The 52,966-nt window shown below is 51.6% G+C and carries 58 protein-coding genes and 1 pseudogene; 23 read left to right on the plus strand and 36 right to left on the minus strand.

Translation table 11 applies throughout. The features are described from left to right. From JUE30_RS06800 to JUE30_RS11305, 4 genes are all read right to left on the minus strand, one after another. Window positions 1–535 (minus strand): IS6 family transposase (locus JUE30_RS06800; RefSeq protein ID WP_203624199.1); only part of this gene is annotated, 535 nt, incomplete at its 3' end. 129 nt (window positions 536–664) lie between these two features. After that, the gene (dcm, locus tag JUE30_RS06805; protein WP_203624200.1) at window positions 665–1,930 is read right to left on the minus strand and encodes a DNA (cytosine-5-)-methyltransferase; all 1,266 of its coding nucleotides are present in this window, start codon (window positions 1,928–1,930) and stop codon (window positions 665–667) included. Between the two features lie 103 nt (window positions 1,931–2,033). After that, window positions 2,034–3,764 (minus strand): MutH/Sau3AI family endonuclease, encoded by a 1,731-nt coding sequence (locus tag JUE30_RS06810; protein WP_203624201.1) that lies wholly within the window; start codon window positions 3,762–3,764, stop codon window positions 2,034–2,036. A gap of 130 nt (window positions 3,765–3,894) precedes the next feature. Further along, window positions 3,895–4,023: a hypothetical protein gene (locus JUE30_RS11305; RefSeq protein WP_255533293.1), complete on the minus strand. Its 129-nt coding sequence runs from the start codon at window positions 4,021–4,023 to the stop codon at window positions 3,895–3,897. Between the two features lie 269 nt (window positions 4,024–4,292). Here JUE30_RS11305 and JUE30_RS06815 point away from each other — a divergent pair, with 269 nt between their 5' ends. The 10 genes from JUE30_RS06815 (at window position 4,293) to JUE30_RS06860 (ending at window position 10,926) form a co-directional block, all read left to right on the plus strand. Beyond that, on the plus strand, window positions 4,293–5,276 hold the full coding sequence (locus tag JUE30_RS06815) for a hypothetical protein (RefSeq protein ID WP_203624202.1): 984 nt from the start codon (window positions 4,293–4,295) through the stop codon (window positions 5,274–5,276). A gap of 243 nt (window positions 5,277–5,519) precedes the next feature. Continuing rightward, complete coding sequence (locus JUE30_RS06820; RefSeq protein ID WP_054664864.1) at window positions 5,520–6,128, plus strand: recombinase family protein; 609 nt, start codon at window positions 5,520–5,522, stop codon at window positions 6,126–6,128. A 490-nt stretch (window positions 6,129–6,618) separates the two neighbouring features. Next, entirely contained in the window at window positions 6,619–7,086 is a 468-nt protein-coding gene (locus JUE30_RS06825; protein WP_054664861.1) for a JAB domain-containing protein, read from the plus strand. Between the two features lie 11 nt (window positions 7,087–7,097). Then, window positions 7,098–7,313, plus strand: coding sequence for a hypothetical protein (locus JUE30_RS06830; protein WP_125706269.1), 216 nt, complete (start codon window positions 7,098–7,100; stop codon window positions 7,311–7,313). Between the two features lie 69 nt (window positions 7,314–7,382). Then, window positions 7,383–7,721 carry a hypothetical protein gene (locus tag JUE30_RS06835; RefSeq protein ID WP_239061373.1) on the plus strand — a complete coding sequence of 113 codons (339 nt, stop codon included), beginning with the start codon at window positions 7,383–7,385 and terminating at the stop codon, window positions 7,719–7,721. A gap of 6 nt (window positions 7,722–7,727) precedes the next feature. Then, window positions 7,728–8,594, plus strand: a complete 867-nt coding sequence (locus tag JUE30_RS06840) for a hypothetical protein (RefSeq protein WP_239061374.1) — start codon at window positions 7,728–7,730, stop codon at window positions 8,592–8,594. Between the two features lie 991 nt (window positions 8,595–9,585). After that, a complete protein-coding gene (locus tag JUE30_RS06845) occupies window positions 9,586–9,837 on the plus strand; it encodes a hypothetical protein (protein WP_054663372.1) in 252 nt (83 codons plus the stop codon). Window positions 9,838–9,849: 12 nt separating this feature from the next. Then, on the plus strand, window positions 9,850–10,200 hold the full coding sequence (locus JUE30_RS06850; RefSeq protein WP_203624203.1) for a hypothetical protein: 351 nt from the start codon (window positions 9,850–9,852) through the stop codon (window positions 10,198–10,200). 128 nt (window positions 10,201–10,328) lie between these two features. Beyond that, a complete protein-coding gene (mazE, locus tag JUE30_RS06855; protein WP_054663376.1) occupies window positions 10,329–10,553 on the plus strand; it encodes a type II toxin-antitoxin system PemI/MazE family antitoxin in 225 nt (74 codons plus the stop codon). Then, the gene (locus JUE30_RS06860) at window positions 10,540–10,926 is read left to right on the plus strand and encodes a type II toxin-antitoxin system PemK/MazF family toxin (RefSeq protein ID WP_054663366.1); all 387 of its coding nucleotides are present in this window, start codon (window positions 10,540–10,542) and stop codon (window positions 10,924–10,926) included. The genes mazE and JUE30_RS06860 overlap by 14 nt, the downstream gene beginning before the upstream one ends. Window positions 10,927–11,110: 184 nt before the next feature. Here the strand turns inward: JUE30_RS06860 and JUE30_RS06865 are convergent, their stop codons facing one another. The 32 genes from JUE30_RS06865 to JUE30_RS07020 all read right to left on the minus strand — a co-directional run bounded on the left by JUE30_RS06865 (window position 11,111) and on the right by JUE30_RS07020 (window position 42,060). Then, entirely contained in the window at window positions 11,111–11,977 is an 867-nt protein-coding gene (locus tag JUE30_RS06865; protein ID WP_203624204.1) for a DNA/RNA non-specific endonuclease, read from the minus strand. Between the two features lie 13 nt (window positions 11,978–11,990). Further along, window positions 11,991–14,438: a DUF3991 and TOPRIM domain-containing protein gene (locus JUE30_RS06870; RefSeq protein ID WP_203624205.1), complete on the minus strand. Its 2,448-nt coding sequence runs from the start codon at window positions 14,436–14,438 to the stop codon at window positions 11,991–11,993. Window positions 14,439–14,489: 51 nt separating this feature from the next. After that, window positions 14,490–15,746: a MobP2 family relaxase gene (gene mobP2, locus JUE30_RS06875; RefSeq protein WP_203624206.1), complete on the minus strand. Its 1,257-nt coding sequence runs from the start codon at window positions 15,744–15,746 to the stop codon at window positions 14,490–14,492. Continuing rightward, window positions 15,739–16,182, minus strand: coding sequence for a hypothetical protein (locus JUE30_RS06880; RefSeq protein WP_203624207.1), 444 nt, complete (start codon window positions 16,180–16,182; stop codon window positions 15,739–15,741). Before JUE30_RS06880 ends, mobP2 begins: the two co-directional genes overlap by 8 nt. Next, a complete protein-coding gene (locus tag JUE30_RS06885) occupies window positions 16,183–16,434 on the minus strand; it encodes a hypothetical protein (protein WP_203624208.1) in 252 nt (83 codons plus the stop codon). A gap of 290 nt (window positions 16,435–16,724) precedes the next feature. After that, the gene (locus tag JUE30_RS06890) at window positions 16,725–17,540 is read right to left on the minus strand and encodes an ABC transporter ATP-binding protein (RefSeq protein WP_203624209.1); all 816 of its coding nucleotides are present in this window, start codon (window positions 17,538–17,540) and stop codon (window positions 16,725–16,727) included. A gap of 15 nt (window positions 17,541–17,555) precedes the next feature. Then, window positions 17,556–18,176 carry a hypothetical protein gene (locus JUE30_RS06895; protein ID WP_203624210.1) on the minus strand — a complete coding sequence of 207 codons (621 nt, stop codon included), beginning with the start codon at window positions 18,174–18,176 and terminating at the stop codon, window positions 17,556–17,558. Between the two features lie 14 nt (window positions 18,177–18,190). Next, a complete protein-coding gene (locus JUE30_RS11245; RefSeq protein WP_239061375.1) occupies window positions 18,191–19,261 on the minus strand; it encodes a C40 family peptidase in 1,071 nt (356 codons plus the stop codon). Window position 19,262: 1 nt separating this feature from the next. Beyond that, on the minus strand, window positions 19,263–21,170 hold the full coding sequence (locus tag JUE30_RS06910) for a VirB4 family type IV secretion system protein (RefSeq protein ID WP_203624211.1): 1,908 nt from the start codon (window positions 21,168–21,170) through the stop codon (window positions 19,263–19,265). After that, window positions 21,157–21,747: a hypothetical protein gene (locus JUE30_RS06915; protein ID WP_203624212.1), complete on the minus strand. Its 591-nt coding sequence runs from the start codon at window positions 21,745–21,747 to the stop codon at window positions 21,157–21,159. The genes JUE30_RS06910 and JUE30_RS06915 overlap by 14 nt, the downstream gene beginning before the upstream one ends. After that, window positions 21,737–22,066: a hypothetical protein gene (locus tag JUE30_RS06920; RefSeq protein WP_203624213.1), complete on the minus strand. Its 330-nt coding sequence runs from the start codon at window positions 22,064–22,066 to the stop codon at window positions 21,737–21,739. Before JUE30_RS06920 ends, JUE30_RS06915 begins: the two co-directional genes overlap by 11 nt. A 6-nt stretch (window positions 22,067–22,072) precedes the next feature. Next, complete coding sequence (locus JUE30_RS06925) at window positions 22,073–23,965, minus strand: pLS20_p028 family conjugation system transmembrane protein (protein ID WP_203624214.1); 1,893 nt, start codon at window positions 23,963–23,965, stop codon at window positions 22,073–22,075. After that, complete coding sequence (locus tag JUE30_RS06930) at window positions 23,958–26,384, minus strand: VirD4-like conjugal transfer protein, CD1115 family (protein WP_239061376.1); 2,427 nt, start codon at window positions 26,382–26,384, stop codon at window positions 23,958–23,960. Before JUE30_RS06930 ends, JUE30_RS06925 begins: the two co-directional genes overlap by 8 nt. A gap of 111 nt (window positions 26,385–26,495) precedes the next feature. Continuing rightward, on the minus strand, window positions 26,496–27,080 hold the full coding sequence (locus tag JUE30_RS06935) for a hypothetical protein (RefSeq protein WP_203624216.1): 585 nt from the start codon (window positions 27,078–27,080) through the stop codon (window positions 26,496–26,498). Between the two features lie 11 nt (window positions 27,081–27,091). Then, complete coding sequence (locus tag JUE30_RS06940) at window positions 27,092–28,180, minus strand: ArdC family protein (RefSeq protein ID WP_203624217.1); 1,089 nt, start codon at window positions 28,178–28,180, stop codon at window positions 27,092–27,094. Then, window positions 28,180–28,437 carry a hypothetical protein gene (locus JUE30_RS06945; RefSeq protein ID WP_203624218.1) on the minus strand — a complete coding sequence of 86 codons (258 nt, stop codon included), beginning with the start codon at window positions 28,435–28,437 and terminating at the stop codon, window positions 28,180–28,182. The genes JUE30_RS06940 and JUE30_RS06945 overlap by 1 nt, the downstream gene beginning before the upstream one ends. An 11-nt stretch (window positions 28,438–28,448) precedes the next feature. Continuing rightward, window positions 28,449–28,946 carry a single-stranded DNA-binding protein gene (locus tag JUE30_RS06950; RefSeq protein ID WP_203624219.1) on the minus strand — a complete coding sequence of 166 codons (498 nt, stop codon included), beginning with the start codon at window positions 28,944–28,946 and terminating at the stop codon, window positions 28,449–28,451. Between the two features lie 2 nt (window positions 28,947–28,948). Continuing rightward, window positions 28,949–30,451 carry an immunoglobulin-like domain-containing protein gene (locus JUE30_RS06955; protein ID WP_203624220.1) on the minus strand — a complete coding sequence of 501 codons (1,503 nt, stop codon included), beginning with the start codon at window positions 30,449–30,451 and terminating at the stop codon, window positions 28,949–28,951. A gap of 5 nt (window positions 30,452–30,456) precedes the next feature. Then, window positions 30,457–31,761 (minus strand): hypothetical protein, encoded by a 1,305-nt coding sequence (locus JUE30_RS06960; RefSeq protein WP_203624221.1) that lies wholly within the window; start codon window positions 31,759–31,761, stop codon window positions 30,457–30,459. Between the two features lie 24 nt (window positions 31,762–31,785). Beyond that, the gene (locus JUE30_RS06965) at window positions 31,786–32,004 is read right to left on the minus strand and encodes a hypothetical protein (RefSeq protein ID WP_203624222.1); all 219 of its coding nucleotides are present in this window, start codon (window positions 32,002–32,004) and stop codon (window positions 31,786–31,788) included. Then, window positions 31,997–32,200 (minus strand): hypothetical protein, encoded by a 204-nt coding sequence (locus JUE30_RS06970; protein WP_203624223.1) that lies wholly within the window; start codon window positions 32,198–32,200, stop codon window positions 31,997–31,999. Before JUE30_RS06970 ends, JUE30_RS06965 begins: the two co-directional genes overlap by 8 nt. Before the next feature lie 14 nt (window positions 32,201–32,214). After that, complete coding sequence (locus JUE30_RS06975; protein WP_203624224.1) at window positions 32,215–32,445, minus strand: hypothetical protein; 231 nt, start codon at window positions 32,443–32,445, stop codon at window positions 32,215–32,217. Further along, entirely contained in the window at window positions 32,445–32,768 is a 324-nt protein-coding gene (locus JUE30_RS06980; RefSeq protein WP_203624225.1) for a hypothetical protein, read from the minus strand. The genes JUE30_RS06975 and JUE30_RS06980 overlap by 1 nt, the downstream gene beginning before the upstream one ends. A 262-nt stretch (window positions 32,769–33,030) precedes the next feature. Further along, window positions 33,031–33,258, minus strand: a complete 228-nt coding sequence (locus tag JUE30_RS06985; RefSeq protein WP_203624226.1) for a type II toxin-antitoxin system RelB/DinJ family antitoxin — start codon at window positions 33,256–33,258, stop codon at window positions 33,031–33,033. 488 nt (window positions 33,259–33,746) lie between these two features. After that, window positions 33,747–34,511 carry a sortase domain-bontaining protein gene (locus tag JUE30_RS06990; RefSeq protein ID WP_203624227.1) on the minus strand — a complete coding sequence of 255 codons (765 nt, stop codon included), beginning with the start codon at window positions 34,509–34,511 and terminating at the stop codon, window positions 33,747–33,749. Window positions 34,512–34,514: 3 nt separating this feature from the next. Next, window positions 34,515–37,610, minus strand: a complete 3,096-nt coding sequence (locus JUE30_RS06995) for a VaFE repeat-containing surface-anchored protein (protein WP_308439838.1) — start codon at window positions 37,608–37,610, stop codon at window positions 34,515–34,517. Between the two features lie 154 nt (window positions 37,611–37,764). Next, window positions 37,765–38,769 (minus strand): hypothetical protein, encoded by a 1,005-nt coding sequence (locus JUE30_RS07000; protein ID WP_203624229.1) that lies wholly within the window; start codon window positions 38,767–38,769, stop codon window positions 37,765–37,767. A gap of 63 nt (window positions 38,770–38,832) precedes the next feature. Continuing rightward, window positions 38,833–38,955, minus strand: a complete 123-nt coding sequence (locus JUE30_RS11310; RefSeq protein WP_255533295.1) for a hypothetical protein — start codon at window positions 38,953–38,955, stop codon at window positions 38,833–38,835. A gap of 66 nt (window positions 38,956–39,021) precedes the next feature. After that, the gene (locus JUE30_RS07005; RefSeq protein ID WP_054663272.1) at window positions 39,022–39,228 is read right to left on the minus strand and encodes a hypothetical protein; all 207 of its coding nucleotides are present in this window, start codon (window positions 39,226–39,228) and stop codon (window positions 39,022–39,024) included. A gap of 123 nt (window positions 39,229–39,351) precedes the next feature. Next, a complete protein-coding gene (locus tag JUE30_RS07010) occupies window positions 39,352–39,609 on the minus strand; it encodes a hypothetical protein (protein ID WP_054663269.1) in 258 nt (85 codons plus the stop codon). A gap of 558 nt (window positions 39,610–40,167) precedes the next feature. Then, window positions 40,168–40,410: a hypothetical protein gene (locus JUE30_RS07015; protein ID WP_056989269.1), complete on the minus strand. Its 243-nt coding sequence runs from the start codon at window positions 40,408–40,410 to the stop codon at window positions 40,168–40,170. A 504-nt stretch (window positions 40,411–40,914) separates the two neighbouring features. Beyond that, a complete protein-coding gene (locus JUE30_RS07020) occupies window positions 40,915–42,060 on the minus strand; it encodes a replication initiator protein A (protein WP_203624230.1) in 1,146 nt (381 codons plus the stop codon). 1,332 nt (window positions 42,061–43,392) lie between these two features. On the opposite strand from JUE30_RS07020, the gene JUE30_RS07025 reads away from it, so the two are divergent. The 13 genes and pseudogenes from JUE30_RS07025 (at window position 43,393) to JUE30_RS07085 (ending at window position 52,867) form a co-directional block, all read left to right on the plus strand. Further along, window positions 43,393–44,217, plus strand: a complete 825-nt coding sequence (locus tag JUE30_RS07025) for a ParA family protein (protein WP_203624231.1) — start codon at window positions 43,393–43,395, stop codon at window positions 44,215–44,217. 3 nt (window positions 44,218–44,220) lie between these two features. After that, window positions 44,221–44,700 carry a hypothetical protein gene (locus JUE30_RS07030; protein ID WP_203624232.1) on the plus strand — a complete coding sequence of 160 codons (480 nt, stop codon included), beginning with the start codon at window positions 44,221–44,223 and terminating at the stop codon, window positions 44,698–44,700. A 212-nt stretch (window positions 44,701–44,912) separates the two neighbouring features. Further along, window positions 44,913–45,644 carry a hypothetical protein gene (locus JUE30_RS07035; RefSeq protein WP_203624233.1) on the plus strand — a complete coding sequence of 244 codons (732 nt, stop codon included), beginning with the start codon at window positions 44,913–44,915 and terminating at the stop codon, window positions 45,642–45,644. Between the two features lie 20 nt (window positions 45,645–45,664). Further along, the gene (locus tag JUE30_RS07040) at window positions 45,665–46,324 is read left to right on the plus strand and encodes a hypothetical protein (RefSeq protein WP_203624234.1); all 660 of its coding nucleotides are present in this window, start codon (window positions 45,665–45,667) and stop codon (window positions 46,322–46,324) included. A gap of 18 nt (window positions 46,325–46,342) precedes the next feature. Further along, a complete protein-coding gene (locus JUE30_RS07045) occupies window positions 46,343–46,801 on the plus strand; it encodes a hypothetical protein (protein WP_203624235.1) in 459 nt (152 codons plus the stop codon). 132 nt (window positions 46,802–46,933) lie between these two features. Next, window positions 46,934–47,314 (plus strand): DNA-directed RNA polymerase subunit beta, encoded by a 381-nt coding sequence (locus JUE30_RS07050; RefSeq protein ID WP_203624236.1) that lies wholly within the window; start codon window positions 46,934–46,936, stop codon window positions 47,312–47,314. After that, window positions 47,311–48,594: a Y-family DNA polymerase gene (locus JUE30_RS07055; RefSeq protein ID WP_203624237.1), complete on the plus strand. Its 1,284-nt coding sequence runs from the start codon at window positions 47,311–47,313 to the stop codon at window positions 48,592–48,594. Before JUE30_RS07050 ends, JUE30_RS07055 begins: the two co-directional genes overlap by 4 nt. After that, on the plus strand, window positions 48,587–48,976 hold the full coding sequence (locus JUE30_RS07060) for a hypothetical protein (protein ID WP_203624238.1): 390 nt from the start codon (window positions 48,587–48,589) through the stop codon (window positions 48,974–48,976). Before JUE30_RS07055 ends, JUE30_RS07060 begins: the two co-directional genes overlap by 8 nt. 15 nt (window positions 48,977–48,991) lie before the next feature. Continuing rightward, window positions 48,992–49,873 (plus strand): annotated as a pseudogene (gene recA, locus JUE30_RS07065) (recombinase RecA); the annotation flags it as partial. 188 nt (window positions 49,874–50,061) lie between these two features. Beyond that, window positions 50,062–51,627 (plus strand): IS21 family transposase, encoded by a 1,566-nt coding sequence (gene istA / locus JUE30_RS07070; protein WP_203624239.1) that lies wholly within the window; start codon window positions 50,062–50,064, stop codon window positions 51,625–51,627. Further along, complete coding sequence (gene istB / locus JUE30_RS07075; protein WP_308439839.1) at window positions 51,608–52,363, plus strand: IS21-like element helper ATPase IstB; 756 nt, start codon at window positions 51,608–51,610, stop codon at window positions 52,361–52,363. Before istA ends, istB begins: the two co-directional genes overlap by 20 nt. Continuing rightward, window positions 52,356–52,562 (plus strand): hypothetical protein, encoded by a 207-nt coding sequence (locus JUE30_RS07080; RefSeq protein WP_203624240.1) that lies wholly within the window; start codon window positions 52,356–52,358, stop codon window positions 52,560–52,562. Before istB ends, JUE30_RS07080 begins: the two co-directional genes overlap by 8 nt. Before the next feature lie 134 nt (window positions 52,563–52,696). Further along, complete coding sequence (locus JUE30_RS07085) at window positions 52,697–52,867, plus strand: hypothetical protein (protein WP_374706485.1); 171 nt, start codon at window positions 52,697–52,699, stop codon at window positions 52,865–52,867. The last annotated feature ends 99 nt before the right edge of the window (window positions 52,868–52,966 follow it).

The raw sequence follows: 52,966 nt of genomic DNA on the forward strand, positions 1-52,966 counted from the left end.
CTTGTTGCCGCTTAATAAAACGGTGATCTTGCTCAATCAGATTATTGCGATATTTGGAGCACTGATGCACACCTTTGTGCAGATAGCCTTCCCTAGTAAGCTTTTTAATTGCCTTTAGGGTCGCTCCGTACTGATCGGTCACTAATCGATGTGGAAGACCATAGGTCTTTAAAAGGCGTTTGAGAAAATGATAGGCCGAGTTAAAGTCACGCTTCTTGCGCAGTTGAAAATCAAGCGTAAGACCTTGATCATCAATGGCACGGTAGAGGTAATTCCATTGACCTTTGATCTTGATATAGGTCTCATCCATACGCCAACTTTTGGAAGTGCGCCGATGGCGCTTACGCCATAGAGCCCGCATAATCGGTGAGTAATGTTGTACCCAACGCATGAGGGTTGTGTGATGCACGAAAATACTACGGTCGCGCATCATTTCAACTAAATCTCGATAACTGATGTTGTAACGCAAGTAGTAGCCTACGGCAAAAGTAATCACTGATTGATTGAATTGCCGTCCTTTAAAATAATCAGTCATCTGAAAACCTCCAGTTTCAATTCATGATACAGGATGCACTCTCCCTGAGTAAACTTTGCACCAGAACCGAGTCAGCAAAGCAGGAGCACAGCGCAATCTCAGCGCTATGCTCCTGCTTTATCAATTGATCTAATGTTCGATTGCCACGTGGCTGTCACTCGGGTGACAGTTCAATTCTGCCTCGTCGGCGACGATGGTATCAATACCTTTGCCAATTTCAGTGACTAGTCCGCATACCAGTGCATTTCCCATCATGAAGTAGCGTGCGCTCTTAGGCATACCGGCGGTCCAATTATCAGGGAATGTTTGCATCCGTTCACATTCTATCGGATCCAGGAGGCGGAGGCGGCCGGTTTCCTTATCCTGGATGACGTGCGTGCTGCGGTTGATGCTGTGTTCTGACGTCAGCATTGTGCGCCCAGGCCGGTCGAGTGGATCAGGAAAGGCCATACCACCTTCAGCGTAAAAGTACGTAAATCCAGTAGCGGCAGTGCGTTCTTCCCGCTTTGAGCCTTTTAGATACTCGAACTTTTCTTTGCGCCCGGGCTTTTGATCAATGAAGAGCTCTTCGTCATCAACATGATCCAGGACAATCTCATCAAGTGTGGTGGAATGGCCTGTATAGGCAGGTAGATACTTGCCTGTAAAGACTTGACCGTCTTGCATGATGCCTGTGTTTTCGAAGTGGAAGGAGAAGTTGTCGGAGAAGTCAACAATGCCGTCATAACCGTCCAATGTAGTCTCTTTTTTAAGGGAGAGCTCTGGCATAATTGGTAGCGCCGTCGAGTAGACGCTGCGTTCGACGATTGCTTTTTCTAAGCTGCCAGTGGCTTCGATGGTTTTGTAGTATTCAGTGTCTCGGCGGTAAGCAAAAATGAAGACGCGGCGCCGGCGTTGTGGGAAGCCGTATTCAGCGGCATTGAGCATACGCCACTGCACACCGTAGCCAAGCTGATTCAAGGTGAAGAGAATCATCCCGAAGTCGCGGCCGCGCTGGCGGGGACCCGGTGATGAGAGTAGGCGATCGACGTTTTCAAGTAGGATAAATGGCGGGCGTTTTGCGTCAACGGTGTCGCGAATGTCCCACCAGAGAACACCTTTTTTACCTTCAATGCCTTTGGCACCGGAATGGGCTACCGAATAATCCTGGCATGGAAAGCCACCGACGAGTAGGTCAATGTCTGGAATTTTTGTTTTATCGACGGTATTAATGTCTTCGTTGGAGTTGATGCTGGTGTCACCAAAATGGCGGACGTAACAGTCGAAGGCGTACTGATTTTTGCGGCCAGGTTCCCATTGGTTTGCGTAGACCGTTTGCCAGCCCGAATTCAAGGCATCAAGTCCAACCCGGAATCCGCCAACTCCTGCGAATAGTTCTGCGACTCGTTTTTTCATAAGTTGTTTCTCTCCGTTCGGAATTTCATTTTAGAATAGTCTTAGCTTACACCAAAAATAACTAGCGATCAAGTGTTCGTTTGATCACTAGTTACTTCTGAGATTATAGATAAGCCTCGTTTTCGAGTAGTTTGACCATGGTGGTGCCCTTCACCCAGATGTCCTGGTGACGATAGGTCGCAATGCCGTGAACGATAAGCGATTTGTCCTTGCCATCAATGCCGGTGCCACGGACGAAGACATCGTTGTCAGCAGATTTCATCAAGTTAGTCTCGGTCATCGGCAGCTTAGTTTTGGGACTGAAGCGCTGCTGGCCGGTAGCTGTGTACATGTATGAGACCTTGAGCTGGTCTGTATTGAGTAGAGTTCGAGTGTGATCCCAAAGCCGCTGCACTTTGCTGCGGATGAACGCATCACTAAAGGAGTATCGCTTGAAACCAAGAAAGACGTTATCAAGCAGTTTTGCGTCAGTTGATGGTTCTTTGAAGACACTAACGAGGAACTGGGTTTCGGCAAAGTAGTTGTAGATTTCGGAGTCAGTGAACTCATCGTCTTCGTTGCCCCAGGACATCACGTCCATACCTGAGAACTTCGTATCCTCAGTACGGCCACCATTTTTGGAGAGGACAAGCGTTTTGGGCTTAATTCCCATCTCTTTAAAGAGCGGGACGCTGGCGAATTTAGCGTGTGGGCTACCGAAGATGGTGCAGACGATGGTCTCAGCGATGGACTTGCTGACATCGCCTGCAGCGGTTGGTTTCCAGGTGATGTTTAGCGCATCCAGCAGCTGCCGCACGGTCATGCCGTGATACTTCTTAGCGGCGTTATGTAGGCGTTGATCGAATTCAGAGTAGGACGCGATATTGGTGTCATCAGCCTCAACGCGATTGGTAAAGTAGCGTTCGGCGATGGTCGAAACAACTGTGCGCTTAAAACGAATCCGCGGATGGTGAGGCCATTTAGGCGCGGTGTCGAGGAACATCAGGTCTTTACGTAGAGCAGAGGAGAGGGCAGGATAGCCATCATTTGGGGCAATCCCACGCGCTTGTACGTCGCGGATAAAGTCTTGGATAAGCAGCCAGTCCTGCTGCAGAATCTCAATTTCACTTTGCGTCAGGTGAACGAAATCATAGCCAAGCACTGGAAAGTTGGCGTATTGCGACGCCGTGACGGTTTTGTCGGAGTCGTAGAGGTAGAAGACAAGCAGCAGGTTGGCAATTTTATCCCAGAAGTCTGAATCATAGAAAGTCTCTTCAACAATTTTATCTGGTGACACAGCGGTAATTGACATTGGTTCCTTAGCTTCATATGGGATTGAAGCATTGCGAGCTTTGCCTTTCTTGTAGCGAAGACCTGTAGTTTTTACCTCAACCAACCGCCCATCGACAGAGAGATCCGGTCGCTGCGCGTTGTCGGAGGGATAGCCGATGACCGAGTTTTCGATGACATTACCAGCAACGCCAGTTTTCTTCGGGAATTGTTTGACGGAATCAAATTCACCCTTTACATCTAATTCGCCGAGTGTTTTGTCAACGGCAGCATTGAGCCGACGGAGCAGATCAGATTCGGTAATGTGATGACTGGGAATTGGCATGACGGTTCCTCCTAATAAGTAATAGATAAATGTTACCCGCGTTTTTTCGCCATTATCTAGCATGATTGTGAAGTCTGGACGGCCGCCACCATTACCGCCGGTTTTGGAGGGGTTTGACTTTAACGATTGATCAATGCTAGGATCTGCCGTTTCATTTTCTGATGCTATAATATGCCACCCGAGATCTCGAATCTGATCGTCCGCCCATTGCTTCACGGCTGTTTCAATGCTTGCTGCCATTTGGCCCACCGCCTCAATCTTCATTTGTGTGTTCATTCAATTAAACACGATTAAGGCTAATTATAAACGTCATAGGCTCGAAACGCAGTATGTCAGTTCACAAAGCACGAATCTTACGACTGTGCATGATTCAATTAGTGCCAAACAGGTTAATCAAAACGGCGAAGTAGTCTGCAGCTTCCTCTACTGTAAAAAAGTCGATGACATTCAGCTCACTAACCCTTGACCCATCGATAATGACAATTGTCACCGCATCCATGCTCTCACCCCCTTATCAAAAGATTACGCGGTCTGATTGCTCATCGCCCAGCCAATGGAAAACGTTTGCCCCATCAGGGTATACCCTGGTGGGACATTTTCGGAACCCGTCAAATTAACGTTTATCGTGTCCCACCAGGGTGTATTATCAAAGAAAAAGAAATTTCCACGGTTCGGTACATGTGTATGTACTTATCGGAGAACCCCATCTATAATAGAAGTAAATAGTCGGAATCGCTTAATCAGAACACAACGACGGGAGTGAAGGCATTGGCGAAAACAATCAGTAAGCAGCAGAAATGGAACGCAGCTCACCGAGAAGCGACCCGGATTGCTAGCGATCGAAGTGCAACCAAGCGCTTCATCCAACGATACGCCACGGCTGACGATCTCGTTGCAGTTGAGAAAATGGTACAAAGCCAGCGCGCAGCATTGAAGGAACGTGAGGCAGAGGCGATCCGGCCGTTGGATCTGTATGCCGGGGTTATCGGGCACTCATCAGATGATCAGCCTCCGCGAGGCTTTGATGTGATTGAGTCGGCGGACGTTATCACGGCCTCCTTTGAAGGCAAGTTCCTCGTCAAAACACCAGACCGAAGCAAGCTGGATCCGTTTAGCTTTGATTGGCACCAACGCGAAACGCTTGCAAGTGACCACCTGGACGCCTGGTGGCAATGGGAATCAAAGCTGCCGAGGCTGCATACGGAGAGCCGCATATTCCGCGCCTATCCGGTGGAGAAACGCGTCGAAATCGAAGCGGAGCTGGAGAAGCAGTTTGGCTATCAGCCAAGGTTCAAGGTTCGTTACAGTGCTGCGGCACTGACACGACGGGAAAATGAGTTCTTCAGCCCGTTCTCTGAAGAACCTATTATTAGATGGGAAGGCGCTGGCCGGGGGTACTGGCCAACCCAGCAGACCGAAGTGGTGAGCGGTAATCTTTCTCTGGTTGAAGATCAGCCCTGGGAGGAAGGACACCCGCCATTGCTGGAAACAGAAGTGCTGCGTCCAGCCTATGAGGCGCTAAGCAAAGAAGACAAACCTGTGTATGTACCAACAGACCAGGCCCCGGTGCTGAAGCCCAGAAAGTACCAGGCAATCAAGGTCACGCGACGCACGCAAAAGGATGGTACTGAACGAGAATACCGCAAACCCGCTGGCCAATATCGCGGTCTCAACCGCACGGAAGCGTACAAGGCTTATCGTAAAGATCACCCGCACGCGAACCTAGACAACATCGAGCTTGAGGAGATTTAGACAAAGTGGGCCAACTCGGCCCAAAGTTGTGCTGAAAGGTGGGGTAACTTTGGCAATCAAGGCAACGAATACACAGATTAAGGTCACAATGACGCCTGAGCAGCGCTTAGTGCTAGACCAGGTCAAAAGCACAAGTGGCGAACGAACTTCGGAACTTATCAATCGGCTACTCGCGACCGAGCTAGCCTTGCAGCAGGCCGGCCTCAACCACGACTTGCACGCTAAGCAGAGAGGTGGACACTAATGGCCAAAGTTGGTTATGCGCGAGTCAGCACGACAGATCAAAATTTGGCGCGTCAATTTGCCGCCTTTGACCAGGCGGGCGTCACGAAGGTATTTGCCGACAAGCTAAGCGGCAAAAACCTGGAGCGGCCGCAGCTCAGGGCGATGCTTGATTACATCCATGAAGGCGACGAGGTGGCGGTGCTTAGCGTAGATCGCCTGGGTCGCAATAACGCTGAGCTGAGCCAGGTCATCGGGATCATCAACAGCAAAGGCGCTATGCTGAACATCTTGAGTTTGCCTACTTTTAGCGAGATCAAGGAACCTAACTTGCGCCGCCTGATCATCAACATTTTCCTGGAGCTGAACAAATACCAGGCCGAGGAAGAGCGCAGAAAGATTCTGGAGCGGCAACAAGAAGGCATCGCCGAAGCTAAGAAACGCGGCGCGTATAAAGGTGGCCGAATCTTGTACTCCGCCGACGTTCAGAACGCCAAGAATCGTTTGGCCTACGAGCAGCTGGTGAAGCTTGTTGGCGAAGGCGTGCCCACAAAGGAAGTTGCGCGAAGAATCGGCGTCGCGCGCAGTACTGTCTACCGAATCATCAAGAGAGATCACCTCAAGGACTGATTACAGAAACGAGAACCGGTGCCCAGGTTGAGAAGACCAGGATGGTGGTTCTCTTTTTTTGATCCTTCAAGCCAGGCCACAGCCTGCACTCACAAACCGAGTGTAGGCTGTTCAACGTTATGTGGCGGCGCGCCCAGGGGGCCCTTGCGCACGCCACGGTTACTTTAGTCTCCTACTGCTGTTTTGCGGTCTTGCAAGAATCCAGAAGGAGTGATCAGTGCTTGCCCTGCTTCGCAGTGCCTGGCGTACCGCCAGAAGCCCGCCGCGCTTTTCTTCATCTCTCGCGCTACGCCTAACGCCGCTTCGCAGCTACACCGGAACCCTTCCACCGGCAAGGGGCGAAAAACTTTTGCAAACCCGGCAAAACTTTTTGCGCTCAGCCCACCCTTGCCGGTTCCAGGAACCCGGTGTTACGGCTACGACGTCGAGAGATGAAGAAAAGCGCAAATGCGCAGTAGAAGGTCGGGCCGGAAGCCCAGGAGGTAATCTGATGAAGACGACAATCAAAGTAACTCAAAATGCGGTTATGGTAACATCTGTGAAACTGGTGCAAACGAAAATACCGCTGTCATGGGCCGGGGTTCCTATCCTTGGCGAGCTCACGGCAACATACGTGGCCCAACAAATCATCGGCGACGATGCCAGCGAGAGTCTGTTGGCAATGTTCCTAGATACTAAGAACCAAGTCATCGCCGCCCAACGCGTGTTCATTGGCACAGTCAACAAGGCCCTTGCCGCACCACGCGAAATCTTACAATCAGCGCTGTTGTGCAACGCCGTGAGCTTCATCATGGCTCACAACCACCCCAGCGGTGATTGCACCCCATCGGACGCAGACCGCCAGCAGATGCAAGCAATGGAGCTAGCCGGGAACGTTGTGGGTATCAAAATGTTAGATAGTCTGGTCGTATCGCCGGAAGACGCGTACTCAATCAAGAGCAACGCCCACATGGCCTAGGAGGGATAATCATGAAATCATATATCATCTATTGCGGGTATCAAATTCTGGGAGAGCAGGCCGACTGGTCGGAACACGTCAGCGCACGCAATGAGCTAGAGGCTCTTAAAGCGGGCAAGCAGAGCATTCTTGCACAATCCGTTCGACGGCCAGACGAGTACGGTGTGAACGTTGCACAGGCCGACAACCCAGAGCACGTAATCATCGGCATGGACTACATCGGATAGGAGGCGGACAGTATGAAGACGGTATACGAGGACGTTGTGAAGTAACCAGCCGACAAGCTGGCCCAGACCATGCAGGACATGACGTACTGCTGGAATGAAACCGTGGTACCCAAAAAACACTACAAGAAGCTCCTCACCAAACAGCTAGAGGAGGTTGTCGCGGACAGCGTTAGCGTCAGCATGGTTAATGCCTATTACAAGACGCTGGTGGAGTTCAACAAGGGAAACCGTGAATGGTACGTATCGGCCTTGTTGTGCATTGAGCTGGGCATCAACCCTAGTAAGGCCAGCCAGCAAGAGCTGGAGGCCGTCAATCGGGCCACGCTAGCGGCGCTGGCCGGGCCCGACGGCGGACTTTTGGCCCCCGACCTGAAAGCGGTATTTGACCAAGCAATGTTAGGAGCGTGAGCAAAAATGCCATTGAAATCAAGCATTCTAAGTTACCAAGACCGGGGCCGGTGGGGCAAGAGCAGTTACCGAGGTAACGTATCAGGCCACGTCATCAAAGACTTACTAGAGACGTATCGGCCGAAGAAATTTGTGGAGGTCTTTAGCGGTGGCGGCACGGGCAAGGACGTAGCTACCGACCTTGGCCTCACTGACAGTGTTCACCTAGACCTATTGACCGGCTGGGACGCGCTCAAGGACGACATGCCGGTGCAGTCAGACTTTGTGTTCTCGCACCCGCCGTACTGGGACATCATCGACTACGCGACCCAACGCGGCGCCTACGACCCGGACGACCTATCAAATGCCATGCCCTACGCGGACTTCATCAAGGAGCTAGACATTATCAACGAGAAGATATACGACAGTCTGGTCAAGGGCGGACGACATGCTTTCCTAGTCGGAGACGTTCGCAAGAAAGGCCACTACTACTCGATTATTAAAGACATGACTTGGTACGGCGACCTAGAGTGTCACCTCATCAAGGAGCAGTTCAACACTGTTAGCGGGCGGAAGAGCTACGGCGGGACGTTTGTCCCTATCGCGCACGAGCACTTGTTGGTATTCAAAAAGGGCGAAATCTGGCAGGTCAACATCAAGTACACCAAAGACTTCACCCGAACAATGGCCGACATGCCACACGCAACTTGGCGGGACCTCATCTATTCTATTGTCAGGGGACGCGGCGTTACGAAGCTGGCCGACCTATACGACGCCTTGGCCAAGACTGCCAAGGCGCAAGGAAACCCTAACTGGGAAGCAAAGGCCCGACAGGTGGTGCAGGACGAACGCTATTTTGAACGTGTCACACGCGGCGTGTATCAAGTGGCGTAAGAGGCCCAGCGGGAGCTGGCCCGTTTCCTTCACATTGAGACCGTGTTATAATATAGACAAGCGAAAAGGCACCCCACAAGGAGTGCCCTTCCACAGCAGAAGCCGTTTAAAGAACGGTGGTACAAAAGTCACAAACTAAAGCCGCGACCTCTCGCCAAAGTTGAAGCGGCTTTTAGTTTGCTCATTTTTTCCGGACGAAGCCGGTTGCTTTCATCAGCTTGCGCACTGCATTGACCAATCGCGTTACCGCGAGGACAAGCAGAGCTAGCGCACTGACAAAGGCCGTGATTGTCGCCAAAGCGCCAATCAAAAGCAAACCCGTACCTCCTTCCGTTGGAATTAAAGGTTATGAACCTTACGCCCATAAGCCTCACCTTCTCCCGAATATGAAGATACCACCGCTCATTAACTTTTCTGCTTCCTATATTATATCACAGATGCCGTCAAATGCTTAGAGCCACAAGCGTTTGACGGTATTTGATTGCCATCTCGCCGGGTAGCCGCCGCGCGGCCGAGGGAGCAGTGCGGCGGCCGTCCCGGCTGGGAGGGCGGGGGCCACGCCCCCTCACGCCCTCCGGGCAACACAGATCACGAAGCGAACGATCAAAAGGATGCAGCATAGTAAACGGTACGGCAAAACCCAGCCGCACTCGTTTGTCGCCTCCAGAAGCTCCCTCGGCCGCGCGGCGGCCTGAAACTACCAAGAACGGGTAGTTTCAAAGGCTTGCGCTGCTGTGCAGCGCCTGGCGATCTGCCAGCAAGACCTGGCGCCTTTCATTGGTTCTCACGCTCCGCCTACCGCCGCTGCGCGGCTACACCGGAACCCTTCCGCCAGCAAGGGGCGAAAAACTTTTGCAAGCCCGGCAAAACTTTTTGCGCTCAGCCCACCCTTGCTTGCTCCAGGAACCCGGTGTTACGGCTACGACGTTGAGAGTCAACGAAAGGCGCAAATGCGCAGTAGAAGGTCGGGCAAAAGCCAAGGAGGGCAAACATGAGAACACTAGCAGATTTTTACAGCGTGATGGCCACAGCGGATTATGGTGAGGAAGGCGAGACGTTCGGCGGCGATGGATGCGGGCTATACGTGTTCGGACTGGTGGCCGTCAGCACCGTTGAAAAAGAAGACAGCGTTCAGGTCACGGTCACATCACCTTATTCCTCAAGAATCTATGAGCAATCAACTAAATCTGATTACACCCAAATCCTTGACGCAATCGAAGATGCTCACGTTTCGACATTTTAGGAGGCAACCAAAATGGAAATCGCAACCTTTGCAAAGCTGGTAGAAGCGTATAACGGCGAAGATGAAAGTTTAGGGAATCTGCTTGATGCTGAGTTCTACAACATCGTCGTTGACCAGGGCCTAACCTCAACTGAAGAGGTCATCTTCAATGGTATTGTTCAAGACTTGTCGTTTACTTCAGCCACTGAGTCTACCGACCCCGGCGCTAATCAGGCGACTGCACAGTGGCAAGCAGAGATGGTGGCGGACGAAGGCCGGGAAATCAAACGAATCTTGCGAAAGACCGCTTCAGAGTGGGACGCACTCAACAAGGTTGAGAGAGACGAGTACCTGCCAGCCAACTTTTTCTGGGAAGCACAATAATAGGATGCCGCCGTTGAGGCGGCTTTTTTCTATGCGCTAATGACGATTGAACGTGTTCCCCGAAGGATATAATGGACAGAAAACCCGCCGAGGTGTATACTACGTGTATACGAGAGGGGCGATTCAGAATGACAGTCAAAGCCAGATCAGTTGGAAACTCTGTGACGCTGACAGTACCAAAGGAACTTCGCGTCGAAGAAGGACAGGAATTTGACGTGCAACGTAAAGCCGACGGAGCCATCGTTTTTACCCCAAAGCACCGCAACCCATTTGAAGGTGAATGGTTCAAAGCAGACCTCAAGCAAAACGACGTACTGGGTGACCAGGAGGTGCTGGATAGTGAGTGGGACTGAGTACATTCCGCACAAAGGCGACATCGTGAGTGCCAGTTTTGACCCCAGTGCTGGCAAGGAGATTCAGAAGCGCCGACCAGCCCTAGTCGTCAGCAATGCCCAGTACGCAAAATTAACGGGCCTTGCGGTCGTGTGCCCGATTACTCATGCAGACAGCAACCGATTCAGAGACACCGGACTGCTCATTCCACTTCACCAGAAGAAAACGGAAGGGTACATCAACCCGCTTCAATTTCATACGTTTGATTTCCGTCGTCGGCGATTTGAGCGGATCGAGACCGTTGCAACCGACACGCTGGCGCAAGCGTTACAAACAATCAACGACGTAATCAATGCTACTGAACCCCGGAAGCGTGGCTCAGTCAAAGGCTGACTAATATCAGCCTTTTTTGGTGTCGTCAGAGGCGATTCTGACGCGTTTTTGTGCGAGACGGCGAACAACTATGCGGCAACGGCCTCAAAATAGGGCAAAAAAATAGCCCCGCCGCCCGCGTCGGCGACGGAACTAATGCAATTTTGAAGCATAATCATTCACCATGCGTAAACAGGTGTCGTCATCATTTTAGGCTGAATTGCCCAGTCTTATAGTTGATTTTAACGCCCGCCTGCTGGTTAAAGACCCAGAGGCTCAGGCGCAGACCGTTCGGATTTTTGAGGGACTGCACAATCACGTGTACGCCACGCGGTACCAACTCCGATCCACTATATATGGGTATGGCCTGGTATGCGACCGCTTCGTCCTGGTGCGCTTGCAGGTAATTTCGTGTGAGAGTCTCAGGATAAGCCATGCCGCCAGGGTTACGCATGTCGTTGGTGCCCACATTTTGCGCCCGCGTGCCAAGAATCACGTTGTGGGTTTGCATGTCTCCATTGAGTGACCAGGCGACCAGGTGCGACTTGTTGTACAAGTATCCCCGGTACCCCGTGAGTTGCACAATGCGGTTGTTATTGATGCCGCCATGCCACCCCTTCTCTACTGAGTCTTTCGTTGCCGTGTATTTGGCATGCAAATACTCGCCAGAAACTCGCGTTTCTTCTGGGAAGGCGGGCCGGCTGACAACACTACTGTTGTGAAACATCATCGACTGATAGGTAACGATTGCCGTCACGCCCTGGGTTCTCCCGGCGCGATCAAGAGTCGAGTAATCAGTCGTCGCTGTGATATAGCTAGGCTCCTTCAAGTCACGGCTAACAGTACGCGCGAACACGCCCTCAAACTCCGGTTTGTTGTCCTTCACCACCATGTAGTTCTGCGGATACTTTTTAATGCTGAAGGGTGTCTTGATTAAAGCGTTGTCGGCCTTACTGTTCTCCACCGTTGCTCCTGGGAGGAGGCTTGATATTCCATCCACCGCCTTACAGCCACTGAGTGCGACCAGGGCCGCACCCAAGGTCAAGAGGCGGCCCAAATACTTCGTCTTCATTGTTTCCGGCCCCCTATCGTCCGGCTGCTTGTGCGGCGGCCTGTGCGGGCTGCTGAGATAATGCCGGAGCTTGCTTTTGCGATGCCTCTGCCTTGACGCCTGGTGCTTGCTGGTACTTTCGCTCGTCTTCTTTATCAACGGCGCTATAACCATAGGTCTTGATCAGGTAGGCCATCTCCTGCGGTGAGTCAGCCTCAAACAGACCCTTATTGAGCTGATTCGCCTGTACCGCTTTTAAGCGATTGTCACCATCTTGGTTCCGTTCTTGAATCACCTTCAGTGCGTTCTCTTCGTCCTTCTTGGCATAAATCCGGTCGATTACGCGGGTGGGAAACCCGCTCTCGTTTTGCACCTGCTTCAGTCGGTCGTTCCAATCTTTGATCTCATACCTTACCGGTTTCACGCCCAGCCTTTCGTACTGCCCAGCATATGACTTTATCTTGGTGATCACTGCATGTTGCATGGTTGGATCGAGGGCCGGATCCAGGCGCTTGACCAGCGCCTGATAATCCAGACCATTTTGGCCGGTCAGGTCGTGCATGAGCCCGGCCAGCTGGCCAGTACGCTCTTCATATGCTTCACCGGCCGCCATTCCGTCGCTGTGAGTGAAACCGCCTTTCAGGCCAAACCAGTTGTTGACCTCCTTGTCGTCATGAAAGTTGGTTTCTACTTTATCCAGTGCGGCGAGCGGCTCCCATGGAACACCAGCGGTGGCGGCCTGCTGTTGCAGAACCTTTAGGCGTTCCTGTGGAATTGCTAGGTTATCAACCATGAAGTGCCCGTATGGAAGGGTCTCCCCGGTTTTGACGTTCACAAAAGCGTGTTTGTTGATCATCTCATCAAAGAAGCGGTGCCCGGCTGGGTCATTGTCTACACCAAAGCCGACCCGTTCGGGAACGGCGCCAGTGCGGGAATGAAAGTATGCCATTGCTTTTGTGACGGTCTGCGGCTTTAGTCCATCCATCGCAAAGAACATCGTGTCCTTTGTTTGCGGGTGCAGACTCAAGTACGATAACGCGTCGATTGGCGACTCAAAGACGTACAGTTGTTTCGGCCGACCGATGGAGAAGTTGAAACCGTAGTCCTGCTCTGAGTTCTTAGCAATCTGCTTGAAGGTACCGCGTGGGCCGTTGCGTTTCTTGTCGATCGTCGTTCCCTGAATCGAAGCGCCAACGCGCTCACCATCATGTGCCCAGACAAACACCGCGTTGCCCTTGCTGTCCTGTTGAATGAAGCCGCGCTGGTGAAGCTGATCCACAATCGAGGGATTTAGACCGCGTGCCAGCGTTAGGTAATCGCGAGCCTTGGTGAAATCTTGAGAGTTTTGAATGTCGTACTTAAACGGTTGCCGGTCTTCAGCAGCCACTTTGGTGGTGGAGAGACTGTCGTCGTTTAATGCGGTCACTGCCTTTTGGAAGTTATCGACGCCGACAACCTTCATCATGAAGTCGATGGTTGACCCCCCTACCTGGCGGCTGTTCCAAATGAATTGGTTCTTTCGGGCATTCACTTTCAGTGAATCGTGCTGATCCCAAGACCAATAATCACCTCCGTCATGTACCAAGTTCACGCCATTCTTGGCGGCAACATCAAGGATGGAAACTGCCTTGGCATGCAAGATCATCTTCTCCGTGATGCCCTTGTTAGCGGACTTTGGTTTTGCCTTTTCTACCGTCTGTTCTTCCCAGCTAGCCAGGTAGTGCGTGTCCGGCGAGGAATGCGGCAACTCACTCAGCAACGGGTTGTTTTCCCATTCCTTCAGCGTGTTTTGGCTAAATTCCAGGTGGCTCTTTGGCCCGCCGTCCTTAGCAAAACTGGTCAGTTGTAAATCTACATCTGGGCGGCTACTCTTCGTCAGTGTTGCATACAATCGCTCTTCACCATTAGCGTCTACCTGGGTAATCTTGAGTGCTTGCCCGGCGTGTTCGCGAAGCTGTTTGAACCACCATGCGCTGGCCTGATCAGATTTAATCATGATTTCATCCAGGTTCCCTGTCGCCGCGTGTGGTACCTCCGGTACGATTGATGCCGGGTCTCTTTGTTCTGAATGTTGAGGCTGCGACTGATTGGATGCTGGTGCAAGGGTGACGGCTGGCGTAGCCGCCACCACTTCATAACTGCCATCACGTACGACCTTCCGCTGCGCTGCGGTCAGATCCTGGCCTTCCATGACCAGTGCCTTTCCAGACTCAGCGACCAGGCGTACAACGCCCGTCGCGGCATGAACCTGGCCCCATGGTTCAACGTGCCCGTCGGTTACATCCAGCCCTGGGAAAAGGCCGAGAAGGTCGTTGTGATCGACGCCACGGGTTCCCATTTCATATTGACCACTGATGATACTGCCGTTGCGCAAAACAAAGATGCCTTCACGCGGGTTAGTCGTCAGTTCATCGCCAATATCGGCCAAGTATTTGAGAATTTGATCATCAGTGACCGGTGCAATCGTTGCTTCTGTTGCCATCTGTCATTCCTCCTTTTGAGCACAAAAAAATCGCAACCTGATTGGCTGCGATCATCGTTCAGGGCCATAGCCCTGATTCTGCTGACGCTGGCGGTCAGCTTCTTTTTCATCCTGCATTCGTTCATAGTCGCGCTGTGCTTTCGCACGCGCCTTCATGTCGCCGGAAAGCGCCCGGCGGATAGACGACAAGGCTTGGAAGATGCCCTGGTTAGGCTGGCCTCGCTGGGCCTTGTGGTTGGAGAGCCCGTTCGGATGCTCCTTCCTATAAACCGCGTCGTCTGTCTTTCTCATCTCGCTCAGGATCGAGTTGCCCATCCTGGCGTACAATTCATCATACTTACCGTGTTCGTAGTCTTTGGCCCGACCAGCTTCCTTACCTTCTTGACCAGAACCATACAGTGCCTCGCGAAAATCTGTCTCGGCCTTCAGCGCTTGATCAAACTCTTGCAACTCGCTTCCGTGATACCGCTGCATAAATTTTGAGCTAAAGGCGTCTAGCAGCGGCCGAACTTCTTGGAGCGCGTTCATGTTGTACTTCCACTTCCGCTTGTCGTCGGGAAGCACCTTGTAAATCTGCTGGTACAGCCGCAGCAAGTCAAAGTTCGGGAGCTTCCCCCAGTCATAGTCATGCTGCGGAAGTTCGTTACGGATCAGGCTGGAAAGGCGAGCAAGCGATTGATCCCGGTTGATTAACTCATTTGCGATTGACGACTTAAAGGTGGAAATTGTCGAGCGCTTAATCATTCCGTTTGCCGCTTCTTTTGCCTGCCCCTCGGAATCATGAATCATGATACTCTGGCGGGTTGGTTCGGGTTCAACAAAAGCAATATGCACGTGAATGTTGTCGGTATTAAGGTGAATTGATGCCGACCATACCGCTGTATTAGCAAGTCCTTCGTTGATTAGAAGTCCGCTCATGCCATGGCGAATTGACTCTTGGAGCTTCTCTTGGTCGAGCTGTTTACTTTGCATATCATAAAGTCCGTGGTCGGCCAGAAACCGATTGTCAAAGCTCACCACGGTTTGCCACATCAACGATCCATTCTTCTGTGCAAGAGCAAACTGGCGCTTCAGTTCAGTGCGTTCCTCCTGCGATAAAGAATCTTTTCCAGCGGTGAACAAACCTTTACTCTTTTCAGGGTTATTCATGTAGTGGTTGTATCCATCAAAGCGATTAACGTTCCAGTCCTTGAAGTGATCACTTCGCATTGCGTCGGGGCGGTCCATATAGTTCACGTAACCACTGAATCTCTTGTCGGCTGCTGGTACAAACTTCATTACCGTTACGATGCCCGGTGTCTTACTCATCGTCGTCACCAGGCTTCGATCTTGTTAACTTATCCTTACGTGCGACCTGGTAAGCATGAATCTGGTCTGCGACTTGCTTCTGCGTTGCGGTAACAGATTCTGCCATAACATCGGTCACAGGAATTGCGTCTTCCATGCCACTGATAATCAAGTACGAGTTGAGTAAGTTGGTCAGCACCCGAACGTTCTTATCGACGTAACCCGTCCGAATACGGATGAGATCGAGTTGCGGTTTTACCTCCTTGGCAATGGCTTTTGCTAAGGAGCTTTGACTCTCGGCTTGCACTTTAAGCATTGCGTATTCTTTAAAGAGTTCTTCCAATGCTTCTCCCCGACTTTTCAAACCACGGTCATGCTGAAACTTCTCAATCCACGACCAGCTTAGCTTTCCGGGAGTGTCGCTTTCCAGGTAGACAAAGTGTCGTTCCTTTTTCATCTAGCCCTCCTTGTTTGCTGTTAAAAGTGACACAAAACTATTTAAGGCAATCGTGGCTTCCACAAGAACCTTTTCGTTCTTTTCAAGCACTTCAGCGAGATTGTTTCTATCATCATTGACGTAGTAGTCAGTCGCATGGGAGTGAATAAGCTGTCTCAGATATTGTTCCCTTGAGATGCCTTTTTTAGTAGCTGCTTCGTCCACCACCACTAGGTCTGCACTGCTAATGTTCCGTATGATTGTCGTTGCCATAGTCCGATCTCCTCTCTAGTAACATGCACGCTTTTCTACTGCCGCTTGAGGCGCAGCGGTTCAAAGACCTGGCTGGGGCGAAAAGCCCAAGCCATTTGAAAGAGCATAATAGAAATCTGCTATCACATCATGATAGAACCCGCAGTGCCGGTTGATTTTAGATGCTAGCGGAATTAGGCTCCTTGCTACCCCTTTCAAGGGCGTTTGATACCCCTTGAAAGCAATTCAAATTGTCTCGTTTTCTGAAATGCTATCAATATGCTCATGAATGCTACCCCATGGTTCTCACGCTATTTCAACTGCTTCTGGTATTTTTGGCGCGCAATGCGTGCAGATTTGATTGATTTTTGTGCAGATGCTCGTTCGGTTTGCTGCGTCTTCAGTGAGCTTTCGGTGTCCGAAATCTTCTGCTTTGTTGCGGCCTTTTGCGATCCGGTTTGAACGGAAAGCGACGCTTTCTGCTTCTTCAAAGTAGCCTTGAGCGTTGCGATATTGGCGTCAGCGTCCTTCACTTTTTGACGATATGCGGTGATGCGTTTGCCGTAGAAATGAACCATGTAGGTGAAGTATTCCTGCTCCAAAACGTGATCAGATGGTGTTGAACTCTTGTCAAAACAGACGGCTTTTTGAATGCTAATTGGCTGCGAAGATGACATGGAAAGGCCGCCGTTCAGTTGCTTATTTGTGCCGATAGCGACGTACAGATTCGTCTGGTTATCAGGCACGTTCTTCACGACCAAGGCGTAGAAATCTTCGCTTACCTGAACCAGTTTTGCTGGCAGCTTTTCACCATTGCCAGCGCTGCGAGTGCGTACGTTGGCAGTGATCGGTTGCAACGGATCAATCTGGTTGTCCTTCACATAGAGGTTCAACTGATACGTCGTTTTGTTGGCGTAGCGTGATGCCCCTGCGAAAGTGAATTGGTTGTCGCCTTGGGTAAAAGACTGATCTGGTTTTACGCCACTTGCTGTGCTGCTTTTGGGAAATAAAAAAGCCACTGCAAAGGCAGCGGCGACAACGACGATGATTCCTACGAGGAGATAGATGAACTTTTTCTCGGCCCGATTCTGTGGCCTCATCGTGATTGTTGAACTAAAAGCACTCAACACTTCTCCTCCTTTCTACTGTTGGTTCATAGACACGCCAGGCTCCATCTCTGCGTAAACATACTCACTCCACTCGGTGATTTTCTCGTCCTTAAAAGTGAAGCGATAGAGGATGTCCTGCTTCTGTGGGTTCGTGTTTCCTGCTCCGCTCAAATCGAAGACCACTCGGACAGTTGCCTGGCGTTCATTGCCGTTTTCCGGCTGAATCTGCACGTCTCGGTTGTACCAAGTCGTGCTCCAACGGAAGTTGTCAGCGGCCATGCCGCCGGTCGGTACGACAACCAGGTCGTCGGCAATCTTCTTCGTTGAGATGGCCTCAATATCGTCGTGTTGCTTACGTGCGTTCTCATAAAATTGTGTGTGCAATGTGACGAAAGCCTTCGCGCGTTTGGTGATTGTATCGTTGCTTGCCTTCAAAGAAGCAAGCTCTTTTGCGTCTGCTTTTTCAGCTTGCGAGGTGCCGGAATCCTGCGGCGTTGACGTTGTGGTCGTTGTCTTGCCAGCGCCCTTATTCACCACAACATTAGTGCGTGGTTTTGCGGCTTCCTGATGAACCTGATACCATCCGACTCCGGCTGCGCCGGTGGCCAGAACCGCCCAGGTTGCTAACCCAAATACGATTTTCCCATTTGCCATTTCCTAACTCCTCCTTATTTGACTCTGCCAAAGCCGGCAAAGTGTGCTTGCCAGTATGACGATGTGTAGGTCGCAATATTAACATTACTGCCCGCAGCGTTGATCATTTGCGTACTTGAAAGGACAATGCCAACGTGTGTGATACGCGGCCCAGAATACGTGTGCTCGAAGAAGATTAAATCTCCGGCCTTCACTTCGCTCTTGCTTAACCGCTTGGTTGCATCGTACTGATCCTGAGCGGTACGGGGCAAGAAAATTCCCGTCTTCCGTAGCGCCCATTGTACCAGGCCACTACAATCAAATCCGGCCGGGTTTGCGCCGGAAACGTTCGCGCCAAAGACGTAAGGCTTGCCAAGTTGAGCTCTTGCTGCGGCGTAGGCTTGATCAAAGTAGCTCATCTTGTCTCCCATAATCTTGACGTTAGCGTTGCTTGCTCCCTTGCCGGTGAGCAGCGCATCAGCGTCCGCCGGAGTCATGAATTTTTTAATGATTGAGGTCACAGCCGACAACCAACCTGAGTTCAGATTTCCTGGATCGTTGCCAGCCCCAACTGGTGCATAGGCTTGTTGGAGAGCAGTCAGGGTGCTCAGCCCACGCACGACGACCAGGTTGTGGAGTGTGGCTGCGGTGCCGTCGATGCCTGCCTCAATGCTACTAAAGTGAATCACCTGGTTGCCGCTCATTTGACCACTAGGATTGTTGTCTACGCGGATAGCACGGCTGGTGCCCCAGCCAGATTCGTTAGCCATAATGGCGGCGAATAGCGCCGGATTAACACCCGCTTTTTGAGCTGCGGAAATGGTGTATTGCTCCTGATTAGCCAGCACGCCATGCCCGAACCCTTTATCCCAGGCGGCGTGAAATACCGCCGCGTCGAAAGCCATGTTGGTCAGCAAGCCGCCGCTTCCGGCGTCGGCGGCAAAGTCATCGGCCTCTCGCCCCATATACGCATCGACGCTGGCGAGAATGCCAATCATGAGCGACAGCCCCAGGAGAAGAACCGCCACACCCAGACCAAGTGGTACCAGCCACTTTCGCCAGCGCCAACCGGCCCAGACCCGACGCATTGTTGTGGATTGCTCCATATCAAGCACCCCCTGCGAAGACCCTCAGCTCATCATCAGTGACCTGGAACTGCATGTGCAGCTTGCTTGGCCCGGTCAGTAGATAGCACTCCCCTTTATCAAAGTTAGGAATCGTCGCAAAGTCCTGCTCGGTCATGATGCCCCCGAACAGACGACGTAGAATCCCAGGGTTCTTTGCAGTCTGGATGGTGGAAACGTCGTGCTTCAGAAGCACTTTGTATTGGCACAGGGAATAGATCTGATTGAGGGAGTTGACCGCCTTGACCATATCCCGATCAGAAACGTTGCTGCCGTTCGGAAACATACGCTCAAGGCGCTGCGTTGCTAGCACAATCGCGCCGAACATCTTGCGGCCTTCAGACATCAGCTTAACGAAGAAGTCGGCAGCAAACGCCTTATCAGTGTTCAAAATCGTGTGGCATTCATCGACGATAATCAGCCAGTGCTGAACATCCTCCAGTGTCTTTTCGCGGTGGTCAAAAGCCTTCTTCTCGCGGCGACCCACCGCCATGCAGTTGTTGTAAGAGTCCATGATGGCGTTGTAGATGGCCAGGTCTTGAATCCCCTCTTCCATTTGATCAATCGTATCCAGCTGATACGAGACGAGCTGCACATCTTGCAGGGGTGGCAGTGAAGAATAGCCATCAAAGAGCTGGCCATACATCGTCGCCAGGCGGCGAAGGGTCAACAGAATGGTGTTGTAATACTTAGACATTTGATCGTCTGGCTCATCGCGGCGACGTTCCTCAATGTAGGCGACAATATCGCTCAACGTCGGATAGTCCTCGCTGGCTAAACTAGTAATTGGCTTGGCCTCTTTATCCAGGTAACCGTTGGACTTGTAGTATTGATCACACAGTGTACCAAACACACTTGCTGTTCGTGCGTCCGCATCACTGTCAACCAGCCGGTACTTGATTGAAAGGTTACCAATATGGGCTCGGTAGGAAGCCGTCACGTCCACGTCAGCGGTCTTTTCATCAACCGCAGTGGGATAGACCTGGAACATGTTGATTCGACCCTGGCTCCCATCCAAGTTAATCACGGTGCCGCGGAAACGGTGAACCAGGTCGGCAAACTCACCGGAGCGGTCAAAGACGCGCACCATATCGCCACGAATGGCTCGCTCCCAAAGCATCTTTTTGATCGACGTCGATTTACCTGAACCTAAGTCGCCACTCAGGAACGTGTTGTAGTACGTCCGCTGCTGGCTAACTCGGAACATATCCCAATACACAGTGCCGCCAGTAGGCGTATAGCCAAAGTACGAGCCATACGGATCAGCCAGGCTAGTTTGGTTGTGGGCAAAGCCTAACCCCATTACCTGGCCACTCAATGGGAGCCCTTCTCGGCGGCTGGGGAGCTGGCGCTGCGCCGTCATCGGCAGAAACATCGACTGGTACTCGTCGGCATTCTCATCCAAGAAAACAGCGCCCTGATAGGCGCTGCTGTCGAGTCGTCCGATAACTCGGTTGACCTTGGTATTCAATTCTTCAAGACTGCTAGCGTAGACGTAGACCCTAATATGCACCTGTTTGATTACCTCGCCTTGCTTGTTGAGAGCAATGCTCAGGTCGCGCAACGGGTCTAGCTCCTGGTCAATCAGGTCGCGTTCTGTCGTCGTGTTGGCATGGGAGCGCTGCACCTCCAGCTCAGTAACTGAACCCTCAATGCGCTTTTTGTAGTTAAGGTTTTGATTGGTGAAGTAGTCCACTGTGACGGTGACCCCGGTAATGCTAGTAATCTCCTTCAGCCAAAAATCAGTGAAGGTATCTGGGATTTCATACACGTGTACACAGGCCAGGTAGACGTTACCTAGGCGCGTGTAGTATTCGTTGCGAGTGTCTATGCCTCCTTGCGGTTGGATGCGGTAAACGAACGAGTCGTCCAGCCCTTTATTCTTCTTCATGTGCAATCACCCCCGGATTATTCATTAGGTGCAGCATAGTCTGTTTCTCTACCGTGGTTGTCGGTTCAAAGCCGTAGACGCTGCTATACTGCAAGGCAGACTCAATATGCCGCTCAAGCTCAGGCACAGTATCGCCAAACACCCAGATCCAACTTGAGAGCTTACGGTAGTGACTCTCAAGATACTGCATGTTGAGCAGTTCTCGTTGCAGCATCTCCAAGCGGAACGGGTCACGTGTGGTCTCAATCAGATGGCGGAAGTAATGCTGCTGGGTCTTGTTGGATTCTGGAAAGTTGAGGAAGACCTCTTTCACTGAGGCAGAATATTGACGCATAAAATCCCAGGAGCCAGCTTCAATCTGATCAGCCTCTTCAAGGGTTACGCGATCCAGGTCATATTTCTTAGGCTTGAACACCTCCGCGTAATAGTCTGAAATACCAGCGTGAAGAGTGAGATACCCTTTCTCGGTAATTCCGGTCACCGGAAATATTGCCGTCACCTTGGTTTTCTTGTCTGCAAGCGCTGCTGACTGTTTGTCTTGTTTTTGCTTGCGAACGGATACGGCATCAAAGGCCATGTTTCTCCCCCTCTCTGAATAGCAGACGCCACCGTGGGTTATCAATGCTGTGGTAGACTCGGCGCGGCTTACGTAGCACCTGCCAGATGACCTGGTAGGTTTTCTTTTCTGGAATCCCTGATGGGGAGACTAAGATATACGCGATTCCCGCTCCCAACACCGCCGGGAGTAACTGAAGCACGGCCGGGAACAGGCGTGAGAAGGCCAGCCATGGCACCCCGGACGCAGCAAGAATCACGAAGAAATCGGTAATTGTGAGATGGCTGCTGTACTGGTTCTTAATGTTGATCTTCTTTGAGAACTGGACTTGATGGTACATACACATTTACTCCCTTTCTTTCATTTTCTCGATGTGCGGTGCCTCATCCAACGCATGGCCAACTGGGTGACGTTTGACCTCTTGGTTAGCCTCACGGATCAGCGCGCCTTGGTTTTCGCCCTGGCGATAGACCCGGTGCATGGTTTGCACCGTTGGCGACGTCATCAACTTTGCTTGAGCCCGCTGGCCCAGTGTCTGCTGCATCGCAGCTTGCGGTTGATCTCGTTGCAAGGCCGCCATAGCGCCTCGCGCCTGAGAACCAGTTACGCCAGGCATGGAAGAAGCGGTCACTTTTGGCACCTGGTGACTAGAGCCGCTTGCCGGCAAAGCAGGCGCCTTACCAGTACCACTCCTTAGCGCTTGCAAGCGTTGTTGTGCACTTCCTGTCGGTAGACTGGGGTTACTCTGAACGCCCTTACCACTGGCCAACGGTGGGTGGAATGGTACTGCTCCTAACTGCTTTCCATTCGGAACTGATCCAGGCTGAGCGCCTGGTGCGCCACCGCCTTCCGCGAGATTTGGCGCACCCTCGGCGCCGCTGGAAGGCATTTCAGGTGCTTCACCGGTCACTTCTGTCCCTGCCCCTTTGCCAGCGTCTGGTGCCGCCGCCAACGGTGAGGCCGGTAGATTTGGCTTGGATAGCAGTCCCATACCTGCGCCCGCAACGCCAGCGCCAGCTATCAGACCGCCCTTAGCGACGTTTCCGGCCGTCTTGGCGACGCCCTTAGCAAGATGCCCTGCACCGCGTCCCAGCGTACCCAGGCCGCGACTGGCGAACATCACGTTAGTCATGGTCTGTGCCATCGACGCAACACCTGCGTCGATGCCAAAGATTGCCTGAATGATGTTTGGCCCGTCGATAATGAACAACGCAGCCCCAATCATGGCTAGAATCTTAGTGCCAGGCGTGAGCCCGGCTTGATTGATGTACCCAAGAAACAAGCCGTAGAACTGAATTAGGACGTCTAGCAGGAACAGCACCACGAAACTGTCACGCAGCTTCGTGATTAACTGCCGATTGCGCTTGCCAGAATCAATATCGGTCAAAGCTATACCTTGAGTGAGCAGGCCAATGAAGCCTATCTCCATCTCAATTTTGACGACTTTGAAAATGGTAATGATGGTGACCAGGAGCACGCAGGCAATACTGAAGAACAGGTACCAAGGCGACCAGGAGTAGCGGTAGTAATGATCGTCGAGCTTAAACATGCCGGTCATGTTGTGCAGCTCCCACGTTCCATCCGAGTTTTTCGAGACCTGGTGAGTCAGGATGCTGTTCCCGTCAGAGCTGACTTGAGAACCGCCGTACCAGTGCCCGGTATCAACTTTTTCGTTGATGTTTAGGAGCTTCACATCGCCCATGTCGCTAATGGCGTTGCGCTTGGAGGCACTTGGCAGCGTCGCCTTCGTGCCTGAATGCTTCCACCCCGCCTTGTCCAACGAGTACACGTCGGTAATGTAGCTTTTATACAACGACACCACCACTGGCGAGTCCACAGAGTTGCCAGCAATCCCGCTGTTGACTAGGCCAGTCGCTTGCGTCATGAAGAAGGTCGTTCCAAAGAATAGAAGAATCGCGACCAAGAAGTTGTTACCTTTTTCCTGGTAGTCAACCCGCTTATTGTGAATGAACATGAGGCCCGCCCAGGCGATTGCCACCGCGGCGAGCGCCCAGATAGCTGCATTGTAGGTTTTAAGAAAATTCTTGACGCCGCTGTACTCCCAGAAATTGAGCAGCTTATACATTTGACGGAAACTGCTGCTAACCACGTTGGTCAAAGTCGCGAGTCCCAGAATGATCACGTTGCCAATGTAACGCAGGCCGTCACTGACCATGTTGGAGACATGCAGATAGACACTGTATGCCCGTAGAATCTGAATGATTTGTTGATCACCCATGAGCTCCCTCCTTTTTCTCAAACTGCGTCAGATTGAAAAGCAAGCGCAGCGCCTTATACAGCTCAGGCTTATCCTCGCGATGGTCAACCAGATACGCCTGTGCCTGGCTCATAGTATTGCTACGCCAGAACGCCGCATTTCCGTCGCTGTCGAGCCACTTCTCAGTCTGATCGTGAACCATTTTTAATTGGGCCTCCGTCAAAGCCACTTCAACAGGTCTGCTATCCTCACTCACGAAGTCGCTAACGTCCTGCGTTAGCGGCTTGTCGTCCTCGTGGAGATTAGCAACAGGATCTTCCTTCTCCTCCTTACGAGTCCCAGCCGCTGCCTCAGTGGCCTCAGTACGACTCTCTGTGACTTTAACGTTCCCATTGCTGTCTTTCTGATAGGACGAATGAACGTTGTTGCTGCTGTGTGCTTCAAACTGAGCAGGCTCATTCTTTAGGCGCTCCGCTTGGTCTAAGGTCGTGGTTGCGGTCTCTGCAAATTCATTCTGCGAGATGGTCAACCCATCGAGTTTGGTGCCCGCATGTGATGCCAGCTTGTCACCGTTGAGTTCTTCAAAGGTCTGCGGGTGATCAAAGTCCTTCAGGTACTGATACTGGAAGAGCATGTGATCCTGGTCAGCCTGATTGGCGTAGATTGGCTTTGCGCTAATCTGCGTACCATCAAGGGCCCGCCGCTGCTTCCCACGGATCAACACCCACTCCCCTTCTTTGAGCTGGCTCAGCTCCTCAGGGGTCATCAAATCGCGAGCCTGTTCAGACTCGCTGTATGACTTATCCAGACTCAAGGGATCGCCAGCCCGATTGGGTGCGATGATGGTCTTTTTACCAAGCAAACGTGAGAAGTATTCTGCATCCTCCTTGCCATCAGCCAAAATGTCATACTTGTTCCCGCACGCCGATAGCAGTGCCTCTGCGCCTCGATCACCGTACTTATCCTTGAGCTGCGCGATAGACTGGAAGACCAGATAGTAGATCAGCCCTCGTTGCAGGCCAACGTTCATATAGCGGCTCAGCCCTTCTATCGTCGGGATATTAGCCACTTCCTCTAGGACAAACTTGACGCGCCGCTTCAAACTGGACGTCTCAGACAGCGTGGCAGCCTTTGACAAGACGTAGGAAATCTGGCTGATCAGCGTTGAAATAAGTGAGTAGTTGGAATCGTCATAGTCAGGATAGACAATGAACAACGCGACCGGCTTGTTGCCGCTGGCAATGTCGGCGAGATGAAGGTCGTTGGTCGCGGTTAGCTTGCCGATTGCACTAAACGTATAGTTCTTGAGCTTGGCCATGGTTCCGGTGTAAATCCCGGCCCGTGTGATACCTTGCGAAAAGGTGATTGTCCCGTATTGCAGCTTTGCGGGGTCATTGACTTCAAGCTGGCTGAAGAACTTATCCATCTTCGTGTCACCATTCTCGTCAGGATTTGACCCTAACTCGTTTAGCATGACGGACACGGTGTACATCGTGACGCGCTCCGGTGTGTTCTTAATCTTGCAGACTCGGCACACTGCTAGGATCAATGCGTTGGTGAGCGCGATTGACGCCTCTTCCCACATTGGATCCTTAGCATTAGGATTATGAAACAGTGAGTAGCTCAGGGTGTTGCACAGAAGCTGAGCCTCATCGTAATCGCCCTTGTCATACGCGTCCCAAATCAATGCCAACGGATTGTAGCCAATGGAATACTCCGGCGTGACCAAGTTGAACACGCGAACGTCATAGCCGTGTTGCTCAAAGGCAGCCTTCGTATTCTTGACCATATCCCCTTTCAGGTCAGTAACAATGACCGAGTCTTGCTTTTCAGCACGCATAATCAAGTCAAGCACAGGGTAGGTAAAGGTCTGAGTCTTACCTGACTGGGTACCAGCGACAACGGCCGCGTTAGTCTTGTTCGTGTCAATCAGGTCATACCCATTCTTCGGGACAGGACCGATAGCGCGTCGTCTGTGTTTCTTCTCCCGTCGAGCGATAACCGCATCGAAAGCCTTCTTGTGGCGGGGGCCACGAGAAGGCGTGACGTGCAGGTCGAGGTTTTCGGCCGCTTCCGAGGTCACGTGCACTTGTGGCACGCCAGAATACCCATCATAGATGGAGCCGTCGAGCGGCACCGCCACACTCTGCTCCACAAGATCTGAAAGCGGCGTGAAGGCTGCGGTGCCCATCGAGCCAAGGTTAATATCGCGGTAGGCAATGCGCATTTGGTAAAGCAGTTTTGGCACTTTCACCAGCCATACAAACAGCACAACGACCGTGACGAGCCAGAACAGACCACTTGTTGACGGTACGAGCCAATTCAGCGGCGTAAAAACTGCGCCGATTCCTGACGCGTTTGTGATCGTTTCACCCTGGTTGAAACTAGCCAAAGTGGCTTGAAAACTACTAAATAGGTACTCAAGCAAGTGGCTTGCCAAGCACCCCAAGCACCATGAGATTAGAAATAGAAGAGCCCCTGTGGCGGCGATTACATCACGCCGCGACAACAGGCTTTTCCATTGTTTATAGTCAATATTCATTTCGTCGGTTCACCCCCTTCGATCAACCGCGACGTGCTGCAACCAGAGCTGGATTTTACCAAATATTGGCTTTCCGCCGATGGCTACTGCGGAGACACAAGTGACCGCAAGAACCAGTGACCAGGCAGCGGGGACAGTGGAGAGCACATATCCTGCCAGCAGTTTGTAAGCCCCCACCACCGCTAGCGTGAAGGCTCCAAGTCCTCGCATAGAGAGGCCCAGTGCCGCATTGAGCAACTCAATTAGGGTCATGCCAGCAGCCAACAACCCAAAGATAATCAGTACAGCGACTTGAATCTGCGGATTGACCCACAGCTTCAGTGCAAGCCAACTTGTCGCGCCTAGAAGCAGGAGATCAACGACCAGGTTGAACCAAGTGGCCAGCTTGCTGTGCGTCATCTCATAACGCAGCTCTCGCTGCTCTTCAGACAGGTTGTCCTCAAACAGGATGGTGCCTTGCTTGATCCACACCCCCTGGTTAGTCTGAATCCCAACAACAGGCATTCCAGCGCGCTCCAGATCAAGAATGCTGTGGTTTAAGCGCTGCTGGAACGCCTCATTCGATAATGCCGCGATTGTTTTGACTGCCTTCATGTCCTCAACTCCTAACTTCGCGCTAACTGCTTCGGATTCGCGATTTGCTTGCCAGCGGCTTTGCTTTGCTGTGGTGCCAGCCCATCTTGGATGGACTCAATCAGATCCTTAGAAACCCGCTGCACGTCGCCCATGATTGCCGCCTGCTGCTGCTCCTCGTTCCCTTCTATTGTCTTCAGGTTCTTTGTCCAGTTGGCAATGTAGGGCATCGCTTCTTCACTCGTATCAATGCCCAGAGACTTACTAACAACATAGCTGGTCATTTCTGCTTGGAACTCCATAATGTCACGGTATTTGTCCGACTTCGTATCCTTGAGCGCCCAGAACTTTGATGCTCCTGCGTGATCTGCGTTGTGCATCTTCGCGTGAGCCAGCTCATGGATTAAAGTGGCCGCATATTCTGGATCTCCGAGATTGTTCTTCATGACAATCTCCTTGGCTTTGCCACCGACGTTGATTGTTGCGCCCTTGGCGGCACCTAACTGGTAGGACGGAAACGCCGTCGTCTCAGGACTAGTCACCCGGATTCCTTCCCCTGTGGCCACTGCTTTGAGTGTTTCGACTGCTTTCTTGGTTCCTTCTGGGTTCGGGTTATCAAGATCAAACGGCCGGTTCGGGTACAGGTTAGGGTAATCTTCAGGCTGTGCATTGGTCTGCAACACATCAAACACATTCCCCAAGTTGTAGAAGCGACCGGTCCTAGTCTTGAGTGCGTCAGGGTCAGCCTTCACCCGCGCCTGCAATTCCTTACTCAGCTTCGTGAAACTCAGATACTGATTGGAACTAGGATCACGGTAGAGTTTCAAGTCGTGCGGTACCAGAATTTTGAGCGCGTGTTCGCCCTTCTGCACTGAGAATCCTTTATCCTTCCAGAACTTGAAGGAACCGACCAGTCCGGCCTGTTGAAACTGGGATCGAATCAGCGCCACATTTCGAGGTGAATAGTGATACCCGGTGGCCATGAAATCCAAAAACGCCTTGCGTTCCTCCGGTGTGCTTGACTGCAACCGGATTTTCGGCAAGGCGTCTTCTACGACTTTGGCAACTTCTGCTTTGATCTGTTCCGGGGTCTTTGGCGTATATGCTCGTTTGCCGGCCATTACTCGACCACCTCCGTCATAAAGCCTTCTCTCGTCAGGTAGGCGGGGCTTTCTGGTTCTACCGCATCGCCTTGCACCTCGCGGCCGACCTCACGGTAATCAATGCCCTCCTCGGTGCCCGCTTCGGCCATGATTGTCTTCAAGACTTCGGCCCGCTCCGGCGTCACAGTAATCGTCAAAGGCTCACCGGTGGCAACATCCTCACCAACCACCTTCTGCCCATCTACCGAAACCAACATGATTAAATCGTTATTCATAGCACCCTCCTCTACCAACTCTGGTATGGCGACTGAGCTTGCGGTGTCGGTTGCTGAGTTGGCGTAACCGGCGGTTCTGGTTGCTGCGCTGCGGGCTCAGGCTGTGGCTGCGGTGCTGCCTGAGTCGGGGCCTCAGGGGCGCGTTCAAATTCCGGCTGGATGGCCTGCTGCAACGGCTTAGCAATCTCGCCTGGTTGGTAGACCCGGTAGAAATCATAGCCCCTCAGACGGTAGGAAACCGCCTGGCTGCCGTCATCACGCTTGAACTCACTGCTCTGGAAATAGCCATTAACTACAATGACGGCACCCGGCTCTACTTCCTGAAGGAAGCGGTCGGCCGCCTCACCTGAAAGGGTGAATGGGACTTTGTTTGTCTCGCTACGCCCGGTGTCAAAGCTACGCTCGTTGGAGAGGTACCCGTTCACGTACGTGCGTCCGTTACTATCGTTGCTTCGCGTCTCCGGCATTACACGACCCATAACGGTCATGTCATTCATCATCTTAGTCATTACTATTCCTCCTCGGCTGCATCCGTGCTGTCGTCTGCCGCCACAGTGACTGTGACTTCCTTAGTCGTTGTCTGTCCAAACTTGTCAGTGGCCGTGTAGGTCAATTTATAGTCCCCTGCCACACCAGTATCCACGGAGCCATCAACTGTAACCTTAGCCTCACCGTAAGAGCTTGCCGCGGTTACGTTAGCCAGGGCATCAAACTGATCACCGACCTTGAGCGTCGTCGGCACCTTTGAAACATCTAAGCTCGGCTTGTCGGCCGTGACGTTAATCGTCACGGTCTTGGTCGTCGTCTGCCCGAACTTATCGGTCGCCGTGTAGGTCAGCGTATTTTCCCCAGGCTTGCTGGTATCAACGCTGCCGTCAACATTGAGGTCAGCTTCGCCATACTTGCTGATCGCTTTGACGCCCTGAAGGACATCGAAGTTAGCGTTGATTGCGACGCTCGTGTTCTGGTCGGTAGTGTCAATGGCTGGCTTGTCAGCGTAAACCGTGACAGTGCGCTGCTTCGTGACTGTTTGTCCATCACTGTCCGTGACGGAATAGGTCAATTCATACTGCCCAGGAGTCGTCGTATCAACCTCGCCTTCCGCGGTGACCTTGCTTGTCACATCGCCGTCTTGGAAGTCGGCGGCGTGAACGTCTTTCAAGGCGTCGAAGGTCGTACCAACCTCAACCGGATTGTCATTCAGGAACACGATAGAAGGCTTGTCGTTGACCACCGTAATCTCGCGCGTCACCGATACGGTGTGGCCCGCGCTATCCGTTACTGAGTAGGTGACGGTATAGGTGCCAGGCGTGTTCTTATCAAGCGTGGTGGTATAGCCAATCGCGTTAGTCAAATCGCCATCTTCTGGATCACTAGCCGTGACGCCAAGCCGGAAATTGACCGATTCCTGCCCCTTGTGCACCGTCATCGTCGCAGGTGCACTGATGGAAGGGTCCTGGTCTGGTGTGGTTACCCCAGAATCCGAACCACCCCCATCAGTGCCCCCGCCGGTCTGGCCGCCATCACCAGGGAGTGTCCCAGGCTGATTGCCAGACGCGCCGTTGTCTCCACCAGGAAGCACTTCCGGTGTTGCTGGCTCAATTGGTTCTGGCGCTGGCTTGGTGGCATCCGTTGCAAGCGCCACAAGCCCTTTGGTCTGATTAGAGTTGAGGTTTTCTGCCAGCTTCTGCACGCCATTATCCAGTAAGACCCCGGCCACGCCGGTGCCTTCCTCGTTCGCCGAGAGTGTCGGGAACGCGTCCTGGATGACTGACTTGGCGCTATCGTCTTTGTTGCTTTGAGCGTCGCTGCCAGCGGCCTCCTTGATTACAGACTTCACGGTATCCTGCTTCTTCTTTGTTGCGGGCGTAGCTGTCTTTGCAGTCTGCTGCGCTGGCCCTGCCACGGCTTGATAGATACCGTAGCCACCACCGCCGAGTACGGCGGCTGAAATTAGAACAGCCGCAAGAATTTTGCGGCTGCCCTTCTTCTCTTGTTCTGGTTCTTGTGCCATTCTTGTCACTCCCCTAACGTTTCGAGTTGATGCTGAAATGAAGCCGCGCTAGCTTTTGCCTGCGCCCTTTCAGCAGCGCTCTTGGTTTTGTCATTTGCAATAGATTGGTAGTGCTCAACCGCCTTCTGGTAGGTTTCACCTGTTTGGATGGCCTGGTCTATGGTCTTGTTCTTCAGTTCTGCATTGATCTGTTTGGCTTGATCAAACTTTCCAGTCTGGATGTAGCCAATCGCAATCAGACTTTGCAAGTCTTGATCGTTCAGATCACGGTTAAGGATCTCGGCCTGCTCATACTGTTTGGTCTTTAGATAGGCCACAGCTAGCTTTGACTTGCGAACACGCGTCATTGTTGCTTGCTGGCTAGCAGTGATTACTACCCGATACTTTTGCTGCGCATAGGCCAAGTCAAACTTACCGTTCGCACTGGGGTACTTCGCCTGAAATTTTGCTAATTGCGCCGTTGTCCCATTAGTGACCAACACGGCTTCAATATTGCCACGCTTTTCGGGGTACACCTGTGCTGCTTGAAGATACTTCTCGCCATGCACCAGCGATCGATAACTGGGTTGTGGAGCCGCCTTTGGTGAGAAAAAGAACCGGTACGAGCCAAACACACACACCAGCGCCAGAAGCGTTGCCGCCAGCCCAATCAACAGCCGTTTGTGCTCGCGCAAGAGACTTAGGCGTGCAAAGCGCCGTCTCTCGCGGTGTCTCTGTTCTATTGTCGGTTCACGCTGTCTAGATTCGCGGCGTGGCGGCTCTCTTACAGGCTCTGCTGCAACTTTGGCATCCTCTTCGGCCATAACTTCGGGCTTTGCCTCTGGCGTCGTCTGGGCGGTTTCTCGGCGTCCCTCAGGCTCTTTATAATCAGCAGGCGCAGCCTTGGCGGCATTACTATGTGCCGAGTCGGCTTTCTGCTCTAAAGGCGCTTCAGAACTTTGGTCGCCTTCAGTTAGTTGGATGGGTCTAGTTTCCGCAACCAACGCTGCCTGAAGCGTCGCAATGAACCGCTGAGCATCCTCCGAAGAGACAGCGTCCAGCACTTCCTTGAAGGTGTGTTGCACCAACGCCAATAGGTTACTCATATATGGTGCATCCGTGCCAAGCTCTAGTGAATCACGGAAAAGCAGTTCATCGTTTGCATGGTCATGAATGCTAATCACAACAACCATCTTCTTGTGGCTGTCCAGACAAGCGCGATTTGTCTCCCGGATGGTCTTCTCCGCCTCATGCAGTGAGTAACGGCGGGTCTTCGAGAGCTTGGAAAAGAAAGGCCAGGCAAAGCGGCTGCGTTTCAACAACACATACATCGCTACTCACCTCCTTCAGCGAGATTAGATCGTTTTCAGCCAGGTCACGATAGCGGTTGCCGACAAAGCAATGAATAACCCGATTGCCGTGTTAGTCATGCCATCTCTCGCCTCTTCAATCTTTTGCCGATTTTTAGTCATGTGGGCAAGCCCGTATATCCCTAATTTGACCGCCGCATAAGCGCCTGCAACCGTCCCGATTGCTGCCACAATGAATTGCAATGCCTGCAAAATTTTATCCATTTTCACGTTCCTCCTGGCTTAGTTCCCGCGTGGGCTGGTTCTTCTGCGCCGTCATCGACTTAATCAATAGCGATGTGTTCTCCGTAATAATTTCCTGGTACTTGTCGTTGAGCCAGTCTTCCATTTTGATCCCCTTGGCTGCCAAAATAGCGGTAGCAAGGCGTTTGTTTTGGTTCTGTTCAGCACGATTTGCCATCTTATCAATCCTTTCTAGTTCACAATCAGCAGTTCAACCTTGCGGCGGCTAACTGAGCGGGTCTCTTGCACCTCGCCCAGATCCAACAGTTCGGGATCCGCCCACCAGCCGGTCTTCAGCACTGCGTGATACCCCGCTTCGATATGCTGACCGAAGCCAGAGTTATAAATTGTTACTCGGATCCAATTAGCTCCGCGATCAACGACGGATGCGGTACTTGGATCTAATTTCAAGACCTTGGCCATTACACAAACTCCCTTCGATAATGCGTGTCCCGGTAGCCTTCGATCAGCCAGTCCCCATCTGGCGCTTTGCTAATGCGGTGAACCTCAAGCGCTGCCAGGTAACCCAGCTTTTGATATGATCCTGCCGGTCGTGCAATTTGCGGGGCGACGTGGCCAATCGCGAGTAGAACACCCGGTACCATCAACTTCTTGGCTTCTGGGTTCGCGCTGAAGAAGCTCTTCTTCACACGCACAAACAGGATTTCATTTCCCTCTTTGTCCTTACCGCTGGTGCCAATCTCACGCGCCAAAAAGCGTTCATCAACATACACTCCTTTCTCCATGTGCGTTCCTCCTTTCCATCAAAAGACTGCGACCCATCGGGCCGACGCTGTCCCAGGGAGTCGAACCCTGGATTGAAACACCGGTGACAGCAAAAAGCCCCTTCGGGCAGAAGGGGCCGGGTAATGCAATAAGCTTTGGGGGGATTAGGCAAAGTCTGCGTCAGGCCAGACTTTACCTAAGCTGTACTAAGGAGTCGAACCTTAGTTTTCCGGGTACAGCAAAGGCCCTCGATTGAGGGCCTTGGTAGTCTTACTTCTTCTGTTACTTCTTCTGTTTCTTCTTCCTGCCTTGGTTGTCTAAACCAATCTCAGCCAGGTAGCCGGTATCAGGCGTAAAGGGGAACTTTTTGTCCCGTGCAACTTGACGCAGAAAAACTGTGATGGCGCTAGTAAGGGTAAAGCCCATCTCTGCCAGTGCTTCCTCGGCGTCCGCTTTGGTCTTGGGGTCAAGTCGTGCAAAGACCCTGACCGTCTGATCTTGCAGTCTCACGTTCTCACCCCACTTTCTTTCGTTTGTCATATACAGCATTTTATACTATCGGCATTGCTTTATCATCAACTTATACTGCCCCAGGGAGTCGAACCCTGGCCATACTCCAGGCAGGAGTGAGCCGGTGGCAGCAACGCGCTCCTACTTTATACTCTGGGGGAGTGGTAGGAGCACAAAAGGGAAAAGAATGAAAAATCTTTGGGGCATGGTAGACAGTGAGACAACCGTCTACCAAGGTCATTCTGGGGAGTCGAACCCCGGATCACCTTTTCGGTGATAATTCCGATCATGATGACAAAGCCGACGAGCCTCCGAGGTTAAGAATACCATCCACGGCGTATTTTGCTAGTGGCATCCTGCTCTGATGTTACGCTGAGATAGCGCGTGTACTGCGCTTGGCGAGGCTTGGTGGTACAAGACCGCCCCAGGGAGTCGAACCCTGGCAGCGTCAGCAGGCGCTAACGCTGTCCCGGTGGCGGCGGTGGTACTTAATCGCTTGTCAACGTGCCCACGCGATACGAAGTTGGATCAGAAGCCGTTAGAGACGAATCAAGGTGCTTTTGGAGGCCAAGTTTATTTGGCGTTACCTTGATCAAGTGGCCCTGGACAACGTATCGAAACGGCGGGTGTTTATGCCCGGTGCGAGGACAAGTGAAAAGGTGGATCTGCTTTGCCGACCCTGCTTGTGGATCACTCAGAATCGACGCGTCATCTCCGTTGACAGTATAAGCGACGTCAGCTTGATACGTATAGGTGCCTAGCTTGGTGTACACCTGAATCAAGCCGCCGTTCCCTTGCCCGCCCTGATAGTCCGATGGCCGGTAAGCAGCCCCAGCCCGGCGCTCATAGCCCTGGCTGGTGGTCAGCTGGAAGAGATTTGCGAACAACACACCGTGAAGATAACTCGAATGCCCCGCTAGGACATAGTTGTTATCGCCTGGCGCCGTGTCTGCCTTTACCCCTGAAAGCTCCGCATACGCGCCATACGCTAGCCCTGCGGTCGTTTTGTAGACCGGCAGGTCAATTCCAACGGATGGAATTGAAAGCGCTGTATCGGCTCGTATGCGCGTTCTCTGGGGCGTTGTCTTACTTTCTACCGACTGGCCCTTCTTCAGTGCCTTGATGAGCTGTTTGCCTTCAGTGCTTGCGCGTCGTCCTTTGTTGACTTCGTGCAGCGGCTGCCATGCAATCAGCCCAATCCCGACCACCAGAAACAGCAGTAGAAAGCCGACCAGCCAGCGCCGCCTGTGCATTGACTAAGCCCGCTTACGCAGCAGGTAGAAGGCAATGCCCGCAGCACTGATCAGAGCAACCACACCCAAGGCCAGCAGTGCACCGTTAAGGGAGTCGTCAGTCTGGGTCAGCTTTGGAGCTGGCGCGATGTGAACCGTTTGGCCCGCGTCGTTGATGTCAGCGTGGCTCGCAATCAGCTTGCCATCGTGGTAGAGGTCTTCAAAGGCAACCACGTCATGGCCGCCCAGGGAGCTGCCAACGAACGTAAAGGTCATGGTCACCTTCATGTCCTTAGCAGTTGCCTTGAAGGTCTTTTCAGCGGTGACTTTCTTACCGTTGATCAGAACCGGCTTGCCAGTGGCCTTATCCATCAGGTAGCCCTTGACGGTGTAGGTCTTGCCAATCACAAGGTCATGGAACTCAACAACGTCGTTGATGGTCATGTTCTGGCTAGCCGTCACCGTCTTCTTGCCGTCAGAGGTCGCCGTGGTGTGCAGCTCAATCTTCGGGAAGTGAACGGTCTGGTCTTTGTCGTTGATGTCTTCGTGAGAAGCAATCAGCTTGTTGTTGTGGTAGAGGTACTCAAAGGCCACAACGTCCTTGCCAGCCAAGGCGCGGCCGTCAACGACAAATTCAACGTCGATCGTGCCGTCAGCCTTTTCGGCTTTGAAGGTCACGGTCTTGGAAACTTTTGAACCATCGGCGTTCTTAACGAAAGAGCCGTCGGTATAGTGCAGGTAGCCAGTCACGGTGTAGGTCTTGCCAACGATCAGATCGTGGTAAGCCACAGCATCCTTAACGGTTACCTTTTCTTCTGGGACAACTTCCTTGGAGCCTTCAGAGTCAGTTGCAGTCGTGTGCAGCTCAATCTTAGGGAAGGTCACGGTCTGATCCTTGTCGTTCACGTCTTCGTGGAAGGCAATCAGATTGTTGTTGTGGTAGAGGTTTTCAAACACAACCACGTCCTTGCCCGCCAGCAGGCGGCCATCAACCGTGAAGGTCACGTCGATGGTGCCTTCGGTCTTCTCGGCGGTGAAGGAAACCGTCTTGGAAATCTTTTCGCCCTTTGCATCAAGGACAAAGGAGCCGTCGGTGTAGTGCAGGTAGCCGGTCACGGAGTAGTGCTTGCCGACAACCAGGTCGCTGTACGCAACAGCATCCTTGATGGTGACGTCTTCTTCAGGCATTACTTGCTTGTCGCCTTCATCAGAGGTCGCCGTCGTGTGAACCACAGGGGTTACCACTTTGACGGTTTGGCCTTCGTCGTTGATGTCAGCGTGGCTAACAACCAGGTTGTTGTCACGGTAGAGGTTTTCAAAGACAACAAATTCTTTGCCCATTGCCTTAGAAGCATCGACTGTGTAGGTCATGGTAACCGAACCGTCAGCCTTGTCGGCAACGAACGTCTTCTCAGCGGTAATTGGGTTACCCTTGGCGTCCAAGACAACCTTGCCGGTCGCCTTGTCCATCAGTTGGCCCTTGATGTTGTAGGTCTTACCAACAATCAGATCGTGGTAAGTCACAACGTCGTTGATCACCAGGTCGCCATCTGACAGAACGTCATGAGAGCCATCTACGTCAGTGGCGGTGGTGCCAATCTTTGGCGTGGAGAAGGTGATGGTTTGTGGTACGTCGTTGATGTCGTTGTGAACAGCCACTTCGCGGCCGTCGCGGGAGAGTGATTCAAACGCAACGGCGGTCTTACCCGCCAGCAGCGCTGCATCAAACGTGAACGGCATATCAACGTAGCCAGTCGCGGTCTTGGCAACAAAGGTCATGGTCTTGGTGACAACCTTGCCGTTGTCGTCAAGGAGCGCGTCGCCAGTCGCCTTATCCATCAGCTTGCCAACAACCGTGTACTCCTTGCCAGGTACGGCATTGGCGTAGAATACGCGATCAGTGATTGTCACCTGCTTGTGCGGTTCTTGGATGTGCGTACCATCCTCGGAGGTCACGGTCGTGTGAACCTCTTCAGGGACACGTTCGTTGGTGGCGGTCAGGTTAATAGTCTTGCCAGCATCAGTAGCGGCAATGCTGAACTTCTTGACGGTAGAATCGAGCTTGAACCCATCAACAGTTTTTGTTTCTTGGTAAGTCCAGTTGCCAGTCATTTCAGAGATGTTCTTGTTGAGGTCGATCTGGCCCTTGGCATCCGTGGTGAAGTCGCCGTAGTCCTTGCCATCCTTGGTGAAGTGGAAGGTTACGCCTGCCAGCGGATCATTATTGCCAAAGTCAGTCGAAATGTCGTACTTCTGCAAAACGACGTTGACGTTCTTTTCAACCTTAACGTTGATAACTGTCCGGTTGCTGACCGGGTCAATCAATGGTCGAATAACGTCCTGGCGTGTTGCGTGGGACGCAATCAGTGGAGTGCCTTGATAGTTAGCGTCAATCTGCGGAACAAACTGAATGTTGCCCGACTCGTTTGAGGAAGCGCTCGCAGTAATGGTCATAGAATTACCGTTCTTGGTAACGGTAGTGCCAGTCGTATTTTTGTACGTAGTGGCACCGTAGTTAGCAAAACGGCCAGTGGAATCGGTGACGGTGACCGATTGGCCGGCCTTAACAGTTACCGTGGTGTTGTTGAACGACGTTACGCCGGTGAATGGAGAAATCTGCCCATTCACTTTTGCCTTGAAAGCATTGTAGGTCGCTTTTGACACGGGCCCGGCTTGAACACTCTGGAGCTTGTAGCCAAGTTCCTCCCAGATCATCCATTGCGTCATGATGTAGTTATTGACGCTCTTTTGTTTCTGGTAGCCATAGTACGCGATTGCAGAAATCATTTGCTTGGCAGCCGAAGAGTCCTGATAGGTTTTGTAACCTGTACCCGTGTACCCTTCCCCATCGGCTACAACGCCTTGCCCCGGATCGATACAAAATACCACCGGCCCGCTCGCCGAGTTTAGATGGAGCGTGGGTGTCCCACCCTCCTTAAATGTGCCACCGCCTGGCTTCACCCACGTTGATTTAGTCCCATGGCCCCCGTGCTCCATCGTTACCGACGCGGCACTTACTGTACTCGCCTGAACAGCATTCAACGCGAACAATAGACCAAGCATTAAGCCTAGAGCTGCAATGAGACCGCGCCACAAATGGCTCTTAGTCTGTTTGTTCATGTTTGGAATCTCCTCTCAAAATAGATTTAGTAGCAACAAATCGTATATCTGCCGGTGCGCGGATACTGGTCATAGATCTCATCTCCTTAATTTTGAGCACAAAAAAAGCGGCCCATTTTGTATGAGTCGCTGTGCATTACACTATCGAATTAACTTAGTCTGACCATTCCCAAGAGTAGAAGGTTGTTCCGTCTTGATATGAGACGCTGAAAGCATGTGCTTGCCGCCCTTGTCCAGCGTCAGCGGCGTCATCCAATGCCTTATTCATAGCCGCCATGGCCGCGCTCATTGAAGAGAAGAGGCCACCGTTGCCGATGTATTCTCCTGGCTCTAGGACGTGCGGCTTCTTGACTGGCTCAGTTGGCTTGGTGCTTGAGCTAGAGGACGATGGCTTGCTAGGCGTTGTGGTGTGGCTCGTGCCAGTAGAAGAACCAGTAGACGGCTTGGTTGTCGTCGTAGTGGAGTGAGAAGGCGTCGTTGTGGTCGGGCGGCTAGTGGTTGTGCTGTGGCTTGCGCTAGCTGCTGGTGTGGAAGGCTTGGTCGTAGTAGCTTGCGTTGACTTAGTAGTCGTCTTTGCTGCCTGGCTGGCTTTTGCACTGGAAGAAGCTGCCGGTGCAGATGCACTGCTGCTCTTAGCAGCGGCGCTAGTCTCCTGTGTCACCGTTGCCGAGACCTTATCGGTGCCAGCGGTCAGACTTTCCTTAGTAACCAGCTTTCCGTTCTCAATGGTTGGAATCTTTGGTGACCAAAAAGCCTTGAAGGCGGCAACCGGGATTGCATCGACCGCTGTCTTAGCGGCGTCTATCTTCGCCTGGTCTGGGTCACCGGTGGTGCTGGACTTCACCTTGGCAATGGCCGCCACTTCGTTATGAATCAGAGTGGCGTCATCTTGCTTCTGACTGACAAACTTCGCGTACTTCGACTTCAGACCGGTTAGAGTCTGTTGGAGCGCATCGTCTGAGTAAGTAAGATCCTTAATCACGCGCTTGTCCTTGAGCACAGCCTTGATCTCCGTGTTGACGGCGACCATCTGCTTAATCGCCGCAATGCGAGACTTGCTGACACGCAGCGTCTTCTTTTGCGCCTTGGTCAGATCGCCACGCAGCTTGTAGACCTTCTTGTACTGCTTGCCCGCAGCAGTAATCTTGGCTTTGGTCACCTTTTTGCTTGGCAGCTCATACTTCTTGCTGCTGAAGAGGCCTTGAACGTCCTTTGCTAGAGTCTAAACTGCAACAGTTGTGGTGTCCTTGGTGCTCGTCTTAGCTGCGGGTTTTGATCCGCAGCCCGCAAGCGTCAGTGCTGTCAGTAGAATCAGGCTACCCGCCGTGATTGTTGTCTTTTTCATTTTTCTCTCTCCCCCGTATCCTCGTGCTTTATCCAACAGTCTAGCCAATCAGCCAGGCGCTCTTCTCTATTGCGTCTTTTTGAGCTTCAGCTTTGCATCCAGATACCGTTGCTCCTCTCTAGGAAGCACCGGCCTGACTGCATCTGTTTCACCAGGTTTCAAAGCCGTTGTGTAATAACCATGGTCAATCATCTTGTAGCGAACGCCCTTGGCCAGCGTCTTGATTGGCCGCCCAAGGCCGTCAAATATTTGCTTTTCTTGTTCTTTGAGCATATTCCTCGTCCTCCTTAGCGGCTTACAAGGCAACACACTGTCCTGACTTTGGAGGATCGTCTTGTCGAGAGACGAAAGGGTTCCAGAACACTGTGCTGTCGTGTAAGCCGCCAAAGTAGTAACTTACACATGTACCGCTTCTGGATTCCTATCCAGAATCCAGAATGTATCAACGCGGTTGTCATGCTTCTTGTAGACTCTTGTCACCCCTGTGGCCAAGCGGGTTATGTTGCTCAAAATGCCAACTTCGGCGGCGGTGATTGGCTTCCCAATAGCATGCCGATACTGGGCGTAATCCTGATAGGTTGCGCTGCCTGAGTGCTGCTTTAGAAAGTCGGTGAGTTGGCTCGCCACTAATTGTACACGTTCTGTCTGTCGCATTGGCCTACCTCCTGTGATACATGATTTTGCGTGTGAAATATGCCTACGCTTAACACGTAGGGTTTAACGGTTTTTGCTACTTCTGTTTAATTTTTAGAGTACATATTATTTGGTTTTTGACTTCAGCATTTCATCCGGCTTTAGGCCCTGAGTCGGACTGACCTTAGCAGCTATGCTGCACGACAAGGGGCTTTTGGCGTGCGCCCCTACGACCTTTCCCGCCTTTTCATGTCCTCGCAATGGCATTCGCCGTCTAGCGATTAAGTGCAACGCTGATAATGCCAGCGCCCATCAAGTACCTTGCCGCCTAAGCGACTAGTGAGGTGGCTCGTTTTGAATCTGGGTCACGTCTTCTTGTAGTCTGCGTGGATCTCACGCGAATCTGTCCCCGGCTGAGTGTCCCGCAGTAAGAGTGACCAGAAGCGGGCAGGGATAAAGGTATTCAGTTGTCAAAGGACCAGCGCGCCTGCGGATAGCGGACGGTGCCACTAGTTCAACGCGTCATAGAGGTGGTGTGCTTGTTAAGCGCACGCATATTTCGCACACGATGTTGCTAGATTAGATTGCGCCTGGCGGTATCGTCGTCAGTTTGTCGCGCGGATGTTTCCGGTGCGCGATGGCACGATGCTGCGAGTTATACACGGTGCGGATACTGGGATAGACACGTTCCAGGAGCACGTGCTGGCCCTGGAAACGATCGTATAAGCGACCGTCACCCAGATTGATGAAATAGCGGTGATCCCAGGTGCGGATAGCAGCTGCGCTATGCACCAGTTCGTCAATGGCGACGTATCTTCCCATCTTCCCCACTCCTACTCTTGCTTCATGCAAAAATTGCAACCGAGTAAATTGCGAGAGGTACGAAAAAAGGGAGGTTACAGACTTCCCTGTAACCTCCCTCGATGCATCCTTCACTCGCTGTTTCCCATGCGTGACGCGGGGTTTCCGCGTGTCTGCGTGTTAAACTTGAAATGCTGTGGATGCACAGTAGGGGGTAGTCACTCAGGAAGTTGCTTTTCCATCGTGTGACTCCGAATTTGCGCTTAAACCGGGTTGATAGCCCGGTCAGCACTTTCGGTTAGCCCACTTTTTTTGTGCCAGTGCGACACTCGCAATTTAAGCCTTCAGAATATCAGACCCCTCGCAAAAGTCAACTGTAAATATTTTTCAATATTTTGTAAGCGCTATCCCAAAGGCAATTATGTTGCTTAAACCCTTGTAAAATCCCAACAATGCCAGGCTAAACTTCGTAAATCGAACACGCGTTCGGTTTACAATCTTATAATACCTCACAGTTTTACCAAGTCAAGCATTGGCCTTCTTGTGTTCACGTTGGCGCCGCCGGGCCCGGTTTGCTTCTCGCGCTTCCATCCGGGCCTGCTTACCCGTCCGCACGTCAGCAAAGCGATCTTGCAGGTCACGCAACGCCGCACGGTCTTCGTCGTCCTTAGCTTGAAGGTTGAGTTGGCGCACAGACTCGTTCTCAAAGATCTGCTTCATAGCGCCGTAGAGGTAATTGTCTACGTTGCGGATAGAGCGCTCGCTACGGCCGTCAAGTTGGTCTTTCCAGCGCATAACGACTCGCAGCAGTGCCTTGTTGAGCTCGTCTTGCAAATCCTCGGTGACCAGGTACGTGTCGTATTCCAGTTCCGCGTCGCGCTTGGCGTTCAGGATAACCCCCACGCGTTCGCGGGCCTCCTTCACCGAGTGGCTCCATTTGCCAATCAGCTGAAGACTACTACGACTCAGAATGTCGCCAGACACAGCTGGATCAATGCTGTCTGCGAAGTTATCCAGCAGCATTCTTTCTAGCTCGTCATCCTTCTCAGGCGAAAGCTCGGACTTGAGTGGTTGGTTTTGCTCTGCTCCCTTTTCCGGTGTCGAAGACTCCGTGTTTAAAGAGTCGGTATTCGCAGTCTCTCTAAGGTCTCTAGTAAGGTCTCTAGAACCTAGTTCTAGATTGTTTCCACTTTTCGGAATTCCAGGAAGTGGAAGTCCTTTATCCACGGCGTTCTTTGGGGTTCTACTTTCTGGAACTCCGCTTTCTGAAACTGAATGGAGCGCGGCTTCTACTGGATCCTGATTGTAGGTTTCACTGGTATCAATTTCGAGCTCAGCGAGATACAGATGATTCGGTTGATTCAACCCGAGTTGTTTTTGGGCAAGTAAGCCGGTTTCTTCAAGCTCGTGTTTCACTTTGACAACGGTAGAATGACCGCAATTAAGAATACTTTCGAGGTCTTTAATCGTGTAGATGAAATATACGTTGTCATCAGCGTCAACCCAGTTGTTCAGGACTGAGAATTGTAAGCGATCCTGTAAAGCCATGTAGGCAATCTTTGCCTTGTCACTGAGTGTCCGATACTTTTCAGCGTAAAGAAGAGCCGCGGGAAATTTGAAGAATTGGCGTTCGTAGACCGTAGCCTTCTTTGTGTAGTTGAATTTCGACATTTTGTTTCCTCCTGTTGTGTTGACACACGAAAGAGTCCCCTGCGATTCCGCAGACGACTCTAATCACAAACAGAAGTAGTTCGAGGTAAATATAACCTGCCACATTCTATTGTGCAACTTTGAAGCAACCTCACTACCAAAATTCCAGAGAATGCGGTAGAATATCTTTGCAGAAGATTTTTGGTTGCTCGGTCTACGGATCGGGCTTTCTTTTATATCTGGAGAGTACCATGGTGATTTGCCTGGCGCAATGCATAAAACACTTTTCGTATACGGTATACGGAGAGTGTTTTTGTATACCGTATACGAAAAGAAATCCTTGCGTATACGGTATACGTTAACCCGTCAGCGCGTATACGGTATACGAAAATCGGAAATGCTTACCGTGCTTAGTTTTGCTTAGGGTGAAAAACAAACGGAACTTAAACACAAAACGTATACTGTATACGTAAAGTGCAATAAATAACGTATACCGTATACGAAAATGCAAGATTAGTTGAAGTGGGTGTTCCCAAAATTTTTTTGTGAAGCACAAGTTTCCGGACGGATGGTCGGTTCTTAGATGCTGCCGACACGTTAATCCCTTGGACCTGCTTTTGGAGTAACTAATACAACCTGGACCCAGGGCTTTCACTTCACCATCTGCTGAAAGCGAGGACTGTTTGTGTATTCTGAACTTTTCGGTTGCGGTCGGTACTACCAACGAGAAAATGGCAATGCTCGACCCACAGGTCGAGAGATCCAGTTAATACTGTTGGTGAAACAGAGTGAAGGTAGGAACACTTGTCGTATACCGTATACGTTTATACGCATTTCGTATACGGTATACGAAAACAAACCACACCGACATACAAGATGGGTAGATGCCCGCCAGACTTTACGCAGTATGGGTACCGGTATTGTCTCGCCTTTCTGCTTAGTTTACGTATACCGTATACATAAATATGCTTTTCGTATACGGTATACTAAAAGAAACCACATTGACATGCCGGATGAGTAGATACCTGCCAGACCTTAAGCAGTATGGGTACCGGCATTGTCTCCCTTTTCTGCTTAGTTTACGTATACCGTATATGTAAATATAAATTTCGTATACGGTATACGAAATGTAGATCCGTCAATCAACTTCCAATACAATCTCTTTTCAAAATTCCTAAATATCAGCCGTGTATTGGGTTTTCAGGAGATCACCGGTCGCCGTATACCGTATACGTTATGTTAAATGTCGCATGCGTACACCATACCGGCCAAAATACATATTTTTCGTATACGCTATTGACCGGGTTCTGCACTTTTCGTATACTTCTAGTAAATAAGGTGGAGGGAAATGCTATGACAGCGAAAACATTCACAGTAGGTAATTTTAAGGGCGGCGTTGGTAAAACAAAAATTGCCACGATGCTTGCTTACGACAACGCAGAAGTACGCGGGCAAAAAACGTTACTGGTTGATCTGGATCCACAGGCTAATGCCAGTGATGTTCTCGGAAAGTCGTTTGGGATTGATGAAATACCGGTCACCATCATGGATGGCATTAACGCCGGCGATATGAGAGCGGGAATCATAAAACTATCCGACAATCTTGATCTGATTGCTTGTACGACCAAGTTCTCGACCTTTGAAAAATACGTTATCCAAGGTTTCCCAGACGAAGCCGACCAAGTGACTGTGTTCAAAAATCTTCTTGATCCGCTCAAAGACGACTACCAGGCAATTTTTCTGGACGTTCCACCAACCATTTCAGTTTTCTCCGATAACGCAATGGCGGCGAGTGATTACTCTATAATTGCTTTCCAGACTGTCGACGAGTCTTTGCAAGGCGTGAAGAAGTACGTGAGTTACCAAAACTTCATGGTGGATCACTACGGAATTTCACTACAAGTAATCGACATTATCCCTTGTATGCTAACCTCAGACGACAAATTGGATCATGACGTACTCGCTGAGGCCCGCAAGGAGTTTGGAGACGCCGTTTCTTCTACGGTTATTAAGTACCAAAAACGTTTGAAGGGATATTCACGTACTGGTATTACACTTAATAGAAATCGAAACGGTAACTATGAACAGTGGGACTATCGTGCACACGCAGGTTTCATCGACCTTCTGAATGAACTGGATGCGCGTGATGAATACGTTCAGGGAAATAAGGAGGCGTAAACTATGACGGCACGTAACGAGTTCCCTTCCTCAAAGGGGAATGCGCCCAAGGCATTTAATCAACTGGTACGGAAACCGAAGCCAGCGGTCAGCATTGCAGGTGACGATGATTTTTCTCGTGGCGGATTGATGTTACCTAAACAGCGGGAGACAATGCGGGCAAAGGAACGACCCGAATCATCGCGAAAGACTAAGTCACCTGACCAAAAGAGGAACTCTGATACTGTAACCATGGGCAGGCCCAAAAAAGACCCGTTGTATGTTGCAACATTACCCCAACGAATATCACCAGCAACTAAGGCAAAGCTTGATGTATTGCAAGAGTATGTGACCGAGTTGCGTTCGGCGGAAGGCAGGGTTACGTTCGACGTGTTAGTCAGTGCCCTGGCCGACGCGTATGTCAATCAGAGGCTTTCGACAGCAAAGGTTGAGCATTTCCAGGACGAGTTTAACCTTGCGCTGAAACAGATAATGGAAAAGTAGACTTTAGGAACAAAGTACATGTGTACATTTACACCAGTGTAAATGTGTAAACCAAGCAGCGTTCAGTTACTAAAGTACCAAAGTAACATTGGATGCAACGACACCAACTAAGGCTTTTCGGAGAACCACACCTTACTAATATTTTGACGGCGTTAGCGTGTATGTATAAATCCCAGGGAGCGGCTGCTGCTCACCTGGCTAGGGGGAGAAACATGGCAGTAACAAAGAAGGATTTGTATGCAGCCTATGCAAAGCACACCAAAACCGGGCTCGATGATCTACATGAGCCCGGCAGCGACCCGGATTGTGCCGTGTGCGATGAGATTAACTTGATTTCCTTGCAGCTTGACGGTCATCCTGAAGCCACCAGCGCGGTTCAACTGGACATGGTTGAGACACCGACGCAAAAGGCTATTCCTGCTGTGTGGGAAGTAGAAGAAGATGATGGCTCCGTTAGCATCATCCGTACCGTCACCCATCGACAGGAACAGAGTGTGCTTGCTCGTGGCAAACAACGTCGCAAGATGGAATCAAGTGAGGCTCTTAGGCTCGGTATCGCAATAGAAGGAACCAAGGTCATAACGCTAGACCAGGCAATCAAGCGCATGGGCCGCGCAGGTGGCACGATTGCTACCTGGGGTGAGATTGAGCTTGCCAAAGGGACGGCCTTGCGCAAGCAAAGCCAGGCCGATCAGTACGTTCAGTTTGACGGCGGGAACCTCGCCGCTATTCAGAAGATAGCTGAACCAGCAAATGCGCACTTCACCAAAAAGCATGATAAGGTTCAAGTTGACGCTTATGCTGGCAGCAAGCAGCCAAGCTTTTCCCTGGAGGTTGGTGACATCCTGATTAGGCTCGCTACCGGACGCCTCCTGGCCTTGTCACAAACAGATTTTGAAGCCCTTTACGACTACGACAGCCAAATTGGTTGGACGCTCGCATAACAGCGTCAAGGGAGGAATGGATGGCAAAGAAGATACAGATCAGGCGGCGGGACTTGCAGGTGCCGGGGCAACCACACAAGAAAGCCCCAGCACCCGTCGTGCCGAAGCCAAAGAAGCCGAAAGTCTCAGAACGAGAAGTTGAACTAAAACGGCAGCGGACAGCTCTGAACCGTGTGAAGCGCGAGCTGCGGGGACTCGATGCCAAGGCACCAAAGAACAATAACCCGCAACGCTATGCGGTATTGAAGCGGAATGCTACCATCGCAATAGCTTACTTTCTTAACGACGATGGCTCATTGAATCCGCACACCTACAAGTGGTTAGTTCCAGAAACGATTGACCTATCTAGTGCACGCTTCGGCCAGATCATCAAGGTGCCAGGGCGAGAGGGTCGGCCGCAGTCGGTACTCTACGCATACAGCCACGTTGGGCAGCAGCGCCGCTATCGCAGCGGCAAGGTAGAACCATCGGTCGAAATGCTAACGCTAACGGACGAAATGGCTACGCCAGCACAGATTAAGGCGATGGGGCACCGGGTTGCGGAGCTGGGAGATAAGTTGGCAACTCACCGCAAAGAGTACGAAGGACATCGTAAGCTCACCCGCGCCGTTGCCCGGAAGCGCAACAGGCTGCGCAGCAAAGTTGGGAAACTAAGCGATAAGGTCAAAGACTTACAATAGAAAACGGAGGATGGGGAAATGGGAGGCACAACGCAACTAACAAACTGGATTAGCTGGGCACTGGACGTTGTACTTGATAATCTACTGCGCATCTTGAACGCTCTTGGGTACCTGATCATAGCCCCATTTCAATATATCTTCTCACACGTCTTGAAGCCCATGTTCAGCTATATCCTGCACGCGATCTTCGGCAACAGTCTACCAGGCGTTGCCATGTTCTTAGGGGTCCTGATAGTGATTCTGGTGGCGTTCTGGGCGTTGTATGAGTGGCCGGTGGTTGTGGGTGGTTTATTCCTTGCCCCCTTTGTCGGTGGGGTCTTTGTGGCGCTGGGAAGCCTCTTTCGATTTGGCGCTAAGTCACTGATTGCTGCGGGCATCATTTGGATTCTCTGGCAGTTAATGAAGGCAGCTAGTCGGTTGATTGACCGCGCTGACGAGTGGGTGGATGCAAGACGTACTCATCCTAGGCGCGGGTGATACTGTAATCGAGATAATTTGCTCACGAGGGCAAGAGTAGGGGCCAGAAGTGGCCTCTTTTTTGTGCAGATTGGCCTTGCATAAGTCGAACGTGTGTTCGTATAATGGAGTCAACAACGAGGGGGCAAAATTATGGAACGTAACGTCCCACGGGAGCTTTGGCTGTACCCAGACAGGGGAATGAAGAAGTGGCTAGGCTGGATCCTGAGTGATCACAGCGCCTACATGGAGTCTCAAGCAATAGACGAAATCCCAACACCAGAAAAGCCTGAGCAGAAGTCGAGCGTAATTGACCAGGTGCTTGAGACCGCTTGGGAGCAGGGGCAAGTCGTGGCAATCCAGCTTAACGCGCTGTACGATGGGCAATACCGGCGAGACCTGGAAGGGCCAATTCTTGGTTACGCTGACGGCCAGATCTACCTTCAGCGAAAAGATGGTCTGGTACTGCTGGTACAGGTTGAGGACATCCGGCATATCGACGTGCTGGACGCCGCCAAATGGTGGCACGAATGAGTACGCCGTTAGATGATCCGCAGCGTTTACCAATCCACGACATCATGTGCATTGACTGCAAATCTTTCTACGCCTCTACCGAAGCAATTAGGCGTGGGGAGTTTCCGCTGGCCGCCAAGGTGGCGGTGCTCAGCAATGAAGAAAGCAACGGCGGCCTGGTGCTGGCGGCAAGTCCCAACACGAAGCGAGATTACCACGTCAAGCTCGGCACCAGACGTTTTGAAATCGACGATCAGATGGACATTGAGTTGGTGGAGCCACGCATGGCGGATTACATCAAGCTCAATTACAAAATCAATCAGGTCTACCGCTCTTTCACAGACGATAACCACTGGTACCCCTACTCGGTTGACGAGTCATTCATCGACGTTACCCGCAGCCACAGCCTTTTCGGCAGTAATGAGGAGATTGCGGCTAAGATTCAGGAAGAAGTCTTCCAGGAGTACGGAATCATCACCACGGTTGGTATCGGCCAGAATCCGCTACAAGCCAAATTGGCCTTAGATAATGACGCCAAGTATCAAGAGCCCTGGCGGGCAAGCTGGACATATGAAGACGTGCCCGAAACCATCTGGCAAATCAAGAATCTAACCGACTTCTGGTCGATTGGCGACAAAACTGCCGCCAAGTTGGAAGCCATCGGCATTCATTCCATTTACGACCTCGCTCATGCGAATCGGGGTAAGCTGCATTCAAGGCTTGGCGTCCTAGGTGACGCCCTTTTCTTTCACGCCTGGGGCATCGACTATTCAGATCTGACAAAACGATATCTGCCCCGGCCTGAAAATAAGGGCTACGGCAATTCGCAGGTACTCATGCGAGACTATGTGACCAAGCGCGACATTGAAGTGGTGTTGAGCGAAATTGCAGATCAAGTGGCAACCAGACTGCGAAAGCACCACGTCCAGGGCGAAGTGGTTAGCGTAGGAATCGGCTACGCGGATGCTGAAGAGCATGGGTTTGGAGCCCAAATGCACATCGACGCCACCAGCCGGTCAGACGATATCATCAGCGCGGCCCGCCGCCTGTTTGAAAGTAAGTGGAACGGCCAGCCGGTGAGGAACGTGTCAGTCCGCGTCAATCACGTCAGCAAGACCGCTGGATTCCAGCTCAACCTCTTTGATCCGCCAGAGAAGCAGACTGCTGACCTGGCCCTAGATCAAGTCGTAGACAAGATCCGCAGCAAATACGGTTACAAGTCACTGGTGCGCGGCTACTCAAAAGAAGCGGGCGGCACTGCAATCGACCGGGCCGGGCTGGTAGGAGGACACCATGGATAGCAAAGACGATCAGCGCATGTACCACATCATTCACACCATACAGGAAAATTACGAGAAATACTTCACCCGCAAGTATCGCTATCGGTACTGGCTGGTCGTGGTAGATAACCACTTTGAGGACATCTACTCGATCTTCCTCTACACCCAAAAGCAGCGAACAAAGTTGCTCCGCAGCTACGAGCTCGTCCATTTCAAGCGAGATCCAGAAGATTACCGTTACGTCATGAGCAACCTCCGCGAGTGGAGCAACCTTTCGATTGAATATCGCGACACGAAACATCTGATCCATCCGGGTACAGATATTGTGCAAGACACGACCCATGGCCATAGCGCACGCAATCAGACACACGAGCCTTGGCGACCGAACCAAAGCACCCACTAGAAGGAGGAAACCAGTATGGCAGCTAAGAAAACAGTCACACGAGAAGCACACGAAATTCCAGACGAGAAGGATCGCAAGGCAGCGCTAGACACAGCTCTTAGCAAAATAAAGAAGCAGTTTGGAGATGGTGCCATCATGCGCATGGGTGACAAGTCGCTCACCAACATCGACGTTTCTTCTACCGGCATTTTGTCGCTTGATATTGCTTTAGGTGTTGGTGGCTTTCCGAAGGGCCGAATCATTGAAATCTATGGCCCCGAAATCTCAGGAAAGACGACCATTGCGCTTCAGGCGGTGGCCAGCGTACAAAAAGCTGGGGGGACTGCTGCGTATATTGACGCTGAAAATGCTATGGATCCGAAATATGCTACGGCGCTTGGCGTCAACATTGATGACCTCTTGCTATCCCAGCCGGATACCGGCGAGCAAGGACTGGAGATTGCGGATGCCTTGGTTTAGTCCGGGGCAGTGAGCATCCTGGTGGTCGATTCCGTGGCTGCGCTGGTGCCCGCAGCTGAAATTGCGGGTGAAATTGGCGATAGTCACGTGGGCCTTCAGGCCCGCATGATGTCGCAGGCGTTGCGGAAGCTCACGGCCACAATCTTCAAGACGCAGACTATCGTGATCTTCATTAACCAACTGCGGGAGAAAATTGGTGTTATGTTCGGCAACCCAGAGACTACGCCAGGTGGCCGGGCATTGAAGTTCTATTCAACCATCCGCCTTGAAGTGCGGCGGGGCCAGACGGTCAAGGATGGGACGGATGTTGTGGGTAACGTAACGAAAATCAAGGTAACCAAGAACAAGGTGGCGCCGCCGTTTAAGTCAGTCGAAACCACGATGAGCTATGGCCATGGGATTAGCCATAACGGGGATATGATCGCGCTTGGCGTGGACGACTGATGACGGCCACGACGTTGTCCACCTGTTGCCAAGTTTTCGTCCACTCGTGTCATTGAATCGTCCAGTTCGGCCAAGGAATAGGCCACTAGTACCAAATCCGGTTCTATTATGTGCTCATTACCTCCTGTATACTTTGTTCACGTGCTAGTAAGCGCGTACAAAATATGCAGGAGGTTTTGTGTATGGCAATACACTATCGCAGCATCCTTGAGCTGCATGACCAAGGTAAGAGTCAACGAGATATCGCGGCAATTACTGGGAATTCCAGGGACAAGATTCGCGAGGTGATCAAGCGAGCTGAGAGCCGCGAATTAAAGCCACCGCTGGATCCTTCAGCGAGTGATGAATCGCTTGGGAAGCTGTTATTTCCAGAGCTTAAACCTGAGTCAAAGGGACGTCAGCTGCCAGATTATGACTATGTTCATAAAGAACTTGCGAAGCCCAATGTCACCCTGTCACTGCTTTACTATGAATATGAGCAACAGTGTCGTCAAGCTGATACAGTTCCGTACAGTTACCGGACTTTTTGTCGAAGCTACACGGAGTTTGCTCAACAATTCAAAGCTACGATGCGTATCAAGCGCAAGCCTGGGGAACTGATGGAGGCTGACTGGGCTGGTTCAACATTGCATCTACAAGATCGTGATACTGGCGAGGCCGTGACTGCCTATCTCTTTTTGGCCGTACTGCCGAGCAGTCAGTATTCGTATTGTGAAGCAACGTTGAGTATGACAATGCCGGACTGGCTTCAATGTCATGTTCACGCATATAGCTACTTTGGTGGCGTTACTGAGGTGCTTGTCTCCGACAACCTGAAAGTTGGAGTGACGAAACATAAACGAAATCAAGTGGTGTTAAACCCAATGTATCGCGATTTGGCGGAGCACTATGGCACAGTGGTGATGCCAGCACGCGTACGCACGCCTAAAGACAAAGCGACTGTAGAAGGCAGCGTCGGGACGCTTTCGACGTGGGTCATCGCAGCATTGCGTAATGAGACCTTTTTCACCCTTGGAGAATTGAACAAAGCCGTCGGTATTAAACTGGCAGAGTTTAATCGACGGCCCTATACGAAGAAACATAAGCAGTGCAAGAACCGAGAAGAAGGATTTGAAACAGAAGAACGCTTCGCGTTACATCCACTTCCGAGCACAGCATTTGAGATGGCGTCCTGGCAGACCGCCATCGTACAACCAGATTACCACATTTGTGTAAACCAGATGTTCTATTCAGTCCCTTTCCAGTACATTAGCAATCAAGTCGACGTACGGCTCACGGACAAGCTTGTCGAGATCTATTACAAGGATGCACGCCTAGCGGTGCATGTACGACTCACAGGAACAGTTGGGCAGTTCTCAACTCAGCCTGACCACATGCCAGACGGACATCGACTATTCCTAACCCACACGGTTGAAAGCAGCCGCACCTGGGCTGAGTCAATAGGCACAGGGGCGCAGCAAGTCGTGGCGTACCTCCTGAAGTCATCACGCGCAGAACGGCAAGCACTCAGCGCAACATTACGGTTAGAGAAGCTGGCCCAGAAATATGGCGATGAAGCCTTAGAGCAAGCTTGCGAAGACGTGATGCGTATTGCCAGCGCACCCACGGTGCGAGTGATTGAGCGCATGCTTATCAATAGCGTTGCACGACTCGCAACAAAGACTGAAAACACAGAGCGAGAAGACTATGGTTTCACTCGTGGAGCCGACTATTTTGGGAGGGCTACTGATGGATCAAGAAACGACTAGGATGTTATACGAGATGCGCTTAAGTTCAATGGTGGAAGCTGTAAAGGCACAGAACACCAGTGAAAACTGCCAGGGTATGAATTTCGATGAGCGCTTCAAGTTAATCGTAGCAAACGCCTACGCTGCAAGGCAGACCAACAAGTTGGAACGCCTGATCAAGCAAGCCGACTTCTCAACGGTGGCACCATCAATTGGCAATATTGACTACCTGCCGGATCGACATCTTGACCGTCATCTCATTACTGAGCTTGCGACTGAGACATACATCAAACAACACCACAATTTGATCATCATGGGAGCATCAGGGAACGGGAAGACGTGGTTGGCGACTGCACTCGGCATTGAGGCTTGTCGCCAGTTTCATAAGGTGAAGTACATCCGGTTGCCGGAGTTACTTGATGACTTACTGATTGCTAAAAATGAAGCAAACGGTGATTTTCAGAAATTGCTTGAGCGCTATCGCAAGGTTGACCTTCTCATCGTGGATGAATGGTTACTGACTGACGTGTCCCTAGAGCAATCTCAATTTCTGCTCGAACTGGTTGAATGTCGACTTCAATCAGCGTCGACAATCTACTGTTCTCAATTTGATCCCAAAGGCTGGCATAACAAGTTCAACAACGCTCAAATTGCCGATGCCATTCTTGACCGAATCGTTCATGATTCGTATCGGATTGTGATTGAAGGCGAACGCTCAATGCGTGAACGCTACGGGATTGGAGGCCGCCATGATTAACGAAGAGGTACAGCGGCGGATTGCCAGCTACTACATGGAAAGCACCATGAGCGAAGACGAGTATAACGAACTGGAAAGTGTTCTGATCGATAAGATCTGGGAAACAGACGAACGGGTCACAGATAATGAGCTTGTGCGAATCGGCATAAAGCTGATCAATGAACTGCTTATCCGGCGTGAAAACCACCGTCAAGTGTAGAAACGAGAGCGTCCCTACGATTGCATTGGATATGATGCCATCGTAGGGACGTTATTGATTGGACTGATTTGTGTCCGAAGTGGACGATTTCTTGGCACGAGTGGACGAAAACTTGGCAGAGCTGGACGATTTCGATGTCCGCCTTCAACGACAAAGGGCCGGTCTCTGGGATTATCAAGAAGAGCGGCTCCTGGTATTCGTACAACGGTGAGCGGCTGGGCCAAGGCGCGGCGAATGCAGAAGCATACCTGGATGCTCACCCCGAAATGAGTAAGGAAATTGAAGCGGTTCTGGTGCAAAGTTGAAATTAAGCGTAGATCAAAGTGACTGTGTTTAGTGGTTGTAGCCTATGCCGCTAACAATTGGTCGACTTCTTGATACGCTGAAAAGCCGAAGAGGCCTAG

Origin of the sequence: Lacticaseibacillus sp. 866-1, from assembly GCF_016861825.1 — a bacterium.
GTDB lineage: Bacteria > Bacillota > Bacilli > Lactobacillales > Lactobacillaceae > Lacticaseibacillus.

Bases quoted from the DNA above. Each gene is read 5' to 3' on its own strand.
- dcm (WP_203624200.1), bottom strand. From the start codon at position 1,930: ATGAAAAAACGAGTCGCAGAACTATTCGCAGGAGTTGGCGGATTCCGG.
- JUE30_RS06810 (WP_203624201.1), bottom strand. From the start codon at position 3,764: ATGGCAGCAAGCATTGAAACAGCCGTGAAGCAATGGGCGGACGATCAG.
- JUE30_RS11305 (WP_255533293.1), bottom strand. From the start codon at position 4,023: ATGGATGCGGTGACAATTGTCATTATCGATGGGTCAAGGGTTAGTGAG.
- JUE30_RS06820 (WP_054664864.1), top strand. From the start codon at position 5,520: ATGGCCAAAGTTGGTTATGCGCGAGTCAGCACGACAGATCAAAATTTG.
- JUE30_RS06825 (WP_054664861.1), top strand. From the start codon at position 6,619: ATGAAGACGACAATCAAAGTAACTCAAAATGCGGTTATGGTAACATCT.
- JUE30_RS06830 (WP_125706269.1), top strand. From the start codon at position 7,098: ATGAAATCATATATCATCTATTGCGGGTATCAAATTCTGGGAGAGCAG.
- JUE30_RS06835 (WP_239061373.1), top strand. From the start codon at position 7,383: ATGCAGGACATGACGTACTGCTGGAATGAAACCGTGGTACCCAAAAAA.
- JUE30_RS06840 (WP_239061374.1), top strand. From the start codon at position 7,728: ATGCCATTGAAATCAAGCATTCTAAGTTACCAAGACCGGGGCCGGTGG.
- JUE30_RS06845 (WP_054663372.1), top strand. From the start codon at position 9,586: ATGAGAACACTAGCAGATTTTTACAGCGTGATGGCCACAGCGGATTAT.
- JUE30_RS06850 (WP_203624203.1), top strand. From the start codon at position 9,850: ATGGAAATCGCAACCTTTGCAAAGCTGGTAGAAGCGTATAACGGCGAA.
- mazE (WP_054663376.1), top strand. From the start codon at position 10,329: ATGACAGTCAAAGCCAGATCAGTTGGAAACTCTGTGACGCTGACAGTA.
- JUE30_RS06865 (WP_203624204.1), bottom strand. From the start codon at position 11,977: ATGAAGACGAAGTATTTGGGCCGCCTCTTGACCTTGGGTGCGGCCCTG.
- JUE30_RS06870 (WP_203624205.1), bottom strand. From the start codon at position 14,438: ATGGCAACAGAAGCAACGATTGCACCGGTCACTGATGATCAAATTCTC.
- mobP2 (WP_203624206.1), bottom strand. From the start codon at position 15,746: ATGAGTAAGACACCGGGCATCGTAACGGTAATGAAGTTTGTACCAGCA.
- JUE30_RS06880 (WP_203624207.1), bottom strand. From the start codon at position 16,182: ATGAAAAAGGAACGACACTTTGTCTACCTGGAAAGCGACACTCCCGGA.
- JUE30_RS06885 (WP_203624208.1), bottom strand. From the start codon at position 16,434: ATGGCAACGACAATCATACGGAACATTAGCAGTGCAGACCTAGTGGTG.
- JUE30_RS06895 (WP_203624210.1), bottom strand. From the start codon at position 18,176: ATGGCAAATGGGAAAATCGTATTTGGGTTAGCAACCTGGGCGGTTCTG.
- JUE30_RS11245 (WP_239061375.1), bottom strand. From the start codon at position 19,261: ATGGAGCAATCCACAACAATGCGTCGGGTCTGGGCCGGTTGGCGCTGG.
- JUE30_RS06910 (WP_203624211.1), bottom strand. From the start codon at position 21,170: ATGAAGAAGAATAAAGGGCTGGACGACTCGTTCGTTTACCGCATCCAA.
- JUE30_RS06915 (WP_203624212.1), bottom strand. From the start codon at position 21,747: ATGGCCTTTGATGCCGTATCCGTTCGCAAGCAAAAACAAGACAAACAG.
- JUE30_RS06920 (WP_203624213.1), bottom strand. From the start codon at position 22,066: ATGTACCATCAAGTCCAGTTCTCAAAGAAGATCAACATTAAGAACCAG.
- JUE30_RS06925 (WP_203624214.1), bottom strand. From the start codon at position 23,965: ATGGGTGATCAACAAATCATTCAGATTCTACGGGCATACAGTGTCTAT.
- JUE30_RS06935 (WP_203624216.1), bottom strand. From the start codon at position 27,080: ATGAAGGCAGTCAAAACAATCGCGGCATTATCGAATGAGGCGTTCCAG.
- JUE30_RS06940 (WP_203624217.1), bottom strand. From the start codon at position 28,180: ATGGCCGGCAAACGAGCATATACGCCAAAGACCCCGGAACAGATCAAA.
- JUE30_RS06945 (WP_203624218.1), bottom strand. From the start codon at position 28,437: ATGAATAACGATTTAATCATGTTGGTTTCGGTAGATGGGCAGAAGGTG.
- JUE30_RS06950 (WP_203624219.1), bottom strand. From the start codon at position 28,946: ATGACTAAGATGATGAATGACATGACCGTTATGGGTCGTGTAATGCCG.
- JUE30_RS06955 (WP_203624220.1), bottom strand. From the start codon at position 30,451: ATGGCACAAGAACCAGAACAAGAGAAGAAGGGCAGCCGCAAAATTCTT.
- JUE30_RS06960 (WP_203624221.1), bottom strand. From the start codon at position 31,761: ATGTATGTGTTGTTGAAACGCAGCCGCTTTGCCTGGCCTTTCTTTTCC.
- JUE30_RS06965 (WP_203624222.1), bottom strand. From the start codon at position 32,004: ATGGATAAAATTTTGCAGGCATTGCAATTCATTGTGGCAGCAATCGGG.
- JUE30_RS06970 (WP_203624223.1), bottom strand. From the start codon at position 32,200: ATGGCAAATCGTGCTGAACAGAACCAAAACAAACGCCTTGCTACCGCT.
- JUE30_RS06975 (WP_203624224.1), bottom strand. From the start codon at position 32,445: ATGGCCAAGGTCTTGAAATTAGATCCAAGTACCGCATCCGTCGTTGAT.
- JUE30_RS06980 (WP_203624225.1), bottom strand. From the start codon at position 32,768: ATGGAGAAAGGAGTGTATGTTGATGAACGCTTTTTGGCGCGTGAGATT.
- JUE30_RS06990 (WP_203624227.1), bottom strand. From the start codon at position 34,511: ATGCACAGGCGGCGCTGGCTGGTCGGCTTTCTACTGCTGTTTCTGGTG.
- JUE30_RS06995 (WP_308439838.1), bottom strand. From the start codon at position 37,610: ATGAACAAACAGACTAAGAGCCATTTGTGGCGCGGTCTCATTGCAGCT.
- JUE30_RS11310 (WP_255533295.1), bottom strand. From the start codon at position 38,955: ATGAAAAAGACAACAATCACGGCGGGTAGCCTGATTCTACTGACAGCA.
- JUE30_RS07005 (WP_054663272.1), bottom strand. From the start codon at position 39,228: ATGCTCAAAGAACAAGAAAAGCAAATATTTGACGGCCTTGGGCGGCCA.
- JUE30_RS07010 (WP_054663269.1), bottom strand. From the start codon at position 39,609: ATGCGACAGACAGAACGTGTACAATTAGTGGCGAGCCAACTCACCGAC.
- JUE30_RS07015 (WP_056989269.1), bottom strand. From the start codon at position 40,410: ATGGGAAGATACGTCGCCATTGACGAACTGGTGCATAGCGCAGCTGCT.
- JUE30_RS07020 (WP_203624230.1), bottom strand. From the start codon at position 42,060: ATGTCGAAATTCAACTACACAAAGAAGGCTACGGTCTACGAACGCCAA.
- JUE30_RS07025 (WP_203624231.1), top strand. From the start codon at position 43,393: ATGACAGCGAAAACATTCACAGTAGGTAATTTTAAGGGCGGCGTTGGT.
- JUE30_RS07030 (WP_203624232.1), top strand. From the start codon at position 44,221: ATGACGGCACGTAACGAGTTCCCTTCCTCAAAGGGGAATGCGCCCAAG.
- JUE30_RS07035 (WP_203624233.1), top strand. From the start codon at position 44,913: ATGGCAGTAACAAAGAAGGATTTGTATGCAGCCTATGCAAAGCACACC.
- JUE30_RS07040 (WP_203624234.1), top strand. From the start codon at position 45,665: ATGGCAAAGAAGATACAGATCAGGCGGCGGGACTTGCAGGTGCCGGGG.
- JUE30_RS07045 (WP_203624235.1), top strand. From the start codon at position 46,343: ATGGGAGGCACAACGCAACTAACAAACTGGATTAGCTGGGCACTGGAC.
- JUE30_RS07050 (WP_203624236.1), top strand. From the start codon at position 46,934: ATGGAACGTAACGTCCCACGGGAGCTTTGGCTGTACCCAGACAGGGGA.
- JUE30_RS07055 (WP_203624237.1), top strand. From the start codon at position 47,311: ATGAGTACGCCGTTAGATGATCCGCAGCGTTTACCAATCCACGACATC.
- JUE30_RS07060 (WP_203624238.1), top strand. From the start codon at position 48,587: ATGGATAGCAAAGACGATCAGCGCATGTACCACATCATTCACACCATA.
- istA (WP_203624239.1), top strand. From the start codon at position 50,062: ATGGCAATACACTATCGCAGCATCCTTGAGCTGCATGACCAAGGTAAG.
- istB (WP_308439839.1), top strand. From the start codon at position 51,608: ATGGATCAAGAAACGACTAGGATGTTATACGAGATGCGCTTAAGTTCA.
- JUE30_RS07080 (WP_203624240.1), top strand. From the start codon at position 52,356: ATGATTAACGAAGAGGTACAGCGGCGGATTGCCAGCTACTACATGGAA.
- JUE30_RS07085 (WP_374706485.1), top strand. From the start codon at position 52,697: ATGTCCGCCTTCAACGACAAAGGGCCGGTCTCTGGGATTATCAAGAAG.